Here is a 57671-nt window from a genome sequence, read left to right as displayed (position 1 = left end):
CCGCGATGCTCAGTCCCGATGAAGTAACAGACCCCAAGCGCACCCTAACCTTACTGGCGCCTATCTTTGCGCTGACCGATGCCGACATTACCAATATTTTGGCACGGATCAGTGAAAGTAAGAATGATCCAGTCACCATCAAGATTGATTTAACCGAGTCGCAAGTGGCGCAGTTTAGTGAGCGCAAGCCCTTCTTTCGCGGGGTCACGATTCAAAGCAAGCTGACCCGCTCCTACCCTTATGATGAGCTGTTCGCCCACGTGATTGGTTATGTTGGCCGGATTAACGATAAAGAGAGCCAGAAGATTGATAAGGATCGCTATGCCGGTACCGATCTAATCGGTAAAATTGGTATCGAAGACTTTTATGAAGATATTTTGCTCGGCCAACCCGGTTATCAGTCAGTAGAGACTGATGCTTATGGCAAGATCATACGCCAGTTAGAGGCCAAACCGCCGATTGCCGGTAATGACATTACCTTGAGTCTGGATTATGGCTTGCAAAAGGTGGCGCAGCAGCAGCTCGATGGTCGCCGCGGCGCGATTGTGGCCATAGACCCCAAAAATGGCGATGTACTGGCCTTTGTCAGCAATCCCAGTTATGACCCGAACCCCTTTATTTCAGGCATCTCCTTTAAAGACTATGACGCGCTGCGAGATGACCCTGACGAGCCGCTGTATAACCGTGCGCTACAGGGCATGTACCCACCGGCCTCGACTATCAAGCCGTTTGAGGCCTTGGGCGGTATCCATTATGGTCTACGCGATTGGAACACCACTATCTACGATCCCGGTTACTTTACCCTGCCTGGTGACTCGCATCGGTTTCGAGATTGGAAGCGTGGCGGTCACGGCACGGTGGATCTAAAAAAATCTATCGTGATGTCGGTTGATACTTATTATTATAAATTGGCCTATGAAATGGGTATTCAGCGCCTACATGACTGGATGGTGCGGTTTGGCTTCGGTGAAGAGACCGGCATTGATTTGCCCAATGAAAAATCAGGTATTATGCCCTCGCCCAAGTGGAAACAGGACAGATATGGTAGAGGCTGGTTACCGGGTGAGACCATCTCAGTCAGTATTGGTCAGGGTTACTTCTTAGCCACGCCGCTACAGATTGCCAATGCCACTGCGATGACCGCCAACAAGGGTTACCACATTACCCCGCATCTGTTAAAAAGTAGTGACGGCGCGGCAGAGGTGGATGTCATCACCAAGCCTGATGGCAAAATTGATTATAACGGTAAGGCCTCCGACTGGCTACGTATGCATGACGCCATGGAAGATACTATCAAGGGCGGCACCGGACGCGGCATCTATACCTCGCGCTATCGTATCGCAGGCAAAACCGGTACCGCGCAGGTCAAGTCGATTGCCCAAGGTGAAAGCTACGATAAATCAGCCCTGGATAAGCGCCACTGGGATCATGCCTGGTTCAGTGGTTTTGCCCCAGTCGAAGAGCCGCAAATCGCGCTGTCGGTACTGGTCGAAAATGGCGGTGGCGGTAGTACAGTGGCGGCCCCTATCGGCCGCGCGCTGTTTGATTATTGGGTCCTACAACGTAAGAACGATCCTATCTTGCCGCCGACTGCCGATCAGCTGACAGTGATTAAACGGCAAAAAGCATTGGCCAAAGCCGCTAGTGATATCAGACGCGACCAAGCAAACGAGCTGAAAGAACAGGCGCAAGCACAGGCTGATGCCGCGCTGTCTCCCGCAGTACCGTAGCGCTTTTTAAGGTATTTTAATTATAAGGTATTTTAACTACATGAAAAAACCGTCAGCCTCACGGCACGCCAAACATAAGCAGTCGCAGCCTAAAACGGCTAACAGTACTCATAAGACTAAGCAAACAGCCGCCGGTAACGTACGGATCATCGGTGGCCAGTTTAAGCGCCGTAGTGTCAATTTTATTGCGGCCGACGGTTTGCGACCCACCCCAGACCGCTTACGTGAGACCTTATTTAACTGGTTATTGGCTGATATGCATGGCGCGCGGGTACTCGATAGCTGCGCGGGTAGCGGGGTGTTAGGCTTTGAGGCCTTATCACGTGGGGCCGCGCATTGTAGCTTTATCGAAACCAATCGCGCGCAAAGTCAGATGCTGTTGCAAAGCGCTGAACAGCTGGGTATTGCTACCGAGCGCTATCAAATCATGCAGGGCGCGGCTGAGCAGCTGTTAAGTCAAAATCAAGGTCAAGGCCAAAGCCAGGCCTTTCAGCAGCCGTTTGACATTGTGTTCATTGACCCACCCTATGCCGATGACTTATGGCAGCCAATCTTAACGGCTCTGATTAACCAGTCCCTAATCAGCAGCGACACCCTTATTTATTTAGAAGCAGACAAAGATCTCAGCCCCCAGTTAGCAGAATTGGCCATGACCCTGGTTGCAGGGGTTGCAGGTAACGAAAACTTGGCTAGGCCAGCTTGCTATCGCTTTGAATGTCTCAAACAGACCAGGGTCGGACAAGTTGTCGCTGGACTTTATCGCCTGTCATCGTCATAATAATGTAGCCAAAATTAACAATATACCGAACAATGCTAAAAAACGCTGAAAAATGCTGACATATGCTGACATATGCTGACCGCTTGGACATTAACAGCGTCTACCAGAGCGTCTACAAATACAGCGACCGCCAAAAAACCCGTTAAACATTAGCATTTAATGACCAGCGGGCGAAAATAAACCCCAATGCAGCTTGCAAGCGTAGGCGCTACTGCTTATAATGTGCAGTCTGTTTTTTGAGAGCCCCGTTCCCAGACAAACTCTCAACGAATTTTAAATTTAAGGTTTTATCATGAAAACACTTAGTGCAAAACCAGCTGAAGTGACCCATGACTGGTTCGTCGTCGATGCTGACGGCAAGACCCTTGGTCGCCTAGCTAGCCAAATCGCTCACCGCCTACGTGGTAAGCATAAGGCCTCATTTACCCCGCACGTTGACACTGGTGACTTCATTGTCGTCATCAATGCTGAAAAAGTTGCGGTAACGGGTAAAAAAGCAAAAGATAAAAAGTATTATCGTCACAGTGGCTATCCAGGTGGGATTAAAGAAACCAACTTCACCAAGCTGATTGCACATAAGCCTGAAGATGTTCTACACAAAGCCGTTAAGGGTATGCTTCCAAAGGGTCCTCTTGGCTATGCGATGATCAAGAAGCTGAAACTATATGCGGGTAACGAACATCCACATGAAGCTCAGCAACCTAAAGAACTAGACATCTAAGGAATCACTTATGGAACGCAATTACGGAACTGGTCGCCGCAAGACTTCTACCGCTCGTGTCTTTTTAGCGAAAGGTACTGGTAGCATCGTCGTTAACGGTAAGCCACTGGATGAATATTTCAGCCGCGAAACCTCGCGCATGGTTGTTCGTCAGCCATTAGCATTATTAGACTCTATCAGTGCCTATGACTTATATGTCACCGTCACTGGTGGCGGCACTAGTGGTCAAGCGGGCGCAATCCGCCACGGCATCACTCGCGCGCTAATCGAGTCTGACGAAACCTTAAAGCCTGCCCTAAAAGCAGCTGGTTTTGTGACTCGTGACTCACGTCAAGTTGAACGTAAGAAATTGGGCCTACGTAAAGCACGTAAACGTCCACAATTCTCGAAACGTTAATCAAAGCTATTTTTTATCGGCTTGCTGTTACGTTTACGGGTTTTTCCATAGTTATTGGGTAAAAACCGTTTTATAGCAGTCGCTGATAAAACAATAGATTTGCGAAACCTTATAAGTTGGTCACAGCTTATAAGGTTTTTTTATGCCTACGGTTATTGATCAGAGTACTATAGTCAATGCAAAGTAATATCGATAGATAACCTACTGCTGGTATAATTTTTCTTGCTTGCTGTGCCTACGCAGACAGAGGCTGCAAAAAATTGATACCAGCAGCACACGGTACCGTTCTTGAATTGGATCGACTATAGCCTCTTATGACAATGCGTAAATTACCTTGCAAAGCTTACCCTACTACGCCATCATTATAATAATTTTTAATTTATCAGTAACACTATTATGAAAGCGCCTGAACAATTTGATCCCAGTAAGTCTGCTGCGCAAAATGGCACGCCACCGAACGCTGCGTCGCCTACGTCAAATAGCAAGCAGGCTAAGTCGCCCGCTATTCCGGTCGGCACCCCTACTATTACCCAGACTCATAAGCAAACCTCAATAGCAAAAAAGATGCCGTTTGAATGGCAATTTTTGTTGCCTAAATATTGGGCGTTATGGCTGCTACTCGCAATCATTGTCCCCCTGGCTTATTTGCCGCTACGTTGGCAGTTTTGGCTGGGTCGCAAGTTGGGTATTTTATTCTATAAAATGGTCGGCTCGCGGCGGCGTGATACCTTGATTAACCTCAGATTGGCCTTTCCTGACAAGCCAGAAGCTGAGCGTGAACTGATGGCCAAGCAGGTGTTCGTCAATCAAGGTATTGGCATATTTGAAACTTTATGCACTTGGTTTCGTCCTGATATATTTACCCGTACGGTCTCTATCTCTGGGCTACAGCATGTGGTCAAGGCTCAAAATGAGGGTCGCGGGGTTATTTTACTGGGTGCCCATTATACCCTACTGGATCTAGGTGCTATGCTATGTACCCAGTTCTTCCCGATGGATGGCATGTATCGGCCGCAGAATAATGCGCTATTAGAGTGGTTTATTTATAACGGTCGGGCCCCTATCTTTGGTAAATTAATTTCTAGTCGCAATATGCGCGGCTTGGTCGATTCTCTCAAGACCGGCCACGTGGTCTGGTACTCACCAGATCAAGACTATGGTCTTAAGTACGGGGTCATGGCACCATTCTTTGGGGTACCAGCAGCCACTATTACCGCCACTCGGCGCTTATCTACTGTGGGCGAGCCAGGACGGCAGCCAGCAGTGATGGCCCTCCATACCTATCGGCAAACGCCTGATAATATGCCCAGAGGCAAGCGCCCGCATTATCATCTGACCATTACCCCAGAACTGGATAACTATCCTAGTGATGATGAGGTGGCTGATGCCACCCGGGTCAATGAGATTTTGGAAGGGCTGATTCGTATTGATCCGACCCAGTGGATGTGGTTTCATCGGCGCTTTAAAAATGGCCCTAATGGTCGTACTGATATCTATGACCAGGATAATGATCTTGTATAGTAATGATCTTGTATGATAACGGTCTCGTATAGTGATGATCTGGTATAACAGGTAAAAATTTTCTGGCTTGTTGTTCGCGAGCGTGACAGAGGCTGCGAAAATTTCTCCCAGTCATACTGACGATATGTTCATACTCATTCTGTTTTAAACTGGCTCAGCCCTAGCATTCATGCAAAATAAACAACCATAGATTAAAGACGGAACCCTCATGAGCGACAATAGCATTTCTGATGATTTAAATAACCCTGCAGAGACGGCAGTGAAACGCATTTTAACCGGTATTAAGCCAACCGGTACTCTACATTTGGGTAATTATGTGGGTGCCATTCGCCCAGCGATTGAGTCTATCCAAAATAGTGATCATGAGGCGTTTTTCTTTTTAGCCGATTATCATGGCATTATCGGTTGTCATGACCCGGCAGTGATTCATGAGTCGACTAAATCAATTGCCGCCACCTGGCTGGCGTGCGGGCTAGATCCTGAACGCGTGACTTTTTATCGTCAATCAGATGTGCCAGAGATTCCAGAGTTGGCTTGGATTTTAAATTGCTCGTGTGCCAAGGGTCTGATGAACCGTGCCCATGCCTATAAGGCCTCAGTCGATATCAATGTGGACAATGGCGTTGATCCTGATCAAGGGGTCACCATGGGGCTGTTTGGCTATCCAGTGCTGATGGCCGCAGATATCCTGATGTTTAATGCCACTCATGTGCCGGTTGGCCGCGACCAAATTCAGCATATCGAAATGGCCCGTGATATTGCCGGTACTTTTAACCATAGATATAAGCCGCTGTTTACCCTACCCAAGGCGGTAGTCGATGATGACACCCCCTTACTGACTGGGCTTGATGGCCGTAAAATGAGTAAGAGCTACGGCAATACCATTCCATTGTTTGGTGAGCTGAATCCACAGGTCAGTCCTGAGAAACAAATGCACAAAGCGATTATGAAGATCGTCACTAATTCGCAACTGCCTGCGGAAGCAAAAAACCCTGATGACTCGGCCATATTTGAGATTTATAAAGCCTTTGCCACCCCGGAAGAAATTGCTGCTATGCGCGCGCAGTTTGCCGCCGGTATTGGTTGGGGCGATGCCAAGCAAGCCTTGTTTGAAAAAATAAATACTGAGATTGCCCCATTCCGCGAACGCTATCTAGAGCTGATGGCCAACCCCAAACAGTTAGAAGAAATATTACAAATGGGCGCAGACAAGGCCGGTCGCCATAGTCGTAAGCAGTTAGACAAGACTCGTCGTGCGATTGGTATTCGCCCACTTGCCAAACTTAAGTAACCGCTTGAACGTGACTGCAGATGCGCATGACCGAACCGCGCTACGTATTTATCAGACCCCGGTACAGCAGTTGCCGGAAGATTTGTACGTGCCGCCGCAAGCGTTTGCCATTTGGCTTGAGCAGTTTGCCGGGCCACTGGATTTTTTGTTGTATCTGGTCAAAAAGAACAATGTTGATCTGACCCAGATGCCAATATTGCCCATTACTGAGCAATATTTGGCTTATATCAATGAGTTAGACACTGAACATTTCGAATTGGCTGGTGACTACCTATTAATGGCCTCGACCTTGATTGCGATCAAGACTGAGCTGTTATTACCCAAGCCGCAGACCCCAACTGACGAGCGTGATCCCAAGGCTGAACTGATTGAACGCCTAGAAGCCTATGCGCAAATCAAGGGGGCCAGCCAGCGCTTAGACACTCTGGTACGCCTTGAGCGTGATGTGTTCTTAGCGATGGTCAGTATGCCCAATCAAGCTATTATGAACGCCGAGCTGCCCAGTTATTCGGCTAATTTGTTAGTTGATAGCTTATTTAAAATGCAGTTACAGCCCGACTACCAGATGCATACCCATACGGTTAAAGTCGACACAGTACCCCTTGCGGATCGTATTGCCAGTATTAGCAGGCAGCTAAGTAGCGATGGCACCCGCTCCTTTTATCAGCTATTAGATAAGTCGCAAGGTAAAGTCGGGGTGGTGGTTAGCTTTGTGGCGGTGCTAGAGCTGATGAAACGTCAGCTGGTGGGGGTAGTCAGTACGGCTAGTGACGGTGATAGCCCGCCTAGTCAGTTGACCTTACAATGGTTGAGGTAATACCTGGTTAGATCCCACTATAGCCAGTTCAAAATAAAATAAATACGGCTCATAAACTTACAAGGCTGGCAAAATTTACTCGCTTGCTGTGTGGCTGCGCCACTCCAGAGGCTTCGAAAATTTCCCACAGCCATGCTCCCAGTATTCGCTTTATAATAGAGCTTTTTGTAATAGCCTTATATCAAAACCTTTTACCTCAAATCACTTTATATATTAAATCCCTTTTTAAAAGAGCAGCATAATAATGGTTGACCCTATTAAAAAAAATGACAGTAGATCAAGTAACAGTAAACCAAGTGACAGTAAACCAAGTAATAGTGAACAGCACACTAGCAGCCACCATATTGAAGTATTACTGCATGCCTCGGAAGCGCCACTGACTGCGAATGATCTTAAAAAGCACTTATCATTGTCTACGCAAGAATTAAAGCTGGCATTAGAAGCGCTACAAGCGCGTTTAAGCCTTGGTGTGCTGAGTCTTAATGAAACTGCCAGTGGTTACCGCTTACAAGTCTCTGATAGCTATAGCGCACTCATTCAGCGGGTGTTTCCACAGCGCCAACAGCGTCTCAGCCAAGCCCTACTAGAAACTCTAAGTGTGGTAGCTTATAAGCAGCCGGTAACCCGTAGTGATATCGAGCAGGTACGCGGGGTGACGCTATCGAGTAATATCTTGCGGCAGTTGTTTGATAAGGGTTGGATTATGGAGGACGGTTATAAAGACAGCTTAGGTCGCCCGGCGCTATTACATACCACGCCGCAATTTTTAGATGCTTTTGGGCTCGCTAGTTTAGAGCAATTGCCACCGATGCCGGACATAAATGCAATATAGTCAATGAAAAGTAATATCGATACCTAACGTACTGCTGGCATAAGTTTTTCTTGCTTGCTGTGCCTACGCAGACAGAGGCTGCAAAAAGCTTGTACCAGCAGTACCGTCGCGTTTTTAAGGTATTTTAACTATATGACTGCAATAGGCGCTGTATCCTAATTTTTCTCGTATAAAAAAATAGGATCTGCTGAAAATTCAACCGACCCTATTTTAGAAGTACTCAAACATAGAATTTTAAAAATATTAAAGCATAAAACTCAATAAGTTTTAAACTCTACCCCTATGCCCGCACCAATGTCACTTGACTGGGTATCAGAATCTACCGCCCAAAGTCGAGTGGTAATCAGCGCTTGTGGTCGTAACTGATGCTCCCAAGCCACATCAATAGCAGTTAACTTATCAGTAGTTGGAAACGCCTGATTGATGGGCTCGTCCGCTTGGTTTACTTTAGCGTGCTGCAATTTTGCGTTAATAAAATTACGTTCATTCAGCCATAATCGACCACCGACTGAGACACTTTGAGCATCACCACCTAACGCGTGACCGAGGGGATAGCCTTGTTGATAGTAGCCATCGGTATAGGTACTGTGATCGTAGGATATTCCTTTTGATTCGCCACTAGTACGGGTATCTGCATACTCAGCATACAGCTGATACGGCTTGCCATAAGCAGCAGAGGCATAATCTACACCCGCTAGATACATGTTTTTGGCCGGTAGGCCACCGGCTTCATCTTCACCCACATACTGGCCGTAAATCCCAGCTGGCACATTGATTAACGATGATAGCTGTACTCGAGCATCAAAACCAGCCAGCTGATTGGCAGGGTCTCCTCTCTCATTACCACCATTATCTTTCGTCCCTAATATCGCATCAGTAAAAGAGCTAAAACTTTCTGGTCTGCCCTCTCCGCCCCACTTGACTTCCTCCCCTCCCTAAAAGCGAAGGGGATTCCTACTAAAGACGGTCAAGCCCGACCGCGAGTATGTTCTTTGCTCCATTAACATCTCTGCTATGGGTAGTTTTACAAGAACTACAGAACCACACTCTTATACCAAGACCCGCTCTACCTTTCGGACTGTCTTGGCGAGAGCCGCAACACGAGCAGGTTTGGGTTGTGTACGCTTCATTGACTTCAATATAGTGGCAACCTGCGTTCGCGCATTTGTAATCCAGTTGCCGCTTAATTTCAAACCAACCAGCGTCATAGACGGATTTGGCAAGTTTGCTTGAAGTAAATGATTTAGATTTTATTTTTCCAACAACGATTAGATTGTTAGCTTTGACCAGTTTATTGGTGAATTTATGAATGAGGTCTTGGCGAGTGTTCTTGATTTTGGCATGGATTGCACGAACGCGCTTTTTGTTCTTAGCGCGTTGGGCGGTCGCTAGTTTTTCAGCATATTGATGAGTGATTTTGGTTTGTAGTTTGTCGCCATCACTGGTGACTGCTGAATCTTTACAGCCCAAATCAATACCAACTTTACCATCACCGCACACCGTTTTTGGAAACTCTTTAACGGTGATACAGGCGTACCATCTGCCGCGAGAATCTTGTACCAATTCACAGGTGTTGATGGTGTAGAGCGCTAAATTATAGCTGTCCCACAAATCAATGATGAGTTTTTTACCCTTAGCTAGACTGAATTGCAGGGTGGTTTTTAAACTCTTTTTACCCGATTGACGGGTGGCTAAATGCTTAATTGCGGTTTTCTTAAAGGGAATCCAACCAAGATTTTTACGCTTTGACTTAGGGTTGTTGGTACGCCATTTTAATTTGGCTTTTTTGAACTGTTTACGAGATTTAGCATGGGTTTCAGCAATGGCTTGTAATGTCTGACTATGCAGGTTTAAATACTCGCCACTGCCTTTGGTGTAAGCACTTAGATCATAAGCTGAAAAGAAATGACCCGTGCGCTGGAGATGTTTAAAGCTCAACTCATTGACGTAATTCCAGACAAAGTTAACCGACCCAGCCAAGATATTTAGCTGATTAGCGTGTTTGTCTTTGATGCGTAATTTGAGCGTTTTCATAGGGTGATTATGATCTCAATGACTTGGATTCGCAAGATGGTTTCAAGTTTAGATGACAACAGGTGACGCCTGATATCAACGCCCTAGAAGTGACGTGGTTTTACGGCGCTATTTGATAAAATTCACAAGGCTGGCAAAATTTCCTCGCTTGCTGTGCGCTTTGCACTCCAGAGGCTCCGAAAATTTCCCACAGCCATGTTCTCTGTATCCGTTTTATAATAGGCCTACTATAGTTAACACCACACGACATACAAAGGCTAAAAAATAGCTATTATTGACTACAGCTGTCCATATTTGCAAATACCGTATCTATTGCCTGTAACGTTTGCGCGATTTCTGCTTCAGTAAGGGTCGGATGCACCAAGAACATCAAGCTGGTCTCGCCCAGTTGCTTGGCCATCGGCAACCTGGGCTCTGGGCGCAGGCCAGTATTATCAAAAGCCTTTTCTAAATAAACTTCAGACGCAGAGCCAGAAAAACAAGGTACATCGAGTTGGTTAACTTCTTCGATAATACGATCACGCGACCAACCGTCGGGTAAGTTATCAGGCTGTACGTAAACATAGAGCTTATAATAGGCGTGCTTAGAGTCTGCAAATTGCGACGTGTCTTCTAACTTGGGTACCGATAGGTAACCTTTAGCTGCCCACTGATCACAGGCTTGCAAAATTGCCTGGGCATTGGCAGTACGGCTGGCTGTCCAGTCAGTCATACGCTCAAGCTGAATACGCCCGATGACCGCTTGCATCTCTAACATGCGCCAGTTGGTACCGAAGCTCTCATGTAGCCAGCGATAGCCCGGTGGATGCTGTTTTTCATATACCGCAGCATAGCTTTTGCCATGGTCTTTATAGGCCCACATCTTGCGCCATAGCTGCTCATCATTAGTAGTGACCATGCCACCCTCGCCACCGGTAGTCATAATCTTATCTTGGCAAAAGCTCCATGCGCCAATATGACCAATACTACCCACACTACGGCCTTTATATTTAGCACCATGCGCTTGGGCACAATCCTCTATGACATATAGATCATGCTGATTTGCCAATGCCATGATGGCATCCATATCACATGGCCAGCCTGCTAGATGGACACAGATAATGGCTTTGGTCTTATCGGTCAGTACTGCGCTAATGCTGTCAACGGTTATATTACCAGTGGCGGCATCAACATCTGCGAAAATAGGCGTGGCACCCGCATTGACTACACAGGAGATACTGGCAATAAAAGTACGTGGGGTGACAATAACTTCATCACCCGCACCAATGCCTAGTGCTTGTAAGGCCACATCCAATGCTAGAGTGCCGTTACCTAAGGCTATCGCATACTTACTATCCGCCCAATCGGCAAACTCTTTTTCAAACTGCCGGCCTTCTTGCCCGGTCCAATAATTAACCTTGTTAGACAATAGCACTTGGCTAACGGCATCGGCCTCTCGTTGAGTGAAGCTGGGCCAGGGTGAAAATTGAGTATTTAGCATACGAGCCCCAATAGTGATGACGGATTGATGAATAATTGCTAACTGGTGATTTAATACTTACCATTTTTGTAATGGACGAGCAGGATTACCTACAACCACTGCGCCTGCTGGCACATCTTTGGTCACTACCGCACCCATGCCAACAATAGCACCTGCACCAATAATTAAAGGCTTATCAGGCGTACCTTGCTTGATAACTGCCCCTGCACCGATATAAGCGTGGTCATGAATATGGATATTGCCGTTGCAGCTCACGCGGGGCGCAAAGGTGACATAATCACCAATCACGCAGTCGTGCTCGACATAGCTATACAGGTTGGCATGAAAGCACTTACCAATAGTGACGTTTGAAGCTATAGTCACGAACGGGCTTAGCGCTGCCCCTGCCCCAATACTGACACTATCCATAATCAATGTGGATGCGCCTTGAACTGACCACAGCGCTATACCATCATTCACTAGCTTGGCTACGATCTTTTGACGAATGCTGCTATTGGCAATGGCAATAAGAACAAATTTACAATCATTATCTAGCGCTGTGAATCTATCATAATTCATAGCGACATGACCATTCACAACAGCATTGTGATCCAATGCATCATCAATAAATACCACTTGGCTATCATTGTCCAATCGTTGTAACTGCTCAGTAGCGACAGGCATCAAACTACGACCACAGCCCGCAGCGCCATACACTGCAAACACCTCACTCATGCTTGCCTTCTATTTCATAGCTGTTTTCCATGACTTTTGAACCTGTAAATTTACTCATAGTTACTTCGCCATCGGCGCTAATGCCATCTTTAATTAATACTTTTTTGACTGTCTTAAAAAGTATCTTTACATCTAGCCAAAATGAGTAATTGTCTACGTACCAAACATCTAATTTAAACCTTTCTTCCCAGCTGAGGGAGTTGCGTCCATTTACTTGTGCCCAACCGGTAAGACCAGGTAATATTTCATGACGTCGATTTTGCTCTTTTGTGTACAAGGGTAGATATTCTTTTAGAAACGGTCTCGGTCCTATTAGGCTCATATCCCCTTTTAATATGTTAATAAGGCTAGGTAACTCATCAAGGCTAAGTTTTCTAAACATATTGCCAATACGTGTTATACGGTACTTATCATCAAGTAAATTTCCGTATTCATCTTTTTCGTCTGTCATAGTTTTAAGCTTAAAAATAGTGATTACTTCACCATTTTTACCTCCTCTTTTCTGGAAGAAAAAAGGAAATGCCTTTAAATCGAACCATGCTGCAAAAGAGGCGACAATTAAAATACATGACCAAATAGGCAAGGTTCCCAATACTAGAATAAGATCAAAAACTCGCTTTAGCATTTAAAAAACCCTTAATTTCATTGAGTTGAGATAAAGAAGATATAGACAAAATAGTGCTTCTGATAGCAGGTTCTGAAAAGTTATACTCTAACAACTTAATGGGGCCTTCCTTCACGACGAATGCTTTATCTGCAAAAAATGGTCGTATGCTAACTGCAGTGCCTTTCTTACAGTTGCTCAATATCTCATCGTACTCTTGTTCTATAGGATTTCTATAGACACAAAAATCATCGAATACTTTCAGCTTTAAAGCCTTTCGCATAAATTCTACTGAATAAGGAAAACATAGTGCGGTTTCAATTAGACCCTTACGTTTTAATGAATCTATACCTTCTTTGATTTGTTTTGATTGTTTTGTGAAATTAACAACCCTTTTCTGGTCACTTAAATTACTACGCCACATCCACTGAATTGCTTCCAATTTATCAACTTGCAGCGCCTCAAGATAGCTATTTACCTTCTCATTCAGCCTGTTGCTAGAGTATTCATCGTTGGAGAAATGAGGTTCTGCTAGTTTAACGATATGTTTAAAATGTATTGAGTTGTCTATTTTCGACAACCTTTGCAACGTGCTTTGCAGTAAAGTAAACGAGTCATACTCCATAGATGAATGTATAGTATCTATTCCAGCGTGATAGGCTTGCCTCAATAATTCTGCCCAGTATTCCTCATCTCCTTTATCTTGGCTCATTCTCATTGAACCAAAAACAATTGGACTCATAAAAAGTTACCTACATCAAAAGCACACTTCCAAATAAATCTTTCGCTTTCTTTATTGGCTAAGAATGAATTTCTACCATGAAGCACTTCATTATCTTTCCATAAAATTGCTTGACCAGGCTTTAACTTTACGGAAAGTATCTTATCTTGTATTAAAGAGCTTTGTATGAGAAAGGTATGAAACTTCTCTACTATATCCTTAGTTTTCTGATCAACATTATTATCTACGCAGTAATAATTCCAATTCACAGTCCAAATACCATCTTTTTTATCAATAACCCTGTCATGCCTACTGTCGCCCGAACGCGAGTGAGAAACTACATTAGAGGTAAGATAGGATAGTAATTCTGGTGCTTCTTTCTCTAACGCATTAACGACATCAATACCATTAATAAAAGTAGTTTCGCCGCCTTTTCCTGCGTTGGTCACACAACATAATAAACTAGAGTTTGGAAAGCCGGGTATATAGCTACCATCAGTGTGGAGTGGCTGGGCTTCTGAAGAGTGGCGGTAAGCATTTTGAATTTTAGGATCATAACGTATTTCCATCCATGCCTCACCAGTACGTTGTGATCCTCTGTCACTGATAGTAGCATCTTCAGCTAAAGGAGCAACAGTACCCAGCTGCGGAAATAGAGCTGCATAAAAGTCTTTAACGTCAGATAATTCAGAAGTCGGATCTAATACGACAACTTTTACATTAATATCATCCCAAATTGTAAGCAAAGCCTCACAAGCTGGGTTCGGATTACTTGGATTGATAGAAATAGTTTTAAACATTTTTGTTCTCTCCATAGTCAACAAATTATTTATATATAATATCTTATATCAGTGTAATTAGGACTAAATACTATTTAATCCTAATTACACTTAACTATTGCAAGACTCTTGATATAAACCTTATATATCGATTAGCTATACAGCAATTAAGCCATTTGTCTTACGTAGCTCAACGTCACACTGATCACAGCATCGTTACTTAATGCAGTTAAGCAGTATCGCACTCACAGTGAGCTGGCATAGTATTAAAATGGGAATAGTAACGAAAATGATTTATACAGACAGCGTGAAAAGACATCATTTTCATCATAGTCTATGCATTGTCAGCAAGGGCCGATAACCTCGAAACAGTGATTCGATGTAAATACTCCATCAATAACGGACGTGGACCGACAAGGCTCATATCACCTTTAAGTACATTCCATAACCCAGGCAGCTCATCAATACTGGTATTGCGTAAGGTCTGCCCAAATGCAGTCAAACGTTCACTATCCGGTAAAGGATTGCCCTCTGTATCTATGGCGTCTTTCATTGAGCGGAACTTGATCATCTCGAAAGGTTTGCCATCCAAGCCCGGGCGAATTTGACGGAATAGAACTGGGGCGCCAATATTTTTGTTCACCTTATAGGCGGTAACAGCGTATACCGGAGCCAAAACCAACAACGCAGTACTGGCAGCGGTGATGTCAAATAGTCTTTTTAGCATGTCATAAACCTAAAATATCTAGTAGTCGTTTATTTACTTTATCAGCATCAAATTTTTCTTGGGCTATCTTATAACTTTCATAGCCCATTTTTTCGACCTGCTCAGGATTTTCTATAAAATAAGTCATTTTGTCAGCTAATGCTCGCGGGTTCCACTTTTCAACTAGAAAACCATTTACACCATCGATAACTGTCTCTCGACAGCCAGGAACATCAGTCGTAATAACAGCACGTCCTATAGCCATTGCCTCTTGGGTACTACGTGGAACACCCTCACGATAAGAGGGCAACACAAACACATGACTGTCAGCAATCCAATCCTTTACATTATTGACATGACCAGGATAGTTAATCACTTTTGATGCTATTAAATAATCTAACTCTGATTGCTGTAACGCACCTAAGTTAGAGGCATCTATTGCTCCTAGAACCGTAAACTGAGCTGCAGGATATTTTTCTTTCACTTGTCTTGCTGCTAAAATAAATTCATGGATACCTTTTTCTTTAAGGAGACGACCAATAAATAAAAAATTAATAGGTAACTTAATACTATTCACAGGCTGATAAGGATATTCGCTTAAATTTAAGCCAATACCACCTAGTGTATTTACTTTTTTTACTTTTATTGAGTACTCCTCCAACAAATCTTTTGGGTCATCTGGATTTAAAAATATTACTTTATCTAGTTGTGGTAATGCGATCTTATAGAGTAAAACTTGTATACTTTTTATGAGTCGTGCTTTTTTACTCAACCCGTTAGGTTGATCGGTAAAGGCATAACCCAGTCCTTCTAACATACCAATCACTCGAGGTACTTTGGCTAGCTTAGAAGCTAAGGTTCCAAAAACTACTGGTTTTGAGAAGAAAGAGAATACTAGATCTGGAGCTATTACCTTAATCTGCTTTGAAAGTATGTAAGTTGCTCTCATATCCGCTAGAGGATTTAGTCCACCACGATTAAGCTCATAAGTTACCGGAATAGCGCCTAAGGCTTCTATTTTTTTAAGCTCGCCTTGGGTGTACTCAGAGGTAAACGCATAGACTATATGCTGATGTTCCAGCAAAGATTTAATCAGATCAGAGCGAAAACCGTATAAGCTAGAAGCGACCGTACCAATGATAACTATTTTAGACATATTTTTTAATCTACGTTAGTGATATTGTCAAGGACAACCTGGAAATCAATCAGCTCTTTTTGAGTAAAAGTAGTGTTCCTACGGCTAGCTAACTTTTGTAAGTTACCAGAAAAATGTAGCGTCTTAGCTATTAATAATTTTAATTTTAATTTTAATACATTAATATTGAAACTATTTTTTGAATGGTATTTATCATATATTCTAAGAGTGTCGTTATAAGAATTTATGATTTTGTCTATACATAAATTACCTTCTTCTCTATAAAACAATAATAAATCTGGTATGACAGCCATCTTAAAGTCACTATTCACTATCGACCTAGTCCATAATTCAAAATCTTCAGCTCTAGGATAGCTCTCTGAATATTCATTTCTTTCGTACCAAGCCTTACGTGCTATGACAGATGGATGAACAATAGGATAACCAAGCTTAATAGTGGAGAATTCATTATAAATATGAGAAACCCCTCGAAATCCTTTTACTATATTAAAGTTATCTATAGATATCAATCCAGTAGACACTAGATCATAATTTTTATTAGACTCTAAAAAACAAAGTTGTTTATCAAGTCGTTCAGGATGCATGATATCGTCAGCATCCATTCTAGCAATATACGAGCCTTTAGATTCCACTATTAGCTGATTCAGCCGAGCAGGAAGCTTTTTATTCTCACTATCGCTGATAACTCTAATCCTACTATCTTTTTCAGAATATTCATTCGCAATCTTTAGAGAATTATCAGTTGAACCATCGTCTATTAAAATAAGTTCCCATTCTTTATATGTTTGATTTAACACAGACAATATAGCATATGATAGATATCTTTCTGCATTATGGAATGGTATACCGATACTAACTAAAGAAATATCTTCTAATTTAACCATAAAATCTAAAGCCTATAAAAATTAAAATCAATAAGAAAACCCAATGAATTTTGATGCTAGATTTAACATATCTGCAAGAAAACAATGGTATAAAAAATAATGGAATTATATACCAAGATAATAAACCCCATCTATCAGAATAAGGTATTTGAAACGCCATAAAGAACGTACAACTTGCTAGAATATAGTAACGTATTAAAACATTATAATTAGATAGCCACAATTCATTTTTAATTTTTGTTTTTAAAAATGATGCTACAAGTAAAAATAAGGAATTAAACAAAACAAATTGAGATTTGAACCCAACAATATAAATAGAACTTTCACCACTTAAATATGAAGTCCTTCTATCGTCACTACCTATTATGTCGATTAAAATTGGTGATATATTCAACAACCCAAAATTCATATAAGAAAGAATAATACATAGAAAAAATAAAATATAATAATGATAACTCTTAATGTACTTAATTTTATTATTTGAAATAAAAAATAAAATCAGGGCTATTACTGAAGTGCTATGAAACACTAACGAAAAGGCAATAAATATTATTACTTTACTTTTATTATTCTTACTTATAAAATAAGAGTAGGCTAGCAAAAGAAATGCTAGTGAAATTCCTTGTCTAATTATATTAATGCTCATACTTAAAAAGAAGAAGAAACTTAAATAAGTAAAAAATAAATATAAAATATTAGAGTAATAAAACTTAGATATTTTATTTAAAGCAATATATGTAGTAAACATAAACAAAAAAGCAATTAAAAATAAAAAATAACCATATCCCAAGTTAAAATATCTTAATATCTTGGCTAACAATGCAAACAAAAAATCATTACCAAATTCTAAATCTATATCTCTAAGCCATAATATATCATAATAACTATATGTATCAGTTCCAACAGAGAGATCACGTAAGCCAATTAATAGGATTAGGGAAAGAATTGGTAAAAAAATTAAGACGCTTCCTATTTTTTTTTGTCTTATAGAGTCCCTATTGAAATCAACAGATAATATTGATGTAACAACTAAAAATGCTGTGAAAAAGTAAATTACATTATAAGAAAAGAAGAAAGTAAGCTCATCTATTAACATTGTATATATTTTCTACCGTATGTATATTTTTTTAAAATTAGATTTAAGTAAAAATTATAATAGACCTCTTGTGAAAGTACCAGTTCATTGACTTCCACTGATGGAGTTACGAGGGCTAGCGATGACTTATGCAAGAGGTCTAATATAGTTCTAATAAAATAATATTTAGTTTAAAGACTCATATAAACCTGCATCAACTGTTGCGCATTAGTTGCTGCATCAAAACCTTGCAACTTTAATGAATCTAGGATAGTTTTTTCATTAACATCTGATTTTTTGGATACTAGCAAACGATCTGCCCAAGCATCCGCTGAATTAATAGGTAAAAAATCAACTAACCCAACTCCTAAATCTACTTCTATTGAGATTCGATCTGAGACTATCGCAGTTAAACTAACGGTTTGACTCTCTACTAATACAACAGGAAAGCCTTCATGTAATGATGGCATTATCATATAATCAGCACTGGCCATTAACTCTGTAATATCACTACGAACGCCTAAGAATTTAACATTATCCGATAATAGTTTATCTTGTACTTGCTGCTTTAGGTCATTTTCTAGCGAACCTTGCCCCACGATATATAGCGTGAAATCTACCTTTCGTTTTTTTAGTTCCTCTACGATTTTTAAAGAAAACTGATGATTCTTAACATCACTCAGACGGCCAACTTGAATAAGCTTGAGGCCAAAATCATTAAATTCCCGGCTTATGTAATCACGAGATTTATTTGCAACCTTAGTCATTTCTTGTATATCAACAGCATTTGGTAATAACAAAATATCTTTTGTAGTACCAAATAAATACTCAGCGGCCAGTTCCCCACAGGCGATTTTATAAGTTGCTACTCGGCGATTAGTTATTAAAGCCCATTTCTCATAAACTTTTTTAATTGGGCTAGAGTAACCATTACTGGTATTGTGTGAGTGTGAAATACGATGCTTCACTCCAGCACTCTTAGCAGCAAGCAGATGGAAAGCATTGCTTAATAACATATGAGCATGCACAATTTCGTACTCTGGATGAGTTTTTAGAAATTGCTGAAGCTTCAACATTCGCTTGATCGGATTATTAGCTAAAATTGGTATAATTCTCCCACCTAACTCTCTAATCTCAGCATCATAATCACCAGCTTCACTTGTAAAAGTTATAAAATCGAACTGAACCTGGGTGCGATCAATATGACGATATAGGTTCATTAGCATCGTTTCGGCACCGGCTCGATCCATTTTTCCAACTATATGTAGCACTCTAATCATAATAAAATTATCACTTATTATTAAGTTGGTTTAAAAAGTAGGTATAGTTATTCAAACTCATATTCAAATTTTTTACTAAAACACTATTATAATTACTGAATATTAAGATGGTTTTATTTATAAAACTATTAAGTCAATTCATGAATATACATAACTCTTCATCTTAAAAATCTTAAAAACACACGACTGCTCCGAGCAACAATAAATGCAAGATGCTGCTTCAGCCCTTTAGGGTTTGCATAGTCAAAAGCATTATTGAGATAGCATAATCCCTGCTTGCGTAAACCATTCTGCATCAGCAGCTTACGCCCAAGATTAATTTCATTACCACTTCTACGCACAGCTAGCTCGCTCTGTGAGAAATAATTATTTATTTCAGCTTTATCTAGAAACCTGTTTACATTTTCATATGCTTCAAAATACCTATTATTCCTGCTAACAGAGCCATACCTATAATTACGAGTAAACCCAGCACCTAGGCTCCCCTTGGTTTTTAGCCCATTGTTTGCAAGTCTAATAATCAAGTCAAAGTCTTCATTATGAACTAAACACTCATCAAACCCACCGATATCAGCCAAATATTTTGTACGAAATAAATAGGTAGGAACACCACCTGGAATACCTTTTTCTTTCCCAACTAAATCTGCGTTTATCAGGCCATCATGATTCATATATTCATGTAATCCTCCTGGATTTTTTATATACGTTCCATATACGCCAAGATAATCATCTCCAAGTGAACGTAAGCAGCTTTCCTTTGTTGCAACGTTAGTCTCAAGCATTTCATCATCAGAATCCAAAAAAGTTACATACATCGTAGAGCAATGCTGTAAACCGTAATTTCTGGCTGACGATGGACCTCCATTCTTTTTCACTAGCAGCGTAATTGGCACAATAGAGTCAGTCTGCTCAGCTAATACAACCATCTCAGCTGTATTGGTATCAGATCCATCATCTACAACTAAGATATGTTTTGGGAGTAAGCTTTGACTTATTGTTGATCTTAGCGCACAGCGCAAATCCGCAACACTATCGTTATATGTCGTTATAATAATTGTTGTATCAGATTCTAAAACACTCATTACTCATTCCTATAAATAACATATAAATATTGCGTAGAGCGACATATGACTATATAAAGTTACTAATGAAACTAAGTGATTTCTCTCTTTCATTAAGTAGATTCTTATTAACTTTAATCCAATCTATACCATTTAAATTTCCGCTATCAACTCCATAACTGGATGATATTAAGCGACTATCTAAACTAAGTATTTTCAATAATGACTCAAATCGTGCAGAACCACGCTCTTTGTTTGCAATTACTAAGAATGGCTTCCCAAAAATTATTGAAAAAACCATGCCATGAAATGAATCTGTTAATATAAATTCTGCATTAGCAAAAGACGCTAGCCAATCCTGCACATCTGGAATTCTATAATCATTTAAATCCTTACTACTCAAGTCATCTAGACTACGTTTGGCTTGACATTTATAAGTGTGTGTATTTAGTTTATCTGCTACATATTGAGCAGCTGTCACCTTATCTTCATTGCTATCTAGGAAATAAGTATAGACACCTTCACTTTTACCTTCTTTATATCTATCCCCTATCAGTTCTAAGTAGTCTTCTTTGTCTAAGAGCATTGTTGGATCTAAGACACACTCACTATCGACACCGAGATGTTTTTTGCATAACTCGATGCCCGATTGCTCTCTAACAGATATTGCATCAAATAAAATAGCAAGCTTGGCACACTTTTTTGTTTCTTCAGCTGAATATTCCCAGTTATCAACACCAAACGATGATGCATAAGCTATTCTTTTAATTTTCTTTCTATTAACTAAAAAATTTAAATAGTAATTATAAATATTAGGAGAATATTTTGGTCGCCAAGTTTGGTCACTTCCCACAATAACAGCCTGATATTTATTCTTTTTAAAGTGCTTTTTTAAATCGCGATCATTATCTATGTATTTAGACTGTATTATATTACTGTCAATGAAATTTTGATTGTCTTGTGTGAAAAAACCAATATTCTTTTCAAAATTTATGGCTGCTTTTCGTTTGCCTGTAACTTTCTTAGCTAGGCGATAAGCAAGTCTAGCTTTACTATACAGAAAGCCGGGTTGTTTAGAGTTATAATCGACCGTGACTGCTTCATGCCCCATATCTCTTAAAACTTTTTGTAAAGCAAAAGCTTGCATAATTCCGCCATAGTTCTTACCAAGCGGTTGTGTCATTATTGCTATTTTCATTTTAGGATTTACCTTTTAACCATACGTTTGATTGTATTAATTCCCTTTGCACCTAGCACTTTTTTAGCCAGTTCTTTAGCTTGTCTTTTTGGTGAGGAAACTAAGTTCTGCATAGTTTCCAATGCTACACTCTCCATTTCACTATCGGTAAATACTTCAAATACAATTGACTTGGTTAAAGGTTCCGACGTTATGAATTTTTCATAGCAAGCCTCAAACTCATCTTTTGATGAAGCAGCCATGTACTCATAACCCAAATCAGTAGCGAAGTTTTTAACTAAGGTCGGTGATTGGTTACCAAAATGTCCAGCTGCTGCAACGTACTCATCTGCAGACTCACCAAAACGGGTAGCTTGGTGACTATATAGCCTGAATTCCGTTCCTTTACCATTATTTACAAGTAATATTCTTAAATTATTGGCAGTATGACGGTTGCCTAGTACGTTAATATCATAGAAAAAAGCGAGATCGCCAACAACCAAAAAACAAAGTTTATCATGATGGGCTAAAGAAGCACCAACCAAGGAGGATAGTCCGCCATCGATGCCGAAACCACCTACATTTGAAGCGGCTGTTACGGTTGCTGGCAGCTCAAAAAGATTCCATGATCTTAAACTGTTTAATATACCAAAATGAATTGTGGAACCTTTAGGGATTTTAGGTGCTAGCTTAGAGGCAAGCCAAATATTAGAGTATGGCAACTCTGGTATTTTTGCTCTGATTGATTCTAAATGCTTATTACAACTTCGATAATAACTATTTCCCGCTGATTTTTTTAGAGAGTACTGCTGAAAAAATGACTTTTCTGACATCTCAAATATATAACGCAAACGCCTGAAAGTGTCTCTGATCTCACCATCCTCACTCACGCGCCAAACCTGCTTGCCGACCATACTGGTAATAGCGTAGTCACCAGTTATTTCGCCTATATGGATTAATACATCAGGTTTGTACTTAGAGTTATCCAACATGGTCTGAGATGCAGCTAAAGAATAAAGAAGTCGGTACTTTCCATGATATCCACTGGTATGGTCACAAAAAACAACTGCGTTATGACTTTCACAAAAATGTTCAAGCGCTTTAGTTTCTGAATCACTCCATTTTTTATGAGAACCGATCAGCACCGCTATCTTTCCCTTAAGCTGTGGGAGATTATCATGCACAGTAATTCTATCAATAACTCGGTAAGCTGGTAGTTTTTTTGTAGAATAAAGCTTATTGTAGGTCGTTGGCAAGTTGATATGAACAGGTCCACCACCGCCACGCTTTAATTCTAATATGGCTCTATTAACTTTCATTTCGCAGTCCCAGATGTCTTCATCATCCTTCACGATAGGTAATGACACGCTCAGCTTCACAGTATCCTTGGGCATAGAACTGCGATCTATCACCTGTGCTACGTGATGACCAACTTTATTAAAATCCTGCATCGAAGTAATTGCTAGTACTGGCAGCTTTCTATAATAAGCTTCTGTCAGACCTGGCAAATAATTGCGTGATGCTGTAGCGCCGGTACAGCTAATGACTACAGGCTCACCCAGTTCTGCTGCTAAACCGCAAGCCATGTAGGCAGCAGAGCGTTCATCAACTGACGAGTACATGATGAAATGTGAATCCTGTTGCATGCTAGACACTAGTGCAGTATTAGTAGAGCCAGGCGATGCTATGACATGTTTTATGTTATGTGCTTTAAGCAGACAAAGAATTATTTGTGCATTTTTTTCGTTGGTATACGAGAAGTTCATATGGCTATCCAGCAAGTTGTTATGAGAGAAATAATCATTTAAAAAATATAGAAATTATTTTCAACCTCAAAAGAAAAAATTTATTTAATTGAATATCCACCATCACATACAATTGTTTGACCAACAATAAAATTACTTGAATCACTAATCAAAAATAATGCAAGTTCAGCTATTTCTTCAGGAATTGCATATCGCATTGATGGATTATATGGATAATACATATTTTCCTTTTGTGTTAAACATCCAGGCTGCATTTCTGTAGCGATTACCCCTGGCGCAATACCATTTACAATAATTCCTTTGTCAGCTAACTTTATCCCAAGACCTTGAGTCAGGCCGACAACATCCCATTTAGTCATTCGATAAGGATATAAAGCACCAACGAAGCCACCTTGTGATGATATATTTATAATTTTTCTAGTTTTTATAGTTTTTTCGTTTAGCCATAAACTACAAATATCCTGAGTTAAGAAATAAAGTCCTTTAGAGTTTACAGAATATATATCATTCCATATTTTTTCCGTTACATCTAAAAATCCTTTTGTGCTTAACACTCCCGCATTATTCACTAAAACGTCTATCTGGCCACCAAAATTATCGATAGCGCTTAATAATTTATTATTAGTCTCATTTACTTGACTAACATCCCAAACCATCGTTTTCAACATCGAGCTATTTATTTCAGCCTGAGCGCTAGCTAATTTTTTTTCACACCTACCTGTTATAATGACGTTAGCACCCTCAGAAAGACACTTTTTTGCTATAGCCAAACCAATTCCTGAACTACCGCCTGTAATTAATATATTTTTTCCATTGAGTATACTGCCATGATTTACTGTCACTAAATTATATGTAGAGTATCCTCCAGTTTTATATGACTTTTTTAATGAGTCTAAAATTAAAGGTGTACGTTTAAGCAATTTATACGTCGATTTTAATATTTTTTTCATGTTTGAACAATCTCTCTTATTTTTTAAATTCTATAAAGACAAGCTCCAATTAGTATTATAATAATATTACTTTATTGGAGTTATACTTTCAGTTATATATAATTTGTATTGCTTTAGAAGCGATACATATATTACACAGAATAATTCTGCAGTATTTTAATAATACTAAAATCTTACCTCATACTCATTTTAGATAACTAAATATTTAATAATATAGTTTATTACTTACATAACAGTTTATGAAACAATAAAAACTCACGCTTCCTGACTAACCATGCGGTATTACCATTTTGCATTAATGAATTGCGCTAAAGTAATCTAATATATCAAGCAAAAAAAATATGATAATAGTATCTGTCCCACAAAATATTAATGCTTCTATCCTTTAGTTCTAAATTTAAATAAACGACTAATTAGTACATCTTTTGATTTTTCTCGCCAGTATTTATCTAGTCCCAGAAAATACATGCACAACGTAGCAGAGGTCATACAGACGAATATAACCAATGCAGTTGATAACAATCCTTTTGGCAACCAGACATTTAGAATAACACCTGGCAAAGCTGAAAGAAAAGTAACCAATATGACAGGGATAATTACTTTTTTATAATAGGGAGTGAGTGGAAAATCAATTAATTTTCTTACGAGTAAGAGCCTCACTTGAAACATCAATAGATTAGCAATGATAGCCACGATAAATACTGAATATGCTGGGTAACCCGCTTTTAAAACTAGCCATGAAGCAATAAAGATAGCAATCTGAATACTACCTAAGGAAAGTTCATACAGCTTCATTTTCCCAGGCGCTCTAGCTGCTGTTGTTAACGGCATACTAATAGAGAGAATTAGAGACTCAATGAGTGCTAACTGAGTGAACAATAACGCTTCAGGTGGCGGTGTTTTCAACCATATTTTTAAAATAGCTTCCATCTCTAGCAGCATAGGTAAGGCAAATACCCACATTAGAAAAAACGTAAGCTTAGATCCATTGAAGACAAGATTCAACATATCTTCTTTCTGACCAGCAGCATAGGATTTAATGATTGGTGGGTACAATCCAGTATTTAGATTGCTAGAAAACACCATCACTTGGTTGGCTACTGTGAGTGCAATAGCTCTAGCAGCCACAGTTGCTGGATTAAAGAGCTGATTAATGAGGACAGTCACTGCTTGGTTCCTAAAAATAGTGCTTAACTGACCTAATAATGTCCAACCAGTAAAGTCGATAATTTCTTTTAACAGTCGTTTGTTCCAGTAAATTTTTCTGAATTGGCACTCAGCGTACTTTCTTACACAGATAATAATATATGCACTAGTCGTAATTATTGCAGTAATTAATAAAAATCGCCCATATAATTCCAGCACATCACCTTGTATATAACCTAATAATAAGGCAGCAACCAGCTTAAGAACTGCATCAACAACTGATAGAAAAGCAAAAATATGCATGTCTTCATGCGCTATTATAATGGCGATAAACGGCGATGAGAAAATTGAAGCCACAAAGCTAAGTACGACCATCTTATATAAACTGATTGCTGCCTCTGACCTACCTTCTGGAATCTTTAGATGTTCAGTCACGTACCATAAACCAGCAGTTTGTAAAATAATAAAAGCTATCAAGGCAATAGCAGCGTATAACAACCAATTAACACTAAAAGTTTCCTTAAGTTTATGGTTGTCTTGTTGACCCATAGCAAATGAAAAGAAACGCTGAGTTGCTGAAGCCATAGTACCCGGTAAAAATGCCAACAAAGTCACAAAACCGGCTACTACACTATATATTCCATAACCTTCGACACCCAGTACGTTCAAAACAACGCGTAACGTATAAAGGCTAATTAATATAACAACTACCTGCCGGGCATAAAGAGCCAAGGTGTTTTTCAATATTTTATTATTACGCATTATTTACATAAAACCTTTAGCCAGAATGTATAATAATTTAGAGAAACTATAAGTCAATTTAAAAGCCTTATAAACATTTTGTTATTTCTAATATTTCAGATACAAGCTGCGAAGTCGCTGTATTTTCATCTAAGCTCAATAGCGGCCGTTATAGCCAATCACCGCTATCTTAATATTATTGATATTTATCATAATGTCCTGTTAACCAACCTTTTTGATTGCTGTGATGGTATGTTGTTTGGATTTCTCAGACACTGTAATCGGTGTCCCTTCCTGATAACCGGCTACGAAATGCTTAAACCTTTGTTTTAGCCAATCGACATCATGCTGTTGTGCTTTTTTGGTGAGCTCAGACAAGGTCTGTTCAATATCAGTTAACGGGAAGCTATGCTCCATCGCCTGCATGATCAAGGGATGCGAGGTATCCTCAACGTTGTCTTCACCGATGATCAGCTCTTCATAGAGCTTTTCACCTGGCCGTAGTCCGGTAAAGACAATCTCGATGTCGCCATCAGGGTAGTTTGCGTCTTTGGGCTCATTGCCACTCAAATGAATCATCCGCCGCGCCAGATCGACGATTTTGACCGGCGCGCCCATATTCAGCACAAACACTTCACCACCCGCTGCCATTGCACCCGCTTGAATGACCAGGTTAGCGGCTTCTGGAATAGTCATAAAGTAACGTGTGACATCAGGATGAGTAACGGTGATTGCTTGTCCTTTTTCTATTTGCTTGGTAAATAACGGTACGACCGAGCCGGATGAGCCCAGAACATTACCAAAGCGCACCATGCTGATCCGAGTTTGGCTGTTAGTTTGGCTGTTAGTTTTGCTTAGTCCCTGACAGACCAGCTCTGCTAAGCGCTTGGACGCACCCATCACATTGGTTGGCCGCACCGCCTTGTCAGTCGAAATCAATACAAAGGTCTCAACCTGGGCCTGAATAGCCGCGCGAGCGCAGTGATAGGTACCCTTGCTGTTATTGATGACCCCTTCAAAGGGGTTGTGCTCGACGATAGGCACGTGTTTATAGGCAGCTGCGTGATAGACGGTCTGTATCTGATGCAGGCTAAATAGTCTAATCAGATTGGCTTCGTTAGTCACATTACCAATGACCGCGACGATCTCGATATGCTGATAAATGGGATTATTGGCCTGCTTTGCTAGCAGCTCCTGATGAATACTGTATAGGGCAAATTCGGACAGCTCATACAGTACCAAGCACTTGGGCTTATTTTTTATAATCTGTCGACACAGCTCGCTACCGATAGAGCCCCCTGCACCCGTGACCAGCACACATTTATTGGTGATGTTTTTTTGTAGTAGCCGCTCATCTGGCTCGACTGTTTGCCGATCTAACACATCCAATATGTCTATCTTACGCATGTGACTGACCGTGACCTTGTCATCCGCAAGCTCGTGCAAACTGGGCAACTCTTTAATCTTGATAGAAATATCGGCCAGCTTATCTATAATCTGTCTTTTGTGCGCACGGCTAATAGACGGCATGGCTAAAAATATTTGCGCGATATCTAGCTTATCAACGATATTAATCAGTTCATGCGCGGCATAGACCCTTTTGCCCAAAATATAGCCACCGGTCAAGTGCGGATTGTCATCGATAAAAGCCACCACATTATACTTATGCGAGTCGCCTAAGCCTTCGAACAACTCTCTACCAGCACTGCCTGCACCATAGATCACTACATTGTCATAGTCAGCACGTTTACTACGGCGCTGTGGTAAATGACCCTGCCAGCGGGTTAATAGCTCTCTAATGGTCAGACGACTGTTCCAAAGCCACATAAAGAATAAGAACAGATAAAAAATAGGCACTGAACGTGGTATGCGAGGCATCCACTCAAAATAAAGAATGGCTTCATAGATAATGATCAACACCACTAACATCTGTAAAACACTACGCATAACGGTATCAAAAAACACCCTGGCCACACCCTTGTAAAAGCCGATAGCATACAGGCCTATAATAGGCATCAGTGCATAAAGTGCTAAGGCTATTGGGCTAATATGGTTGTCCATATAACCAAATCTTAAGGCCAACGCAAAATAAAGACAGACCCCTGCCATGACAAAATCAGCACTGATCAAAATGCCTTTTTTAACCGGCCGCGGCAGCGCTAATAAGCGCTCAGCAAAGCGCTGTAGCCGACTGGTCGACTTGCTAGCGTTATTGGCATTGCCCACGCTATCGCTACCATCAGTGCTACCATCAATGCTATCAACACTGTTGTTAACACTGGTGGCAGAGCTATGATAAGTAGGATTAAGATCTGAACTCATAGATATAACGCTCAATTGATTGACGACTGACTATTTGTTATTGCCGTAGGCATAGCTGTAATGATAGCTATATTTACTGGTCAGACCCTGTTGCACATCATTAAGGATGATGCCATCTACCTGTACCTGAGCTTTGGCCAGCTGATTGATAGCATAGACTAACTGCCCTTCTATCGAGCTGTCATAGCGCGTGACCATCAGTACTTTATCCGCATATTGTGACAATATAACCGCATCTGACGCGGCCAATATCGGTGGGGAGTCAATGATAATATAATCGTAATGCGCATTCAGCTGTGACATCAGATTGCCAAACTTATCGCCGGCCAACAATGAGGTTGGATTGTGTGGCTGCTGACCGCGAGGCATAAAATCAATATGATCCATGGTAGTCGGATGAATAAAGTCAACGATAGTATTGGCAGCTTGCCCACTATCAAGATTGTTTTGCGCCGTGTCATCGTGCTGTGACAAATAATCTGCCAGACCAGTGCTTTCATCTACACTAAACATCTGATGCAACCCGCCCATGCGCATGTCCGCATCTATGACTAACACCTTTTTATTAAGTTGCGCGAATACCTCTGTTAGATTGGCAGCAATAAACGACTTGCCCACCCCTGGGCTCTCACCTGAGATGAGTATGACCTTAGCGCGCTGACCGGCCTTGCCTTCGGTTGGCATGCCAAACATCAGATGCGTTCTTAAGCTTTTGATCGCTTCGTAGCTCAAGCTATTGTGATCAACATAAGCCAGCAGGCGATTTGGCGATTTTTTATTCTTTGATAGCCGGGATAATGAGGGCGAGCGTGGAATCGTGGCAATCACTGGTACCCCTGTCTTTGCTTCTAGACGATCAGGGTCTTTGACCACATTTCTAAGCAGGTTTTTGAGTAATACCAGCATGGTACCTAGCATCGCCCCTAGCATCGCTGCCAGTAGTATTATTAATGCTTTTTTCGGGGCAATGGCTTTAAAAGTATTAATGGGTAAATCAATAACACGTGCAAAACCAATTTGGCCGGCTTTGACAATTTTTAACTGCTCGTAATTTTTGAGCATGGTGAGATAAATTTCTCTATTGATGCCCGTATCTTCTGATAACTTTAAAAACTCTCTTTGTATTTCAGGTAACCCAGCGATTTTATCGTTTATCACTTGCTTTCTAGCGTTTAGCACGTCGAGCTGATCATTGATTTGAATGACTAGCGGATGCTCTTCGGTATAGTAGGTAGTCAGATCCGCTCTTTTGAGCTTTAGCTCATTCAGTTGCGCGTCAATTTGGGCGTTTTCTGTCAACAGTAATTCTGCTTCTTTACCGACATCGATGGTACCGTACTGTTTACGGAACTCGTTGAATATCGCTTCAGAGGCCTCTAGCTTTTGTTTTAGCGCTGGAATTTGGCTTTCCATAAAGGTCAGGGTTTTAGTGGTCTCTTCAGAGCCCCGTGATTGGTTCTGATCGATATAAGAAATAATGATTTCTTTTAATATTAAGCTGACTTGCTGTTGGTTGGCACCCGTAAAAGACAGCTGAATAATACCGGTCTGCTTGCCTTTTTCTACTACTGATAGGGCACCATTAATATTATTAGTGATGGTCTGCAATGACTGCTTGGCAATGGTAATCGGGTGTTGCGTATTGGGTAAGTCAGTAACGGTAATTTCTACAATACCGTCTGAGCCTCGGAAGCGATGCAGTTGATTGAACTGGCCTGTGAAGTCATCAAATTCATTGCTGAGTACAAAGCCATCAGTGCCAGAACGAACCAAGGTGAAAGGTCGATTGAGATAATCTTGTGAGACGTTGAATTGACTGACTTGCACGCGTCCGTCTTCGGTTTCAAGTGCCACCCCTTCAGGAGTATTGACTTGGGTTTCCGTGCGATTGTTTTTTATTCTATCTATAGAGTTGACTGATGGATCGCTTAAGCGAATGTCTAGGTGCAGCAGGTCTACAACTGGCTTGAGTATCATGCGCGACTTAATCAGCTCAGTTTCAGTCTGCGCTTTGCTGTCTTCAGACCCGACCAGCTCAGAGATGTTTTCACCCAGCGCCGAGATCCCTTGTGACTTGTCGTCAATCTGAATCAGCGCATCTGACTTAAAAGTAGGGTTGACATAGCGGCTGTATAGCACCCCAATAGCCAAACCCAATAGCGCAAAAAAAACCACCACTTTCCAGCCGCGTAGTAATACTAGTAGCAAGGCCAACAAGTCGATTTCGTCGTCTTTTTCAGCACTAGGCTTTGATAGATTATTTGAATTTGTACTCATAAATATTCACGACTCAACTAATTTTGTTAAACCACTGGTCCAAGCTATCAATAATACCTTGCCTAGCAATCTCAAATGATGATTCAGCATGCCCATAAGGGTCGGCAATATCTTTATCAATCCAATGGCCAATTCTGAAGGCTTTGCCACGGCACTGTGGCCACTGCGCTTCAATCCATTTACTCTGGCTGGTGGACATGGTCAAAATAAGATCTGCCTTTGATACTAGTTCTTCGCTAATTTGCTTAGCGATATGGTTACTCATACTTGCATTGACGACTGAGTTATGTTCTGTCATCACTGCTAATGCTTTGTCATCAGCGGGGTGGTCAACGACTGCCGACAGACCCGCAGAATCGATATGTTTTTGTGGATAACGATCACTCAGTAGAGCGTCAGCTATCGGGCTACGGCAGATATTACCCACGCAAACCACTAAAATATGTTCGAATGCCATAGTTATTACACCTATAAGCGTGAAAAACTTCTAATTGTAGAGGTAGATGGCAATAGCGAGCTGATAACCCGATTCCAACGGGTCAAGCCAGTGGGATCAACATAAACAATATCATTGGGTTGCATCTCAAAGCGATTGGCTAACGCAAAGCTAGTAAGGGTCTGCATGTCTACATAATAGATATTGGTGAGCGGATAGGCTGGATTATTAGCACTGTCACGCACCACATATATCTTAGACGCATTGGCTGTATTTGAATCAAGACCTTTAGACTCGCCTAATACTTGCGCCAAGCTTATTCCTTGCTCCAGGATAGGCACCGGTTCCACTTGTCCGAACTCACCTAGCACATAGACTCTATTGCGGCTTTGACTGTTGACATGAATAGAATCGCCATCTCGCAAATAGATTTGATTGGCTGAGGCACCCATTTGTCGTAGTGACTTCAATCCTAGGTTGTAGCTAACGCCGTTACGATTCAAGATGATGTTGTTCGAATCACCAGTGGGCATTGCCCCACCTGCCATAGAAATAGCGCTGTACAATGAGATAGGCGCATCGTCAATACTAAACTCGCCAGGCTGCTTGACCTCACCATCAATAAAAAACTTATTGCCGCGATAGTTAATAATTTTTACTTGCGGGTCAGAGTATTTGAGATAGCGCTGCAACTGTCCACGTAGATTGGCGGTAAATTGCGGCACACTTAGACCACTGGCTTTAATACGCCCTATTAATGGAAATTGGACGAAGCCTTGTTGATCTACTGGGAAGCCAGAGGCATACGGATTGGTACTATTACCAACATTAGGCGGGGTGATATCAGGATAGCCAATCAAGAAGATGCTTAGAATATCGCCTTGCGCGATACGATAATCGACTCGGCCAGAGGATTTTATCAAACGAGACAAGTCACTGCTAGGTACCACTACTTGCTTAGGCGGTAGCGTGGCTAGGCTTAAAGGCTGGACATTAAATTGTATGCCATTGGCCGCTGTAAACGCGCCATTAGGTGGCAAGTCGCCAGCTTGTAATCCAGAGTTAATAGTGGTGGTGGCACAACCAGAGAGCAGGGTCGCTAGTAATACAAGTGTTGACAAAAGAACCTTGGAAGACTGATACATAACCTTGACCTTATAAACTCTAGCACGACTAAAATACATATATTCAGTAAAACAAATAATAATATTCACTATAATAAATTCATATATTTACTATAAAAAATATACGAATCTCTATGCTTACTTCTCAACGTCTACAAAATATCTGCATACTAGCATAAAGGTTTAATAAATAATCTATTTTTTACCTTTTATCGGCATCCAGCAGTGTTTTATCGGCCAATGATTAAAATTTTAGAATTACTGTAAAGATGAGCTTAATTAATCGTTATCAAAGACAAGATAAGAATAATAATTTCGAATAGAGCGGATGAAAATAGCTCATAATAATGTACAGATTTACTGATAGGCCCTCATAAATAGCGTAGAATAGCGGCTGTAAATTACCTTACCAAAATTCCTACATTGAGAAATGTAGCCCTAACCGACTCCAGGATATCATTATGAAAGATGAAAAATTACAAAAAGCCCTCGCCCGTATGGGTCTTGGCTCACGCCGTCAGATGGAAGAAGTCATCAAATCGGGCCGTGTAACGGTCAATAATGCGCCTGCCACCATCGGTGATCGAGTTGAGCAAGGCGACGAGATTCGCGTCGATGGCCGTCAGATTAAATATACCTCTGAACATGAAAAGCGCCGCCGGGTCTTGGCTTACTACAAGCCTGAGGGCGAAGTCTGCTCTGCTAGTGACCCAGAAGGTCGTCCAACCGTGTTTGAACGCTTGCCTAAACTGACCCACGATCGCTGGGTGATGGTCGGTCGCTTGGATATTAACTCTACCGGGTTATTGTTATTTACCAATGATGGTGAGATGGCCCATCGCTTGATGCATCCCTCTGGTGAAGTGACCCGTGAATACGCCGTACGCGTATTGGGTGAAGTCACACCAGATATCGCCCGTAACATGACTACTGGCGTCATGCTAGAAGATGGCATGGCCCACTTTGAAGATATCAAAGAAGGCGGCGGCGAAGGGGTCAATAAGTGGTATCACGTCAAGCTAAAAGAAGGCCGTAACCGTGAAGTACGCCGTCTATTTGAATCACAAAGCCTGAAAGTTAGCCGGCTATTACGCACAAGCTACGGCGGCATCGCGCTACCAAAAGAGCTGCGTACCGGTCGCTTCTTAGAGTTGGATAGAAAAGACATCAATACCTTAACCGACTTGGTCAGCATGCGTCCACGTTATGGTACGGGTCTACACGGCGCCGCCAAAGACAAGCAAGAACGTATTAAAAATAAGCCCCTTAAAGCGCGCCGTAGCGACAGCGGTCATAATAAAAAGCCCAAGCCTAACGAGGGTCCAAAATCTAGCGACAGTACCAAGCCAGCCAATCGTGGTACGCGTAACACCCCTGATCGCAACAATCGCCGTTAAGATAAACCCCTGCTATAGTCAGTCGGCTTTACACTAAGTCAAAATGGTTATCGTAAGGCTGGGGGAAATTTTTGTAGCCTCTGGAGTGGCATCGCCACACAGCAAGCGAGAAAATTTTTGCTAGCCGAACGATGTTCAAACATAAAAAAGCTGCCAGCGATTACATATCGCTGGCAGCTTTTTTATGGCGCGTTATAACCCTTTAGCTATTATGACTGTCTATATATTTCTTCATTACCCGTAAGTCCTGCAAGTGCTGGCTGTCTACCTGCTCTAATAATTCATCTAAACGGCTGTCAATATTATTCAAGGCGTCTTGTAAGAGTTGCTCAGCCTCAGTGCGTTTATTATTAGTGGCCTCAGCACCTCCATTAACCCCTGCTAAATGATAATGACTGGCTAACATTTCTGGTAACCGTAACTGTAACAGCTTGTGCAGCACAAATTGCTGCTCAGTCAGCGCTGGCGTTCGGTGTTGTGCTTGGGAGTCTAGCTGATAACGCTGATAAGTCGCTACTTTATTATCAATGTGCTGTAACTGACGCAGCTGGTGGTCTGATAACACACTCAGGTGCTGGCTATTCAAGGTGAGCTGCTGCCAAGTCAGGTTAGGCAATGATAGAGGCGCGTTGGGGTCTTGATAAGTCAGCACCCCTGGAGTAATGCCAACTGCGCTATGTAATGCTTGCCAGCCCTTTTTACCCAAATAAAGGATAACAATCGTAGTAGCAATACCCACACCTAATAATATGCTCATGTCTGTGAATCCTGCATCTATAAGCCCATCCCAAAGTCCGTCACTATTCCGTCACTATTCCGCTACTCATCATAACTTAACGGCAGCTCACCTGGGATTGTTTCGAAGTTCACGGTTTACTTGTTCAAACGCCTATCTAATTGTCAAAATATCGATGGCTATGGGTTAATACTTGCTATTTTTCTTCTGTATTTAGTATTTTATATCGATCACAGGCACATTGATTCCCATTGTCGCAAGATTTACCAAACCATTCTTTTGCTATCACTTTGCTTTGGCGCACACCATATCCTTCAAGATGCATAAGTCCTAAATTAAATTCAGCTGAATGACTTCCTTGTTCCGCTGCCTTTTGAAACAGCTCAAGTGCTTTGGTATAGTTTTGTAGAGCGCCTTGGCCACTCGAGTATATTTCTCCAAGGCTGATTCGTGCTGATAGGTGATTTTGATTGACTGCCTTTTCATACCACTGCGCTGCCGCAGAAATATCTTGAGTGATACCGAATCCATTCTCATACATCAGCCCAAGATTGAATTGAGAGTCAGCATGGCCTTGGTTAGCTGCTTTTTGGAACCATGCCACTGCCATAAGAAAATCTTGAGACGTCCCGAATCCATTCTTATGCATCAAGCCAAGATTTGACTGAGATCTAATGTGGCCTTGATCAGCCGCCTTTTGAAACCATTCAACTGCCATAGAGTAGTCTTGTGGAACCCCAAGTCCGTTCCTATACATTAACCCGATATGGAACTGGGAGTCAGCATGACCTTGGTCAGCTGCCTTACGATACCATTTAGTTGCTATGGTAAGGTCTTGCTGGATGCCTTTGGCGTTCTCATACATGGACCCAAGCTTGAATTGAGATTTAATGTGCCCTTGGTTAGCGGCCTTCTGATACCACTTGACTACTATAGAGTAGTCTTGCTGAACACCTTTGGCATTCTCATACATTGATCCAAGACGGAACTGAGCGTCAGCATGACCTTGATTAGCAGCCTTCTGATACCATTTAATTGCTATAGCAAAATTTTGGTGAACACCTTTGCTATTTTCATACATTGAACCAAGGTGGAACTGATCTGACATATCCCCATTTTCTGCTAAATTTGTAGAAACTACTAAGTTCATGGCCTTAGCTGATAGTGGGATTTTTAGAAATACACCTAAAACCACTACTCTATAAAACAACATTCGCTTTAGCGTTTGTAATGTCATTGTTTCACCCTTAGAAAATAACTGCATGAGTAATTAAACGATGGCAAAAGTATTCGTATATTAATGTTTAAATCTATTGATGTTTAAATCTATCTAATATGAAACGCTTGCTATAGTTTTGTTAACGTTAAGTTACATTTTACTGTAATAACAAACAAAATGATTGTATCTTAAAATAAAAATGATTGTATCTTAAAATAAAAATAATTATATATTAAAGTTAAACTAATTATATATAAAATATAGAATATATTTATCGTCATACTAGCAGTACCCTAGCGTTTTTAAGGTATTTAGATTAACACGTGAAGTGCAATTTCAAACAGCAGGTGAAAAAGAGGCCTAGATGCGCTATACACATCTAAGCCTAGGGGAGCGATATCAGATTTATGCCCTTAAAGAGGCAAGCCACAGCATTAAATTTATAGTAGGCGAATTAAATAGAAGTTCTAGCACCATATCAAGAGAGCTTAGACGCAATAAAAGCCTACGAGGTTACCGGCCAAAGCATGCCCACACAACGGCTAAAGCGCGGCGAGCAAACAACGCCTTCACTATTGTCTCAAACGTCTGGGATTGGGTCATTGCTAAGCTAAAGTTACAATGGAGTCCGGAACAAATAGCAGGCGTCCATGGCGGTATCAGCCACATGAGTATCTATCGCTACCTGTGGACAGACAAAAGACAAGGTGGCGGGTTATGGCAGTGTTTAAGACGTAAAGCCAAACCTTACCGTCAAAGGCTGACTGACGAGACTCGTGGTCGCATCAATGACAGGGTCTCTATTCATAAGCGTCCGCAAGTAGTCGAAGACCGATCCCGTATTGGCGATTGGGATTCAAAACACCGAATCAGATATTCTTTAACATCATTTAGCGTTGCACTTGGTGTGTTAATCTAGGGGTATTTTGACTATAAAGTTTTGTCGATAACCGTCTCATTGTTATTAGCAGGATCATTGTTATTAGCAGGATTATTGTTATTAGCAGAATCATTGGTAAGCTGTTGCAGCGGCGCATTGGATGATGGATTCTCAAAACGCTGTTGTAGATAGCGATGGGTCACCAGTAGCTTTTGGCCATCCTGATGATAAGAAGCAGTCAGCAGGTCGTCAAACTGGGTGTTAATGGTACCCAGTACTTCTAGTAGCGCCTCTTTGCCCGTGACATCAGAATGTTTTATCTTAGTGGTATCAACATGGCCACCATCTAGGTCATGTAAGCGTCGATAGTCGGCCACTGCTTGCGGGATATGAGTATCCATTAAGTTTTGAATCATGATATAGGTTTCGTTGACGGTGTCTTTGTCATCGATTTTGCCATCATTATTGGTATCGCCATAAATCACCCGTAGCTTTTCACCTTTTTGATTGATCTCAGCCAGTGAGCTTTTGATCACTTCCGGTAAGCTTTTTTCGGGGATATAACCCAGTTGCGGCATGGCCTTGTATTCCAGCATCTTGGGTGCCGTGACCTTTTTGATCCCACGATAGCCTAGATACAAGCCAGCTGCCGGTAGCACGCCGTACAATACAAACATCACTAGCATGGCGGTTATTTGGGTCATTATGGTGTCCTTGTTAAAACTCGAATGAAACCAAGCTTAGCTTTTGGTGCGACTCTTAACATAACGATGGGTAGAGGCTAGGCTATTCATGACCGTTTGATGCAGCTGATCTAGTAGCTCATCCAGCTCATAATCAATCTCTAAGAATAAGTCCGTCAGCATGCCACCGGCGGTCATATTGCCTTGTACCTTGTTGTTCTTGGTACGGTGCGGACTAAAGCGTAGCAGCTGCTCATAATGATGTAGCGCTTCTGGAATGCTTTCGTTCACCAGCTTGTCAATGGCAAACTGCCGCTCATTGTGCTGTTGCTGCTGTTGTTCATTGAGCTCATGGCTCCAGTCACGATAACGTTTGAGCTTGCCATTGATTCGGTCTAAGACCGCTACGGCTTCAATAGGCATCGCATTTAGGGTGGCCTCATCAACCACATCGACAAGTTCGGTCATGATAGGGCAGCGTCCATGTTTGAGATACCATAGGGTATCCGGGTTAAAAGGCGGGCGATTGGGCCATACCATCTGCGCCCGATTGGCTAAATAGCGATCGGTAAGCGGGGTTGGCGAACGAATATCATTCACCTGTGCTAACGCATCACAAATACGGTCAACCTGCTGTGGGGCATTAAGCGGCAACTCGCCAGTATTTTGTGGTATGGCTGTTTCTTGAGCAGTATTTGATTGTGCCGCATCGACACCCCTATTTCTATGATTGTTACCATTTGCACTATTATTAGTGGCATTAGTCGCCGCCTGCTTGGCATTTTTAGCTGCCGTGGTTGGCAGGTCATCTTGTGCTTGCCCAAATGACTGTAGCATTCTCGTCAAACTTATGACCATGACCTACTCTGCCCCTTACCTATTTATTACTATTGCACTCAATTACTCGATAGCTTATCTTAACAGCTTTTTACCAGTCTACCAGTAAGCAAACGTCAGTGTTTTGCTGCTTAAATATTAAGTAAATTATTATGAATGCCACTGATTATTTTTCGGGTCTATTATTAGGGTTAACGCTGATTATCGCGATTGGCTCGCAAAATGCCTTTGTCCTCAAACAAGGGCTCAAGCGTGAACATATCTTCTTCATTTGTCTATTTTGTGCCGTTAGTGATGCCTTATTAATTTCTGCTGGCGTCGCAGGGTTCGGCGCAGTGACCGCCCGCTATCCGCAAGTGGTCACTGTGGCCAAACTCGCTGGCGTGATATTTTTGCTCGGCTATGGCCTGCAGAGCTTGTATGCCAGTATGCGCTTGTCTCATGCACTGACTGCTGACGGACAAGTGGTCACCAGCTTAAAAAAAGCGCTGCTGTTATGCTTCGGCTTTACCTGGCTCAATCCGCACGTCTACCTAGATACATTGGTCTTAGTAGGCATGGTTTCAACCGGCGCCAGTAGTAAATTAGTATTTGCCAGTGGCGCGGTCAGTGCTTCATTTTTATTCTTCTTTGCCTTAGGCTATGGTGCCCGTCTGCTTAGGCCATTATTTGCCAAGCCAAAAGCCTGGAATATACTCGATGCTTTAGTAGGCATATTGATGCTGTACTTGGCATGGCATTTATATCAGAGCTAAAAAAGCCAAACACTTAATATTGAGGTGTTTGGCTTGATCTGGTTTATTCAATTTAAGATTTAGCAGACTATATAAAATGACTCAACAGTATTTATGAGGCTTTTTTGGTCTTTTTACTTTCGATAAATGATAAGTTCAAAAAATGCTCTAGTGAATCATCAAGAATATCCAACCAAGGCACCGGTAATTTAGGCGCTAAAGTGCCGGTTAAGGTAGAGCGGAACGCTTTTTCTCTAAAGCTCATAATGTTGGCGGTCTTATCCTTCTTCCACTGCTTAAAGATTTCGCCTTGCTTTTCTACTGCAAACTCAGGGTAATCGGTCGCATTGGTTAAATCACGGATATAGCTCGCTTGGAAATCTATCTCTTCATAAGCACTATTCACCTGCGCATAGTCCGCTAGCCAGTGTTGTTCATCTGCTTGACGGGTGGCTAAATCCGGCAATTTAATATCCTCTAAAATAACATCGCGCACATACCAAGCTTGGGCATCGAACATATTAAAGGTGAAGTATTGATCTTGCATGCCAAGATAAATTAGCTTGGGATTCGGCTGCCAAAAGATACCCTTGTATAGATTAGCCGGGTACAAGCAGTTATGGGTTTGCAAGCGCAACTCATCAGGCATAAAGCGGAAATGGAACAGATAGCCGGTGCACATAATCACCGCATCAAAACGTTGGCTGGTGCCATCGACGAAATGCGCGACATCGCCTTCAAAATGGGTCAGTAGCGGCACTTCACTAATGCCATCAGGCCAGTCATAACCTATCGGGTTACTACGATAGCTGATAGTCACTGAGTTGGTACCGTACTTATAACACTGGGTGCCAATATCTTCGGCGGAGTAACTGCTACCAATCAATAAAATATCTTGGTCTTTGAACTCTAAGGCATCGCGGAAGTCGTGGGCATGCATTACTCGGCCAGGATATTCTTCTAGGCCTTTAAAATAGGGCATGTTGGGCGTTGAGAAATGACCAGTCGCCACCACCACATAATCAAATTCATTGGTTTCTTGCTCACCCGTTTTATGGTTCATGACCGTCACTGTGAACTTTTGGGTATCATCATCAAAGGTAACCCAGCGTACAGGGCATTCAAAGCGAATATATTTGCGAATGTCTTGGTTATTAATGCGCCCCATGATGTAGTCTTTTAACACTTCACGTGGCGGGTACGACGGAATTGGTTGACCAAAATGTTCTTCAAACGAATAATCTGCAAACTCTAAGCATTCTTTGGGGCCATTCGACCACAGATAACGATACATGCTGCCGTGTACTGGTTCGCCGTGCTTATCTAAACCAGTGCGCCAGGTATAGTTCCACATCCCGCCGATATCATTTTGTTTTTCATAACAAACTATCTCTGGCAAATCTTTAACACCGGCCAATCGAGCCGCTTCAAAAGCCCTTAATTGTGCCAAACCGCTTGGACCTGCACCTAAAATAGCAATTTTTGTCTTACTCAAAATCAGCTCCCGCTAACGATAAATGAGCCCTATTATAACATATTCTCATGAATGCCATTTTTAGGTATTGGTTTTACGACTAGGAGGACTGCAGGGAGGAGTAATACGCACGGCTATTAAAACTGCTATTTGCAGAATAAAAAGTGGGAAACATACATAGATTTAGGGACGGCACAGTGTTATTGGGGTGAGTTTTTTCAAGGTCATTTCATCAACCTTGCCTCTGGTTAGCAGATCACAGCTATATTAAATCAGGAAATAGCGTGCGTAGGCCACTGACGATAATCTCAATAGCGACCGCAGCCAGTAACATGCCCATAATCCGACTCATGATGTTAAGCCCAGTATCGCCCAGCACGCGACTGATACGTCCGGCCGCCATCAAGGCCAGATAACAAAAGATACTAATCAATAAGCCCGCGATAATTACCGCAGACACTCGTAGGATGCCAGAAGTTTGTGACGAGTAAATAATAACGGTTGAGATACCACCTGGGCCAATCATCATCGGAATGGCCAGTGGTACGACGGCCGAAGCGGTACTGGGCGGCCGGTCTTGAATGTGGTCAACGTCGAAGTTGTCAGCATCAGGCTTAACCGGGTTACCCTCACCATTCATCATATTAATGGCAATTAGAAAGACTAAAATACCACCCGCCATCTGGAACGAACCAATTGAGATACCCAGCAGATTAAGCAGGGTCTCGCCGGCCACAGTAAAGAAGCTAATGGTAATAAAAATAGTCAGGCAAGCAATACGCGCCACTTTGCGTCGATCAATCATCGAGTAGCCGCGGGTCAAATCCAAAAATAACGTCAGAGCGCTAAATGGATTGATCAGCACCATAAAGGCTAAAATAATTTTGATAATTTCAGTATCCACTGAACGCTCACTTTTCCATCGGCAAAAAGAGAAGGCCATCGTGCGTGTGCAACGATGACCCAATATTCGATTAACAATGGCATTGTAGCATAAGCAGATAAGCGAGTTAAATCATTAACTTCAGAGGATTTGTCAGATCTGTATTTTTAATTAAATATTAGCCTGTTTACGATAATATGAAACCCGTAAAACCCATGCATAAAGCCACCTTTAACAGTCAACGCTGAACATCCTATTAATACTAAGCATAACAACTAAGCACTAAAATCAAGGCCAATATCCAGCGCAGTGGTACTGTGAGTCAGGTAACCCATAGCGATAAAATCAACGCCTGTTTTTGCGGCGGCTTGCACCGTTTCAGGGGTGATACCGCCTGAGGCTTCGGTCTTTGCGCGTCCTTTACACATCGCAACCGCCTGAGACAAGATTTCAGGGGCCATGTTATCCAATAACACTAGGCTCACGCCAGCATCTAGTGCCAGTGCCAGTTGCGCCAAGTTATCAACCTCGACCTCAATCGGAATCAGATGACCAGCAAATGCTTGCGCTTGCTGAATGGCAGTAGTGATATCACCGGCAATCGCGATATGATTGTCTTTAATCAAAATAGCATCATCCAATCCTAAGCGATGGTTGCGTCCACCACCACAACGTACCGCATACTTTTGCACAATTCGCAGTCCGGGAATGGTCTTACGGGTACAGGTAATCTGCGCCGGATAATCGGCCACGCTATCGACAATCTGCCGGGTAGCGGTCGCAATACCACTCAAATGAGTCATAAAATTCAGTGCAGTACGTTCTGCAGTCAGTAAATGGCGCGCATTACCGCGAACGGTGGCTAATACTGTGTCAGCGTCCACACGCTCACCATCGCTAACCGTTGCGACAAACTCAATCTGCGCATCGATTAAGGCAAAAGCCAATCGCGCTAAATCCATACCGCAAATCACACCCGCTTGGCGTGCCTTGATCTGTAATTGCGCTTGCATGTCTGCTGGAATAGTGGCCTGTGAAGTCACATCACCGCGCCGACCCAAGTCTTCCGTCAGTGCCGCTGCTACTAACGGCTTAAGCAACACCTGATCCAACGCTGGTTCTACTTTATTTGTCATATCTGCCCCTTACTTGACGCTTTATTAATATCAGTGCTATTTATTACAATGCTGTTTATTACAGTGCTGTTTATCAGAGTGCTATTTATTACAGTGCTATTTGTTAGAACGCTGTCTGTCTAAACTTAACCGTTCCTTAAATTTAACCGTCACTTGAGTTCAATGAACACTTAAATTTAACTATCATTTGAGTTCAAGGATCACTTAAGTTCAGCCACTTACTTAATTTTAATGGTTTATTTAAACTCAAAATGAGCATAAGTAGTGGGGCATAAATATAGCGTAAAGCAAGCGCGCTCGCAAGATAAAACCAATAGGCTCACGAGGCACAATAGATATTTGGATAGAATAACTGGAATTTTATGAGCAGTTATTTACGGGCATTTCTTCGTAAATATTTATCAAAAGTGCCTATAGCTGATCCAATTTAAAAAGAACAGCGTTTAAAAAAGATATAACATTGCTGGTATGGATTTTTTGCAGCCGCTGTCACACTGCCGAACATCAAGCAAAAAATACAGCTATTTACGCTTGGGTAATTTGCTGTCCATCAGCAAGCTTTGTAGTTCGATATCATGACGGAAGCGATAAAGTTTTGCGGGGCGGCCACGCTGGGCGCTACTACTGTCCCCAGTGGGCATAACTAAATTTTGCGAATCAAGCAAACGGCGGAAGTTTTGTTTGTGCAAAGGCACACCTGATAAGGCCTCCACACTTTGTTGTAACTGCGACAAGCTGAACACTTCAGGCATCAAGCCAAAGATCAGCGGTCGATATTCAATCTTGGCACGTAGCCTTGAAATAGCGGTAGCGATCACCCGGCGGTGGTCATAATACATCGGCACCCCCATCACTTGCGACCAATCTGCGGGTAGCTTATTAGGCTGATGATTAGATAAGTGAGTGGATGGATAGCTGGGTGGATAACTAGGTAAATAGTCAGGCGACTCAGGAATTAGACCGGCTTCATATAACATCTCATAACGCAGCAAGACATGTTCTGCAACCCACTCGTACTCATGTTCGTATTCACTACCCGCGTGCTGGTCACTGTGGTTTTCGTGACCGTGGTCTTCATGACGCTGGTCTTCATGACAGTCGCTTACTTGATCATTAATATTCTGGTCTTTGTCTTGGTTATTGTTTAAAAGCTCCGTACCCACCCCCCAACACAAGCCAATACGCTGACGACGGCGGTACTGGACAGAAACATCTTCAGCGGTGTCTGCCCAAGCCAATAAGGCTGGGACAAGCAAGCGCATAATAATATCGGGTGTGCCTTCTAAGTGATTTTCCCATGGGAAGTAATCGTACCAATCGCGCCATAAAGCTTGGCTTTGTAACTTAGCGGTTTGGGTCTCTTGTACCAGTCCTAGATAGCTGACGTAGACCAACGCATGACCATCAACATTACGCCGACTAGTATCGACAAAGGTATATAACTGCTCTAAATAGCCCAGTGGCTGTTGGGTCTGTTCTTCAACCCACTGACGCACACCTGCCTGCAATGAGCGATGTAACGGCATCAAGGGCCCGTTAGGCAATAGCTTACCCTGGTCTACCGTTAGGACCCGCGCAGTATGATCAGTGATGGCGACTAACACCGCGACCACTTCAGTGGTGCCACTGCCCTGCTGGTGCGCATGTGAATAAGACAATGTCATGGTTATTTGTGATTACCTTTTATTATTAATGAGTGGCTGATCTGTTGACAAAATAATAGCTCAATAGCCAAGTATAAGTATAACGTGAATGTAGGGTGAAGATAGCATGAGCATAATTATGAATGCGAACTTATCTTCTTAGACGCCATCATTGCCATACTGAATTGCCACACTGAATTGCCACACTGAAAAACCATGTCCAAAACCGCGCTATAGTTAAAATACCTTAAAAATGCGACGGTACTGCTGGTATAAGCTCTTTGCAGTCTCTGTCTGCGTAGGTACAGCAAGCAATAGCAACTTACGCAAGCAAGAGCAACGTATACCAGCAGTAGGTTATGTATCAATATTACTTTTCATTGACTACAGAGAATATGTTTAATGATCAATGGCAACTTTAACAAAAGTTCCGCAAAAACCACTTGCACTTATGCTCAATAAGAGCATAATTAAGCCCTTGTATCAAAACAGCTGTTTTATTCTGCCCTATCTCACCCACTTTTAGCTGTTTACTACTATCAATCCCAAAAAGTAAAGATAACGACTGATACCAAGGCAAGTACAGCCATCAATAAGCTCAGGGATTCTACATAAATCTGACTGAGCCTATTGATACTATAGTCAAAATACCTTAAAAACGCGACGGTATGTGTCGATATTACTTTGCATTGACTATAGATTATTACTTGAGAAGACTATTACTTGAGAAAACTGTTACTTGAGAAGACTATTACTATCGCTATCGCACCAGAGGCTTGTCCCTATGAAAACGTATCCCTATGACGCTCCGCTACTCAGTACTGATAACCGCAGTGCGATCCAGCTTAATATCGAATATGCCAAGGCCAAGATACCGGTAGACTTACCGCGTTCCGAGCGTTTGCTGGTTGAAGACCGTATTAAACAGCTGTTAAAGGAGCATAATGCGGTATTAGTCGCCCATTACTATGTTGACCCTTTCATTCAAGACTTGGCCCTAGCAACTGGTGGCTGTGTGGGCGACTCATTAGAGATGGCACGCTTTGGTCAAGCGCATAGCGCGCAGACACTAGTAGTGGCCGGGGTGCGCTTTATGGGCGAGTCTGCAAAAATTCTGAGCATGGAAAAAACCGTCCTGATGCCCGATTTAGAGGCAGAGTGTTCACTTGATTTGGGCTGCCCTGCCGATGAGTTTTCAGCCTTTTGTGACGCCCATCCTGAGCGTACAGTGGTGGTTTATGCCAATACCAGTGCAGCGGTCAAAGCGCGTGCAGATTGGGTAGTGACCTCATCAGTGGGTATTGACATTGTCCGTCACCTACATGAGCAAGGCGAGCCGATTATTTGGGGCCCTGATCGACATTTGGGTAAGTACATTGCGCAAGAAACCGGCGCAGATATGCTGTTATGGCAAGGCTCATGCTTGGTACACAACGAGTTCAAAGCCACCGAACTCATGCAATTAAAACAAGAACACCCACAGGCAAAAGTGTTGGTACATCCTGAGTCGCCCGATAGCGTCGTACAGTTGGCTGATGTGGTCGGTTCGACCAGCAAGTTACTGCAATCCACTTATGAAATGGACGCCGATACCTTTATTGTTGCCACTGACTTGGGTATCTTGCACGAAATGCAAAAACGCTCACCGCACAAACATTTTCTAGCCGCGCCAACTGCCGGTGAAAGTGCCAGTTGTAAAAGCTGTGCTTTTTGCCCTTGGATGGCGATGAATGGTCTGCAAGGTATTGAGCAATGCTTGACCAATAACAGCGGCGAAGTCGATTTAATGATAGAGCTGGCAACAGCGGCCAGAAAGCCCTTGCAACGTATGCTTGATTTCGCCAAATCACAACAGCAACGGGTGGCAGCCAGTGGTGATATTGTCAAGGACCGTCCCCTGTTTGCCAACGTCGGAGCAGCCTAATATGAACACAGTATTAACAGCTGATAAAATGGGCCTTGATAAGCCGGGCTTGCACGATACTAGTGTTAACCAACATAACGCTAATGAACCTAGCATTGATGATAGTAGTGTTAATGGAAAAGATACTCATGATTTTGATGGGCGCTTTAATAGCGAACTTGCTAATAATCCTTTTCATATCCATGATAATAACAGTAACGACGCTATCCATACCGATGTCTTAATTATTGGTGCAGGATTGGCAGGGCTAAGTACCGCGCTGGCCTTGCCAAAATCGCTAAGCATTACTCTATTGAGTAAGGCCGCACTTGAGACTTGTTCAAGTCACTATGCCCAAGGTGGTATTGCTGCCAGCTTGGATAAAAATGACCAGGTCGCTGACCATGTAGCGGATACCCTAATCGCTGGTGCAGGACTGTGTGCCACTGATAACACCACTACTATTTTAAGCGCGGGGCAACAAGCCGTACAATGGCTGTGTGCACAAGGCGTGCCTTTTACTCAGATTCCCCAGCAAAGTCCACAAGATCTAATAGCCAACGCTATTCCTACTACTGACGCTCTAGCTGAGTTAAAAACTGCTGACTTACATTTGACTCAAGAAGGCGGTCACGGCTGTCGCCGGGTCGCACATGCTGACGACGCTACAGGTCGGCATATCATGCAGACGCTATCGGCCCAAGCGCAGGTCGCTAGCAACATCACTATTTTACCTTACCATGAGGCGCTAGAATTATTGACAGAGCCTCTCACAGAACCCTTCACAAAAGAGGTCATAGAATCAGTCACAAAACCCTTCACAGAACGCTTGAGTAATACTGTCACCAACCAATCTGAGACGTCCAGCCAGTCGCAACATTCTCATGATCGCCACCCTTCTCAACACGCAAAGGGCGCGCTGGTCTTTGACCATAACACTCAGCGCCGACGAACTTTTTATAGTCGCGCGATAGTGTTGGCAAGCGGTGGTTTGGGACAGTTATTCCAACGTGCCAGCGCACCCAACGTCTGTGTGGGTGACGGAGTGATGATGGCTTGGCAAGCAGGCTGTCGCTTAGCAAATTTGGAATTCATCCAATTTCATCCGACTGGCTTGGCATTGGGCAATAGTAGCTTTTTGGTCTCAGAGGCCCTGCGCGGTGAAGGCGGTCGGTTGTATTGTCCGCAGACCGGCCAACGCTTTATGCTGGATGTTGACTCGCGTGCAGAGCTGGCCCCACGAGATATTGTCGCTCGAGCAATTAGCGAGCAAATCACAGGTAATGGCCTCGGTTACGTGCATCTTGACGTCAGCCACTTGCCAGCAGAATTCTTGCAGCAGCATTTTCCGCAGATTTATCAGACCCTATTAGACCTAGGTATCGACATCACTACCGACCCCATTCCAGTCGCACCTACTGCGCATTATAGTTGTGGCGGCGTGGTTACTTGTGCGGATGGCTTAACCGATGTACCAGGGTTATATGCTGCTGGTGAGGTCGCTTATACTGGCTTGCATGGTGCCAACCGCTTGGCGAGTAACTCTTTATTAGAGTGTGTGGTGGTCGGCCGTAATATTGCCGCTCACCTACCTGGCTATCTGGCAGCGACGCCTGAGTTACCGGTCGACATCAAATTCAACGCTAAGTACAATACTAAGTTCAACGCTAAGTTCAATGCTAAGTCCAATGCTAAGTCCAATGCTAAACCTACTAGCCAATTTGATACTGCACCTGATACTGCACCTGATACTGAGCTTGATGCTGAATCAGTAGCTTTAGCTGCTACCATTTGGACGTCACCAAAAATACTGGGTACGCAATCTATTACTCTGCCTTCAGCTGTCATGTCGGCTCATACTGATTATACCCCTAGTATTGATCCGAGTGCTGATGTAAGTACTAATGTAAGTACTGATGATATTACCGCTGAGCTAAAAGCCTTAATGAGCAACAATATGGGTATCATGCGTAACGCTGAGAAGTTAGAGCAAGCAATGATACAGATCCAACACTGGCAACAAACGATTAAAGAGTCTGACTCAATCTCAGAGAGCTTGACTTCAAAGAGCGGTGCGTTAAAGGATTTAGCTACAGAGCATTCAAGTACAGATGACTTAAATGGAGCTAATAGTGCTAATAGCTCTGCTACTCTTAAAAAGCTGGCAAATTTTCAGCTAACGCGGCAATTGCAGTTAGCGACCCTGATTATTCAATCCGCTTATCAGCGCTGTGAAAGTCGCGGTGGCCATTATCGACAGGACTACCCGCAGTTGGCCAGCACGCCGTTAGTAAGTATTATCGAGCCTTTCACAAGCAACACAGATAGCGTTGATGCGATTGATAGCATTGATGTAATTGATACGATAGAGGAACCGATAGCGTGGTTACCACAGGCTCTCGTAAGTAGTCATAATCGTGCTAAGCAATTACAAACGGCAGTGGCGGTCTAATGACCTTGGTAATTTAGCCTGATTGCTACTAAGATTAACGACTACAGCTATTTACTAGTTTTACGCTCGCTTCATATTTAACTTTAGGGGCTTGGTATGCAAGCCCTTACTCAAATCATGATTTTTGCACGCTCATGCCAGCATTATTCGCCTAATATGTTACAATCCTAGGTTTGCCAAAAATCTTACGAGCCTGCCCCTCATGCAAAGCATAATCACCCTTGTTTTAGTCTTAATGCCGCTATTTATTGGCTTTATTATTCCTAGCAACCCAAAGTTGACGGCGTTTTCTGAAAAGGGCTTGTCTTATCTAGTATTTATTATCCTAACGCTTATCGGTATTGAGCTGTCACAGGTGGAAGAGCTTGGCAGTCAATTGGGCGAAATTGCCTTATATGTGGCCGTATTGTCGATACTGACCATTGCCGCTGGGCTGTTTGCGCTGATGCTGTTTGATCATTGGCGACCGTGGCATGCCAAACAACCAAGCACTAAGTCACAGCAACACCGAGTCAGTATCCGTGGCAGCTTAACCCAAGTAATTTGTGTGGTTATTGGCTTTGTGATTGGGCATTTTTTGCCAGCTGCTTATATGCCGCATGAGAGCAGCATGACCATAATGCTGATGCTATTAATCCTGCTGGTCGGTATCGGCCTTAAGGGCTCGGGCATCACTCTCAAAGAAGTGCTGCTGAATAAACGTGGTGTGGAGATGAGTGTTATCTTTACCCTATCAGTATTGGTTGGTGGCCTGGTGTTCGCGCTGTTGTTTGCCGACGTGTCATGGACTAAAGGGCTGGCATTGGCGTCGGGCTTCGGTTGGTATTCGCTATCGGCGATTGTGATGACCGATGCTTATGGGGCCATTTGGGGCAGTGTGGCGTTATTTAATGACTTGATACGTGAGTTTTTTGCGTTGTTATTTATTCCAGTGTTTATGCGTCAGTATCCGTCAGCGGCAGTAGGGCTTGGCGGCGCGACCAGTATGGACTTTACCTTACCCATTATTCAGCAATCTGGCGGACTAAAAGTCGTGCCATTAGCCATCAGCTTTGGCTTTATTATTAATATTGTCTCGCCAGTACTGATGGTGGTGTTTTCGGCGTTGGGGTAAAGACAAATAATAATGGTTAATCATAACTATTCAAACTTGTCACAGTGCTTTGCGTATTCACCATATTTTCTTTTATAGGAGACATACTCAAGATCCATTAAGTCATTCACGTTACTGCTCGCCATCAACGTTGCACGGCGCTGCTTTGCCTCAAGACCTTTCATATTAAGCGCTTCAAAACTAGGATTTATATAATCTGTATCTTTGACTAATAATTTATTTGAGCACTCATAAGTACGGATACGCTTAGCATCAATGTTATGTTGTAAGACTAAAGTATTCTTGATGATAAGCGCGCGATTGCGTGATAAAGAATCGAAACCAAAAGTCGCTAAAACATCTTCATCAATTTCATTTGTGGCTGCATGACCAAAAATAAAAACACTGGCTTCTGGATACTCATTGATTTTTTCTGCTATTTTTACAAATTCCGCATCATAAATAGCAGGTAATTGACTGCTCATTGACGGGAAAAATCCACTAAACTCCATTTCAAGTGCATCGCCTCCCTCAATTATTATTTCACAGCCTTTAGCATCGACCACTACGTTAGGTGGCGTTTCAGGACACTCGTCTATATCATCAAGTACTCCATCACCATCTGAATCAGGAATATCTGCTTGCATCGTCCTGATATTTTCATATTGAGGTGTGGTTTTGGGCGGTACAATTTCGGTAGTCTGGCAGCCAGCTAATGTTATAGAGGCTGCTAACAAAACAGCACTGTTGAGTTTCAGTTTCGTAGTCATTATTTATCTTACCTAACGTAGTGAAAAAGCCAATTATCATTGATAGTTACTGAAGAAGGATAACTCACGCCATTTACATTCACTAATTTATGATTGCTGTATTTAAAACTCGATACACCTATCTAAGTTTGAGTGGCTTTAATAATAAATTGATTGTTTATTCTTGAGGTTCAGACGCAATCGCATAAACGCGCCGGTTCAACATATTGCCCTCTTCACTATCAGACGGCGCAATCGGTCTTCTTGCGCCATACTCAGTCGCCGTGATGCGCTCAGAGGCAATGTTATATTTAGATATTAAATAATTCTTAACCTTATTCGCTCTGTCTTGCGCTAAAGCATTCGCTTTGTCTATAGAAGCGCTATCGACTTCAGTTCTTGAGTTATGACCTTCAATCAATATGGTGGCGTTTTTATACTCTTGCAATCTCATTCCTACTTTATCCAGCTCAAGCTGATACTCTAGCGATAACTCACTACTACCTTTAGCAAAAAAGGCGCGATACTCCATTTTTAGACCTATACCAGGAAGCGTAAAAGGACAGCCTCTTTCATCTACTATCACGTTATACGGAGTGGCTGGGCACTGGTCTATATCATCAGATACGCCATCGCCATCTCTATCCAAACTAATCGAAACAATTGGCATATTGATAGTTTTAATTTTCTGATTAGACAAATCGGCTGTTTGGCAACCGGTCAGAGCTAAGGCACCTATCATAACCGTCGCTATTGTCCATAACTTAACGTTCATACTCTACTCTTCACTAAGTCAAAACCCTAGACCCCACTCGCCTGCTTGGCAAACAAACGCATTAACGGTTTGATTTTACTGACCCGAGACATGCCTTCGTTACGCAATTGTTGTATCGGTCGCAGTTGAGCAAACTCGCCAGCAAACAGCCAGTTAAGCGCAGAAAAACTATGCATCATTAGACTGTTATGCGGACGACGCATCCGCTCATAAGTGCGCAGCGTTTGATTGGCTCCCCATAATTTGCCACCACTACGAGCAAAGTCACGCTCGAGCTGATCACTTAATGCCTGCACATCGAGCATACCAAGATTCAGCCCTTGACCCGCTAATGGATGCACCCCGTGCGCGGCATCACCAATCAGAACTAAGTTATCAGCGACATAATTGCGCGCCTGCTGGGCCATTAATGGAAAGCTAGCAATCGATTCAATCTGATTGATAGCGCCAAGCTCATAAGTACTGGCCGCTGCTAATTTGTCAGCGATAATTCGTGGCTCTTGAATCTCAAGCTCAAGCGCTTGATTGCGTGGCAAAGTCCAGACCACTGACTGCCAATGCTGCGGATTGACCTTATCCTCATCTGTAATATCAGCCAAGGGTAATAATGCTAGCGTACCAGTAGGCAGCATTGCTTGGCGAGCGGTCGCTTGATGCGGTTTTGCCGTTTGAATGGCACAGCAAATCGCGGTCTGCTTATAATCCAAAGTATCCAGCTCAATTCCAGCTTGCCGGCGCACAAACGAACCACGGCCATCAGAGCCAACTAGCAGATTCGCCTCAATAGCCGTCTCATTATCTAAAGTGATACGGTAGCCTTGTTCAGATCCTAGCCAATCCATTTGCATCACCTTATGGCCAGCGATGACGGTCAGATAATCACTCACATCATCCTCGAACAAGCGCTGCCAAAGGGCATACTCAATGACCGTAGGCTCTACCATACTACCGAGTAGCTTGGGCGTATCACTGCCTTCATTACCCTTTTCGTTATTACCAGTAGCGTTATTATCAGTACCCTTGTTACCAGTGCTCTTGTTATCAGTGCTCTTGTTATCAGCACAGTCATCCCCGAACTTTAACTCGCCAATCCCATTGAGTTGCCAGACCTGCATTTGTGAGTAATCGGCTTTGCGCTCTGATATCGCTATCTTCTGCCACACACCAATATCTGTTAACAAACCAATGCTGGCCAGGCTGAGCGCATAGACACGGGCATCTCGTTGACTGAGCTTATCTTGCCAATGAGCATCATCACGTTTAGGCCTCGCATCGACCAATGTCACTGGCCGCTTTGCTTGTGCCAGCTTTAGCGCCAGACTGGCACCGACGATACCGCCGCCAATAATAAGCGTATGGTCATTTTTCATAAGATATCCTTTATTAATAGCAGCTGACAAAGCTAAAAGTGGTTCGAGTTACTATTTAAAAACTCTGTTAAAGCTTAAGATTTTAGACCCATCGCATAATTAGCAATCAATGGTTTGATATTGGGTAACTTATCAAAGGCAACCAAGGCCACATTACGTGCCAGCTTAATAACCGGATTGGGATGGGTAAAGCCATGTACGATCGCATCACAGAAGCGAATCACCCGCTTTTGATCGGTTTGCCGTGACTTCTCGTAGCGTTTTAACAGTTGTGGATCACCGATATCGGCACCTTTAAGCACTTGCGTACTCATCATTTGCGCGAGCACATGCGCATCGCGCATACACAGGTTAAAGCCCTGACCGGCTACCGGATGTAAGGTATGTGCTGCATTGCCCATGATGACGCAGCGGCCATCCACTTGTGCATCTGCCAGTACCTTGGTTAGTGGATAAGCACCGCGGCGACCCGCAGTGACGAACGTGCCAGCGCGCTCACCAAAGGCCTGCTGCAAGGTCTGCAAAAAATGCGCATCATCTTCTAGGTATTGTGCTTCCTCACCCGTTGGGCAGACCCAAACCACAGAACGGCGGTAGCCCGTCTGATACTCATCATTGCCATCACCGTTCGGATCAGTCAGCGGCAATACAGCCAGCGGTCCTGCTGGACTAAAACGCTCAATAGCGACATGCTCATGCGGCTGATCAGTCTCGACCACACCCACAATAGCGGTTTGCTGATAATCATAGGTGGTCGTGCCAATATTTAACAGCTGACGCACAGTCGAATCACGACCATCACAGGCCACTAATACACTGCCCTGTAATTGCTGCTCATGCTCGTCGCTATCATAATAATTGAAGCTAAGGGTAACTCCAGCAGTTGATTGCGACCCTGACTGCTGCTTAATAGCGGTGACATTGGCATTGTCTATCAAGGTAATCAGCGACTCCTGTTGCGCCGCTAATAATAGCTTACGCCCCAGCCACGCATTTTCCATCACTTGTCCAAATGATTCGACTTGCTCATCAGCTTTATTCAACTGCGCGATCCCAAAACTGCCTTGTTCGCTAATCTGCACCGCATCAATACGGCAGGCGTGACTTTGTAGCGCTGACCACAGGCCAATCTCTTGATAGATCTGTACCGTCCGCCGTGATAGCGCAGTATTGCGACTGTCTAAATAATGGTTACGATTGCTGTCATCATTGGGACTGATGGTTGGATAGTTGTTTTTTTCTAACAAGGTGCTGCTAATACCGTGATGCGCTAACAGTAAAGCATATGATAAACCGACATGGCCACCACCAACGATAAGCACTTGCTGTTCGGTCAGTTTTGCCGTACTTGCTTGGTTAAGCGTCTCACTCGCTTGGTTGTTATCAGTCGCATTGTCAGTTGAATTATCAGTTGCTTTGGATTGTTCAGCATTTGAATCTTGCAAACCATTATTATCCATCATCATTGATCCTATTAAGGTGTTACCATCATTACAGTCATCTCTGATAGAGCGGCTGCTCGTAGCATTATTTTTATAGCTTTGTTATGTGATTTTTTTACATAGAGTTGGTTTAACTTTTTATTTGTTTTCCATATTACTGGTAACCCAGATACATATTTGAGCACTATTAACAGATAACGAATGAACAATTACTAGAGCCTAATAGATTACCACAGATTGGCTAAATTTCCGTGAGTGTCACTGTGTCTGCCGAGTATAATTATGACTTTTAAGCGGTTGCTATGAGTGAGTTAACGGTTAGCCGATAGCAGAATCAGCACAAACTCTTAGTGATAAATGACACAAATAATGGCTTTAGCTCAGCTGCTTGCAATCCACATACAAAACAGCCTAGTCTAGCGCTACACAATGCTTGAAATTTAGAAACTATCAACCATAATGATAGCAGTACCCTTACTTTCACCTCTATTAAAATAACTGACCAGCAACTCTATTAACCGTCACATTTTAACCGTCACATTTAAATACACACTTAAAAAAACAGCTTTTTGAATTTAACATTACCGTATTGACTACTTTATATATTTAGCCTATCCATATTATGGTGTTATAACGATGACGTTGTGACCATGATATCAGGCCATTAATACAAGGATAATCGCTTGACTGACTCTATGAGCCGCCGTGTAAAATTTGAATCGTTGACCCCAGCCCAACTTAAAACCGTGCTTGGTGAATATAATAATCACATGAAATATATCCAAACCCGCCTTAATATTAAAATCAGTCAGCGCCAAGGCGATTTTTGCCTGAGTGGTGATTTGGCAGATGTTGAGCGCGCTGAGCGTATCTTATATAAACTGGTTGATGAAACTCAGAACACTAAGAATATAACTCCAGAAGAGCTACATCTGATCATTCAGTCGAGTATTGCGCGTGACCAAGACGTGGAAGACGATGCGCCGACAGAAATTAGCGAAAATCCAGATGATTTAGACTCGCCTAGCGACTTTACCCCTATTAGCCTGCGCACTCGTAACGGCAAAATTATCCCACGCGGTGGTAATCAGCAGCGTTATGTTAAAGATATTCTATCGTCTGATGTGTCGTTTGGTATCGGCCCTGCGGGTACTGGTAAGACCTATCTAGCGGTAGCCTGTGCCGTTGATATGATCGAGCGCAACGAGATTGAACGTATCTTACTGGTACGTCCTGCGGTTGAGGCTGGTGAGAAACTTGGCTTCTTGCCAGGCGACTTAACCCAAAAAATCGACCCCTATCTCCGTCCTTTGTATGATGCGCTATATGAAATGCTAGGCTTTGAAAAAGTAGGCAAAATGCTTGAGCGTCAAGTGATCGAAGTCGCCCCGTTAGCCTATATGCGCGGCCGGACGTTGAACAATTCATTTGTAATCTTAGATGAGGCCCAAAACACCACACCTGAGCAGATGAAAATGTTTTTAACCCGTTTAGGCTTTGGTTCACGGGCGGTGATTACTGGTGACATTACCCAGGTCGATTTACCGCGTGGTACTAAGTCTGGGCTAACGCAAGCAATGGAAATCTTAAGTGATATAGAAGAGATTCATATCACTAAATTTGATTCAAAGGATGTGGTACGCCATCAGTTGGTACAAAAAATCGTTGAAGCTTATGATGTGTTTGACGAAAAAGAAGAAATGCTCAAAGAACGGCGTAAGCAAGAGCGACTGGCTGAACAAGAACATAAACAGGCGATAGCAAACGCGGCCGCTAGGTTGTAACTCATAGTCCCGCACCCGTACTATCAACGAGCTAATATTAAGTCGCAAAAGCCGCATCAGATATGCGGCTTTTTTATGATTGACAACAATAAGAGGAAAAAAAAATGAAGCAAGCCAATGACGAAAGTGACCCTATGAGCAATGATGACCAAAACGCTACTGAACTAACGATCAGCGGTGCGGATAGCATTGATGCCGAGCTACTCAATACATTTTATACCGAGGATATTTTGCTACCAGTCGTATTAGCGACTTTAGATTATATGAATCAGCGGCTTAAGACTGGTCTTGAGCTGCCTTACTTTGTGGATATAGATGAGGCGTTGTGGCAACAAAAACCTAAAGCCTTGGATATTTATATCACTGATAGTAATGAGGGGCGAGCACTAAACTTAGAAGCGCTTGGTAAAGATTATCCAACCAATATCTTGTCTTATCCAAGCGATCTGCCTACCGCCGTGTTTGAGCTGATGCCAACCATACCATTGGGTGAACTGATTATATGTCATGAAGTGATGGTGCGGGAAGCTGCTGAGCAAGACAAGACTGTGGCACAGCATATTAGCCATTTATTAATCCATGGCGTGTTGCACTTATTCGGCTTTGATCATATGACTGGGCAAGCTGAGCAGGATGAAATGGAAAACTTTGAGATTGATATTTTGGCGCGCTTAGCACTGCCTAACCCTTATCTCGAAAATTAATAGCAGCATTAAGAACAGTACAGTTGAGACAATTCAAAAAAGAGACAGTGCGGCTGGTACTGCTTACCATCACTGTCCTCGTTAGCTTGAGTTTGTGGATGAGGGTTCAAGTAATAGATGGCATTAATCTTTATCTGGCAACGGCTTTTGCGCCTGATTCATATTATTGACCATCTGATCCAAGCCTTTAACATGCACACTGCGCTGCGGGAATGGGATATCGATTTTGTTGTCATCAAGCGCGTATTTAAGCTGCTCGAGTAAATCGCACTGCATGTCCCACCAGTCCGCATTAGTGGTCCAAACATTCAAAGTCAAATCAACCGAATTATCACCCAAGTTAGTGACTCGCACGATAGGCGCAGGATCACTAAAAGCAACCGGATTGCTGGCGGCCAAATCTAGCATAATATTTTTGGCGGTTTTGATATCCGCATCATAACCAATACCTATGGTGATATCCACGCGGCGATTGGGTAGCGAGCTATAGTTGGTAGTGGCTGAAGTAGTGATATCGCTGTTTGGGAAAATAATATCGTGGTTGTTGGTCGTGGTTATATGAGTATTGACCAAGGTAATCTCAGTCACGGTACCCGTGAAGCCGTTGACTTGGATAAAATCACCACGCACAAAGGGCCGAAAGGTCACAATCATAATGCCAGCAGCGAAGTTTGACAGCTGATCTTTTAACGACAGACCAACCGCGATAGCCACACCACCCAAGATAGCCACGACTGAGGTGGTTTGTACGCCTATTTTACTGAGCGCCGCTAGCACCACGATCACCAATAAAATGCCGTATAACAACCGGCTCAAAAAGCTGGCGACTGTATCATCTAAACGACTACGTAACATGATGCGATTGGCGATAGTAATGGCTTTTTTAGCCAGCCAACGTCCAACCAACAGTATTACTAACGCCAAGACCACTTTAAGTAGTAATGTTAAGGCACTGTCTGTCAGTGCCGCAACATCAAGCGTAAACCCTAAAAACTCCATACCTACTCTTCTTTATTAAATATAGTTAAAATACCTTAAAAATGCTACGGTACTGCTGGTATAAGCTTTTTGCAGCCTCTGTCTGCGTAGGCACAGCAAGCAAAAAAAACGTATGCCAGCAGTAGGTTATGTATCGATATTACTGTTCATTGACTATAGTTTTATTTTTTATAAACTTTAAGTTTTATAACCTTTAAAGCGACGATTACACTTAGTATCAAGTACTCATAGTATCAAGTACTTATAGTATCAAGTACT

The 57671-nt window shown here is 42.5% G+C and carries 48 protein-coding genes and 2 pseudogenes (1 of these 50 only partly in view); 16 read left to right on the top strand and 34 right to left on the bottom strand.

Going from position 1 to position 57671, the window contains the following annotated elements:
* The 8 genes from mrdA to scpB all read left to right on the top strand — a co-directional run.
* On the top strand, positions 1–1730 hold the 3' portion of the coding sequence (gene mrdA / locus RCH20_RS07085; RefSeq protein ID WP_327193085.1) for a penicillin-binding protein 2. 256 nt of this gene lie to the left of the window's left edge; 1730 of the gene's 1986 nt are visible here — the last part of the coding sequence; its start codon lies beyond the left edge, outside the window; it ends in the stop codon at positions 1728–1730.
* 40 nt (positions 1731–1770) lie between these two features.
* Positions 1771–2508 (top strand): 16S rRNA (guanine(966)-N(2))-methyltransferase RsmD, encoded by a 738-nt coding sequence (gene rsmD / locus RCH20_RS07080; RefSeq protein ID WP_327193084.1) that lies wholly within the window; start codon positions 1771–1773, stop codon positions 2506–2508.
* A 292-nt stretch (positions 2509–2800) separates the two neighbouring features.
* A complete protein-coding gene (gene rplM, locus RCH20_RS07075) occupies positions 2801–3229 on the top strand; it encodes a 50S ribosomal protein L13 (RefSeq protein WP_209958293.1) in 429 nt (142 codons plus the stop codon).
* A 10-nt stretch (positions 3230–3239) separates the two neighbouring features.
* Entirely contained in the window at positions 3240–3626 is a 387-nt protein-coding gene (rpsI, locus tag RCH20_RS07070; RefSeq protein ID WP_209958296.1) for a 30S ribosomal protein S9, read from the top strand.
* Between the two features lie 396 nt (positions 3627–4022).
* Positions 4023–5147: an LpxL/LpxP family acyltransferase gene (locus tag RCH20_RS07065; RefSeq protein ID WP_327193083.1), complete on the top strand. Its 1125-nt coding sequence runs from the start codon at positions 4023–4025 to the stop codon at positions 5145–5147.
* Positions 5148–5355: 208 nt separating this feature from the next.
* Complete coding sequence (gene trpS, locus RCH20_RS07060; RefSeq protein WP_327193082.1) at positions 5356–6438, top strand: tryptophan--tRNA ligase; 1083 nt, start codon at positions 5356–5358, stop codon at positions 6436–6438.
* A gap of 4 nt (positions 6439–6442) precedes the next feature.
* Positions 6443–7255 carry a segregation and condensation protein A gene (locus RCH20_RS07055; RefSeq protein ID WP_327193081.1) on the top strand — a complete coding sequence of 271 codons (813 nt, stop codon included), beginning with the start codon at positions 6443–6445 and terminating at the stop codon, positions 7253–7255.
* Between the two features lie 244 nt (positions 7256–7499).
* The gene (gene scpB, locus RCH20_RS07050; RefSeq protein ID WP_327193080.1) at positions 7500–8087 is read left to right on the top strand and encodes an SMC-Scp complex subunit ScpB; all 588 of its coding nucleotides are present in this window, start codon (positions 7500–7502) and stop codon (positions 8085–8087) included.
* Positions 8088–8344: 257 nt separating this feature from the next.
* Here scpB and RCH20_RS07045 read toward each other — a convergent pair whose 3' ends face one another.
* The 21 genes and pseudogenes from RCH20_RS07045 to RCH20_RS06945 all read right to left on the bottom strand — a co-directional run bounded on the left by RCH20_RS07045 (position 8345) and on the right by RCH20_RS06945 (position 32541).
* Entirely contained in the window at positions 8345–8956 is a 612-nt protein-coding gene (locus RCH20_RS07045; protein WP_327193133.1) for a capsule assembly Wzi family protein, read from the bottom strand.
* A pseudogene (locus RCH20_RS07040) lies at positions 8950–10121 on the bottom strand (RNA-guided endonuclease InsQ/TnpB family protein). Before RCH20_RS07040 ends, RCH20_RS07045 begins: the two are co-directional and overlap by 7 nt.
* A gap of 271 nt (positions 10122–10392) precedes the next feature.
* On the bottom strand, positions 10393–11601 hold the full coding sequence (locus RCH20_RS07035) for a DegT/DnrJ/EryC1/StrS family aminotransferase (protein WP_327193077.1): 1209 nt from the start codon (positions 11599–11601) through the stop codon (positions 10393–10395).
* A 57-nt stretch (positions 11602–11658) separates the two neighbouring features.
* Entirely contained in the window at positions 11659–12315 is a 657-nt protein-coding gene (locus RCH20_RS07030; RefSeq protein WP_327193076.1) for an acetyltransferase, read from the bottom strand.
* A complete protein-coding gene (locus RCH20_RS07025) occupies positions 12308–12940 on the bottom strand; it encodes a sugar transferase (protein ID WP_327193075.1) in 633 nt (210 codons plus the stop codon). Before RCH20_RS07025 ends, RCH20_RS07030 begins: the two co-directional genes overlap by 8 nt.
* Entirely contained in the window at positions 12921–13661 is a 741-nt protein-coding gene (locus RCH20_RS07020; RefSeq protein WP_327193074.1) for an aldo/keto reductase, read from the bottom strand. Before RCH20_RS07020 ends, RCH20_RS07025 begins: the two co-directional genes overlap by 20 nt.
* Positions 13658–14440: a TauD/TfdA family dioxygenase gene (locus RCH20_RS07015; protein WP_327193073.1), complete on the bottom strand. Its 783-nt coding sequence runs from the start codon at positions 14438–14440 to the stop codon at positions 13658–13660. The genes RCH20_RS07020 and RCH20_RS07015 overlap by 4 nt, the downstream gene beginning before the upstream one ends.
* 361 nt (positions 14441–14801) lie before the next feature.
* Positions 14802–15146 (bottom strand): annotated as a pseudogene (locus RCH20_RS07010) (sugar transferase); the annotation flags it as partial.
* A gap of 1 nt (position 15147) precedes the next feature.
* Positions 15148–16281, bottom strand: a complete 1134-nt coding sequence (locus RCH20_RS07005) for a glycosyltransferase family 4 protein (RefSeq protein WP_327193072.1) — start codon at positions 16279–16281, stop codon at positions 15148–15150.
* A 5-nt stretch (positions 16282–16286) separates the two neighbouring features.
* On the bottom strand, positions 16287–17165 hold the full coding sequence (locus RCH20_RS07000) for a glycosyltransferase family 2 protein (RefSeq protein WP_327193071.1): 879 nt from the start codon (positions 17163–17165) through the stop codon (positions 16287–16289).
* Complete coding sequence (locus RCH20_RS06995) at positions 17158–18261, bottom strand: EpsG family protein (protein WP_327193070.1); 1104 nt, start codon at positions 18259–18261, stop codon at positions 17158–17160. The genes RCH20_RS07000 and RCH20_RS06995 overlap by 8 nt, the downstream gene beginning before the upstream one ends.
* Positions 18262–18431: 170 nt before the next feature.
* Entirely contained in the window at positions 18432–19490 is a 1059-nt protein-coding gene (locus tag RCH20_RS06990; RefSeq protein WP_327193069.1) for a glycosyltransferase, read from the bottom strand.
* A gap of 188 nt (positions 19491–19678) precedes the next feature.
* Entirely contained in the window at positions 19679–20602 is a 924-nt protein-coding gene (locus tag RCH20_RS06985) for a glycosyltransferase family 2 protein (RefSeq protein WP_327193068.1), read from the bottom strand.
* Between the two features lie 49 nt (positions 20603–20651).
* Positions 20652–21779: a polysaccharide pyruvyl transferase family protein gene (locus RCH20_RS06980; protein WP_327193067.1), complete on the bottom strand. Its 1128-nt coding sequence runs from the start codon at positions 21777–21779 to the stop codon at positions 20652–20654.
* An 8-nt stretch (positions 21780–21787) separates the two neighbouring features.
* Positions 21788–23524, bottom strand: coding sequence for a thiamine pyrophosphate-binding protein (locus RCH20_RS06975; protein ID WP_327193066.1), 1737 nt, complete (start codon positions 23522–23524; stop codon positions 21788–21790).
* A gap of 80 nt (positions 23525–23604) precedes the next feature.
* The gene (locus tag RCH20_RS06970) at positions 23605–24474 is read right to left on the bottom strand and encodes an SDR family NAD(P)-dependent oxidoreductase (RefSeq protein ID WP_327193065.1); all 870 of its coding nucleotides are present in this window, start codon (positions 24472–24474) and stop codon (positions 23605–23607) included.
* Between the two features lie 378 nt (positions 24475–24852).
* On the bottom strand, positions 24853–26382 hold the full coding sequence (locus tag RCH20_RS06965) for a lipopolysaccharide biosynthesis protein (RefSeq protein ID WP_327193064.1): 1530 nt from the start codon (positions 26380–26382) through the stop codon (positions 24853–24855).
* Between the two features lie 201 nt (positions 26383–26583).
* Positions 26584–28683: a polysaccharide biosynthesis protein gene (locus RCH20_RS06960; RefSeq protein WP_327193063.1), complete on the bottom strand. Its 2100-nt coding sequence runs from the start codon at positions 28681–28683 to the stop codon at positions 26584–26586.
* Between the two features lie 30 nt (positions 28684–28713).
* Positions 28714–30960: a polysaccharide biosynthesis tyrosine autokinase gene (locus RCH20_RS06955; protein ID WP_327193062.1), complete on the bottom strand. Its 2247-nt coding sequence runs from the start codon at positions 30958–30960 to the stop codon at positions 28714–28716.
* A 13-nt stretch (positions 30961–30973) separates the two neighbouring features.
* A complete protein-coding gene (locus tag RCH20_RS06950; protein ID WP_327193061.1) occupies positions 30974–31417 on the bottom strand; it encodes a low molecular weight protein-tyrosine-phosphatase in 444 nt (147 codons plus the stop codon).
* Positions 31418–31428: 11 nt separating this feature from the next.
* Complete coding sequence (locus RCH20_RS06945) at positions 31429–32541, bottom strand: polysaccharide biosynthesis/export family protein (RefSeq protein WP_327193060.1); 1113 nt, start codon at positions 32539–32541, stop codon at positions 31429–31431.
* Between the two features lie 440 nt (positions 32542–32981).
* On the opposite strand from RCH20_RS06945, the gene rluB reads away from it, so the two are divergent.
* Entirely contained in the window at positions 32982–33917 is a 936-nt protein-coding gene (gene rluB / locus RCH20_RS06940; RefSeq protein ID WP_327193059.1) for a 23S rRNA pseudouridine(2605) synthase RluB, read from the top strand.
* Positions 33918–34119: 202 nt separating this feature from the next.
* On the opposite strand, the gene RCH20_RS06935 is transcribed toward rluB, so the two are convergent.
* Together RCH20_RS06935 and RCH20_RS06930 are read right to left on the bottom strand one after the other, a co-directional pair.
* A complete protein-coding gene (locus RCH20_RS06935) occupies positions 34120–34674 on the bottom strand; it encodes a hypothetical protein (RefSeq protein WP_327193058.1) in 555 nt (184 codons plus the stop codon).
* Between the two features lie 175 nt (positions 34675–34849).
* Complete coding sequence (locus tag RCH20_RS06930) at positions 34850–35890, bottom strand: SEL1-like repeat protein (RefSeq protein ID WP_327193057.1); 1041 nt, start codon at positions 35888–35890, stop codon at positions 34850–34852.
* A 346-nt stretch (positions 35891–36236) separates the two neighbouring features.
* Here RCH20_RS06930 and RCH20_RS06925 point away from each other — a divergent pair, with 346 nt between their 5' ends.
* Positions 36237–36791, top strand: coding sequence for an IS30 family transposase (locus RCH20_RS06925; RefSeq protein ID WP_327193056.1), 555 nt, complete (start codon positions 36237–36239; stop codon positions 36789–36791).
* Positions 36792–36802: 11 nt separating this feature from the next.
* Here RCH20_RS06925 and RCH20_RS06920 read toward each other — a convergent pair whose 3' ends face one another.
* Together RCH20_RS06920 and RCH20_RS06915 are read right to left on the bottom strand one after the other, a co-directional pair.
* Positions 36803–37456 carry a hypothetical protein gene (locus tag RCH20_RS06920; RefSeq protein WP_327193055.1) on the bottom strand — a complete coding sequence of 218 codons (654 nt, stop codon included), beginning with the start codon at positions 37454–37456 and terminating at the stop codon, positions 36803–36805.
* Positions 37457–37492: 36 nt separating this feature from the next.
* Entirely contained in the window at positions 37493–38272 is a 780-nt protein-coding gene (locus RCH20_RS06915) for a hypothetical protein (RefSeq protein WP_327193054.1), read from the bottom strand.
* Between the two features lie 152 nt (positions 38273–38424).
* On the opposite strand from RCH20_RS06915, the gene RCH20_RS06910 reads away from it, so the two are divergent.
* Positions 38425–39027, top strand: a complete 603-nt coding sequence (locus tag RCH20_RS06910) for a LysE/ArgO family amino acid transporter (RefSeq protein ID WP_327193053.1) — start codon at positions 38425–38427, stop codon at positions 39025–39027.
* Between the two features lie 91 nt (positions 39028–39118).
* On the opposite strand, the gene RCH20_RS06905 is transcribed toward RCH20_RS06910, so the two are convergent.
* The 4 genes from RCH20_RS06905 to RCH20_RS06890 form a co-directional block, all read right to left on the bottom strand.
* A complete protein-coding gene (locus tag RCH20_RS06905; protein ID WP_327193052.1) occupies positions 39119–40501 on the bottom strand; it encodes an NAD(P)/FAD-dependent oxidoreductase in 1383 nt (460 codons plus the stop codon).
* Between the two features lie 241 nt (positions 40502–40742).
* Positions 40743–41384 carry a MarC family protein gene (locus RCH20_RS06900; RefSeq protein WP_209958377.1) on the bottom strand — a complete coding sequence of 214 codons (642 nt, stop codon included), beginning with the start codon at positions 41382–41384 and terminating at the stop codon, positions 40743–40745.
* A gap of 254 nt (positions 41385–41638) precedes the next feature.
* Entirely contained in the window at positions 41639–42499 is an 861-nt protein-coding gene (gene nadC, locus RCH20_RS06895) for a carboxylating nicotinate-nucleotide diphosphorylase (protein WP_327193051.1), read from the bottom strand.
* Positions 42500–43020: 521 nt separating this feature from the next.
* The gene (locus tag RCH20_RS06890) at positions 43021–44163 is read right to left on the bottom strand and encodes an NUDIX hydrolase (protein WP_327193050.1); all 1143 of its coding nucleotides are present in this window, start codon (positions 44161–44163) and stop codon (positions 43021–43023) included.
* Positions 44164–44926: 763 nt separating this feature from the next.
* Here RCH20_RS06890 and nadA point away from each other — a divergent pair.
* The 3 genes from nadA (at position 44927) to RCH20_RS06875 (ending at position 49611) form a co-directional block, all read left to right on the top strand.
* Complete coding sequence (nadA, locus tag RCH20_RS06885) at positions 44927–46066, top strand: quinolinate synthase NadA (protein WP_327193049.1); 1140 nt, start codon at positions 44927–44929, stop codon at positions 46064–46066.
* A 1-nt stretch (position 46067) separates the two neighbouring features.
* Complete coding sequence (locus RCH20_RS06880; RefSeq protein ID WP_327193047.1) at positions 46068–48497, top strand: L-aspartate oxidase; 2430 nt, start codon at positions 46068–46070, stop codon at positions 48495–48497.
* A gap of 202 nt (positions 48498–48699) precedes the next feature.
* A complete protein-coding gene (locus RCH20_RS06875; RefSeq protein ID WP_209958387.1) occupies positions 48700–49611 on the top strand; it encodes a lysine exporter LysO family protein in 912 nt (303 codons plus the stop codon).
* A 26-nt stretch (positions 49612–49637) separates the two neighbouring features.
* On the opposite strand, the gene RCH20_RS06870 is transcribed toward RCH20_RS06875, so the two are convergent.
* From RCH20_RS06870 to RCH20_RS06855, 4 genes are all read right to left on the bottom strand, one after another.
* Positions 49638–50360 carry an OmpA family protein gene (locus RCH20_RS06870; RefSeq protein ID WP_327193046.1) on the bottom strand — a complete coding sequence of 241 codons (723 nt, stop codon included), beginning with the start codon at positions 50358–50360 and terminating at the stop codon, positions 49638–49640.
* A gap of 157 nt (positions 50361–50517) precedes the next feature.
* Positions 50518–51114: an OmpA family protein gene (locus tag RCH20_RS06865; RefSeq protein ID WP_327193045.1), complete on the bottom strand. Its 597-nt coding sequence runs from the start codon at positions 51112–51114 to the stop codon at positions 50518–50520.
* A gap of 26 nt (positions 51115–51140) precedes the next feature.
* The gene (locus RCH20_RS06860; RefSeq protein WP_327193044.1) at positions 51141–52484 is read right to left on the bottom strand and encodes an FAD-dependent monooxygenase; all 1344 of its coding nucleotides are present in this window, start codon (positions 52482–52484) and stop codon (positions 51141–51143) included.
* A 74-nt stretch (positions 52485–52558) separates the two neighbouring features.
* Positions 52559–53944, bottom strand: coding sequence for an FAD-dependent monooxygenase (locus tag RCH20_RS06855; RefSeq protein WP_442793112.1), 1386 nt, complete (start codon positions 53942–53944; stop codon positions 52559–52561).
* A 677-nt stretch (positions 53945–54621) separates the two neighbouring features.
* Here RCH20_RS06855 and RCH20_RS06850 point away from each other — a divergent pair.
* Both RCH20_RS06850 and ybeY read left to right on the top strand, forming a co-directional pair.
* The gene (locus RCH20_RS06850) at positions 54622–55710 is read left to right on the top strand and encodes a PhoH family protein (protein ID WP_209959219.1); all 1089 of its coding nucleotides are present in this window, start codon (positions 54622–54624) and stop codon (positions 55708–55710) included.
* A gap of 104 nt (positions 55711–55814) precedes the next feature.
* On the top strand, positions 55815–56414 hold the full coding sequence (gene ybeY / locus RCH20_RS06845; protein ID WP_327193043.1) for an rRNA maturation RNase YbeY: 600 nt from the start codon (positions 55815–55817) through the stop codon (positions 56412–56414).
* Positions 56415–56537: 123 nt separating this feature from the next.
* Here ybeY and RCH20_RS06840 read toward each other — a convergent pair whose 3' ends face one another.
* Positions 56538–57413: a mechanosensitive ion channel family protein gene (locus RCH20_RS06840; protein WP_327193042.1), complete on the bottom strand. Its 876-nt coding sequence runs from the start codon at positions 57411–57413 to the stop codon at positions 56538–56540.
* Between the last annotated feature and the right edge of the window lie 258 nt (positions 57414–57671).

It is taken from the genome of Psychrobacter sp. PL15, from assembly GCF_035984995.1.
GTDB lineage: Bacteria > Pseudomonadota > Gammaproteobacteria > Pseudomonadales > Moraxellaceae > Psychrobacter.
Note: the sequence above shows the minus strand (reverse complement) of the source record. Positions and strands in the feature narration are given on the sequence as shown.

Excerpts from the sequence above, each read along its gene's own strand:
- RCH20_RS06985 (WP_327193068.1), bottom strand. The coding sequence starts at position 20,602 with ATGAGTGTTTTAGAATCTGATACAACAATTATTATAACGACATATAAC.
- rplM (WP_209958293.1), top strand. The coding sequence starts at position 2,801 with ATGAAAACACTTAGTGCAAAACCAGCTGAAGTGACCCATGACTGGTTC.
- RCH20_RS06930 (WP_327193057.1), bottom strand. The coding sequence starts at position 35,890 with ATGACATTACAAACGCTAAAGCGAATGTTGTTTTATAGAGTAGTGGTT.
- rsmD (WP_327193084.1), top strand. The coding sequence starts at position 1,771 with ATGAAAAAACCGTCAGCCTCACGGCACGCCAAACATAAGCAGTCGCAG.
- RCH20_RS07035 (WP_327193077.1), bottom strand. The coding sequence starts at position 11,601 with ATGCTAAATACTCAATTTTCACCCTGGCCCAGCTTCACTCAACGAGAG.
- RCH20_RS06965 (WP_327193064.1), bottom strand. The coding sequence starts at position 26,382 with ATGCGTAATAATAAAATATTGAAAAACACCTTGGCTCTTTATGCCCGG.
- RCH20_RS06945 (WP_327193060.1), bottom strand. The coding sequence starts at position 32,541 with ATGTATCAGTCTTCCAAGGTTCTTTTGTCAACACTTGTATTACTAGCG.
- RCH20_RS06850 (WP_209959219.1), top strand. The coding sequence starts at position 54,622 with ATGAGCCGCCGTGTAAAATTTGAATCGTTGACCCCAGCCCAACTTAAA.
- RCH20_RS06995 (WP_327193070.1), bottom strand. The coding sequence starts at position 18,261 with ATGTTAATAGATGAGCTTACTTTCTTCTTTTCTTATAATGTAATTTAC.
- trpS (WP_327193082.1), top strand. The coding sequence starts at position 5,356 with ATGAGCGACAATAGCATTTCTGATGATTTAAATAACCCTGCAGAGACG.
- nadA (WP_327193049.1), top strand. The coding sequence starts at position 44,927 with ATGAAAACGTATCCCTATGACGCTCCGCTACTCAGTACTGATAACCGC.
- RCH20_RS07015 (WP_327193073.1), bottom strand. The coding sequence starts at position 14,440 with ATGTTTAAAACTATTTCTATCAATCCAAGTAATCCGAACCCAGCTTGT.
- RCH20_RS06950 (WP_327193061.1), bottom strand. The coding sequence starts at position 31,417 with ATGGCATTCGAACATATTTTAGTGGTTTGCGTGGGTAATATCTGCCGT.
- RCH20_RS07005 (WP_327193072.1), bottom strand. The coding sequence starts at position 16,281 with ATGTCTAAAATAGTTATCATTGGTACGGTCGCTTCTAGCTTATACGGT.
- RCH20_RS07025 (WP_327193075.1), bottom strand. The coding sequence starts at position 12,940 with ATGCTAAAGCGAGTTTTTGATCTTATTCTAGTATTGGGAACCTTGCCT.
- RCH20_RS06925 (WP_327193056.1), top strand. The coding sequence starts at position 36,237 with ATGCGCTATACACATCTAAGCCTAGGGGAGCGATATCAGATTTATGCC.
- RCH20_RS06955 (WP_327193062.1), bottom strand. The coding sequence starts at position 30,960 with ATGAGTACAAATTCAAATAATCTATCAAAGCCTAGTGCTGAAAAAGAC.
- rpsI (WP_209958296.1), top strand. The coding sequence starts at position 3,240 with ATGGAACGCAATTACGGAACTGGTCGCCGCAAGACTTCTACCGCTCGT.
- RCH20_RS06920 (WP_327193055.1), bottom strand. The coding sequence starts at position 37,456 with ATGACCCAAATAACCGCCATGCTAGTGATGTTTGTATTGTACGGCGTG.
- nadC (WP_327193051.1), bottom strand. The coding sequence starts at position 42,499 with ATGACAAATAAAGTAGAACCAGCGTTGGATCAGGTGTTGCTTAAGCCG.
- RCH20_RS06890 (WP_327193050.1), bottom strand. The coding sequence starts at position 44,163 with ATGACATTGTCTTATTCACATGCGCACCAGCAGGGCAGTGGCACCACT.
- rluB (WP_327193059.1), top strand. The coding sequence starts at position 32,982 with ATGAAAGATGAAAAATTACAAAAAGCCCTCGCCCGTATGGGTCTTGGC.
- RCH20_RS06870 (WP_327193046.1), bottom strand. The coding sequence starts at position 50,360 with ATGACTACGAAACTGAAACTCAACAGTGCTGTTTTGTTAGCAGCCTCT.
- RCH20_RS06970 (WP_327193065.1), bottom strand. The coding sequence starts at position 24,474 with ATGAAAAAAATATTAAAATCGACGTATAAATTGCTTAAACGTACACCT.
- RCH20_RS07020 (WP_327193074.1), bottom strand. The coding sequence starts at position 13,661 with ATGAGTCCAATTGTTTTTGGTTCAATGAGAATGAGCCAAGATAAAGGA.
- RCH20_RS06880 (WP_327193047.1), top strand. The coding sequence starts at position 46,068 with ATGAACACAGTATTAACAGCTGATAAAATGGGCCTTGATAAGCCGGGC.
- RCH20_RS06935 (WP_327193058.1), bottom strand. The coding sequence starts at position 34,674 with ATGAGCATATTATTAGGTGTGGGTATTGCTACTACGATTGTTATCCTT.
- RCH20_RS06855 (WP_442793112.1), bottom strand. The coding sequence starts at position 53,944 with ATGGATAATAATGGTTTGCAAGATTCAAATGCTGAACAATCCAAAGCA.
- RCH20_RS06875 (WP_209958387.1), top strand. The coding sequence starts at position 48,700 with ATGCAAAGCATAATCACCCTTGTTTTAGTCTTAATGCCGCTATTTATT.
- RCH20_RS06980 (WP_327193067.1), bottom strand. The coding sequence starts at position 21,779 with ATGAAAATAGCAATAATGACACAACCGCTTGGTAAGAACTATGGCGGA.
- RCH20_RS06975 (WP_327193066.1), bottom strand. The coding sequence starts at position 23,524 with ATGAACTTCTCGTATACCAACGAAAAAAATGCACAAATAATTCTTTGT.
- scpB (WP_327193080.1), top strand. The coding sequence starts at position 7,500 with ATGGTTGACCCTATTAAAAAAAATGACAGTAGATCAAGTAACAGTAAA.
- RCH20_RS07000 (WP_327193071.1), bottom strand. The coding sequence starts at position 17,165 with ATGGTTAAATTAGAAGATATTTCTTTAGTTAGTATCGGTATACCATTC.
- RCH20_RS06910 (WP_327193053.1), top strand. The coding sequence starts at position 38,425 with ATGAATGCCACTGATTATTTTTCGGGTCTATTATTAGGGTTAACGCTG.
- RCH20_RS06915 (WP_327193054.1), bottom strand. The coding sequence starts at position 38,272 with ATGCTACAGTCATTTGGGCAAGCACAAGATGACCTGCCAACCACGGCA.
- RCH20_RS06860 (WP_327193044.1), bottom strand. The coding sequence starts at position 52,484 with ATGAAAAATGACCATACGCTTATTATTGGCGGCGGTATCGTCGGTGCC.
- RCH20_RS06960 (WP_327193063.1), bottom strand. The coding sequence starts at position 28,683 with ATGAGTTCAGATCTTAATCCTACTTATCATAGCTCTGCCACCAGTGTT.
- RCH20_RS07065 (WP_327193083.1), top strand. The coding sequence starts at position 4,023 with ATGAAAGCGCCTGAACAATTTGATCCCAGTAAGTCTGCTGCGCAAAAT.
- ybeY (WP_327193043.1), top strand. The coding sequence starts at position 55,815 with ATGAAGCAAGCCAATGACGAAAGTGACCCTATGAGCAATGATGACCAA.
- RCH20_RS06840 (WP_327193042.1), bottom strand. The coding sequence starts at position 57,413 with ATGGAGTTTTTAGGGTTTACGCTTGATGTTGCGGCACTGACAGACAGT.
- RCH20_RS07030 (WP_327193076.1), bottom strand. The coding sequence starts at position 12,315 with ATGAGTGAGGTGTTTGCAGTGTATGGCGCTGCGGGCTGTGGTCGTAGT.
- RCH20_RS06865 (WP_327193045.1), bottom strand. The coding sequence starts at position 51,114 with ATGAACGTTAAGTTATGGACAATAGCGACGGTTATGATAGGTGCCTTA.
- RCH20_RS06990 (WP_327193069.1), bottom strand. The coding sequence starts at position 19,490 with ATGGATCGAGCCGGTGCCGAAACGATGCTAATGAACCTATATCGTCAT.